Below are 56629 nucleotides of genomic sequence, written 5' to 3' on the forward strand. Positions count from 1 at the left end.
GGCCGCCATTTTTCGTTTACCGTCGCCGACCGGCGCGCAGGCGCTCGATCTCGGCAGGCGAGAAGCCGGCCTCCAGCCGCGCCGCTTCGTGCAGCGGCGGCTGCGGGTACGGCGCTTCGAAATCATCCATCAGTGCCAGATAAGTAGCCTCCGGCTCCAGCCCACGCTCCGCACACAGCATGCGGAACCAGCGGTCGCCCAAGGCAACATGCCCGACCTCATCGCGCAGGATGATGTCGAGAATCGCCATCGTCGCCTCATCGCCGATGGCGCGCAGCTTGTTCATGATCACCGGCGTGGCATCCAGGCCGCGCGCTTCGAGCACGCGCGGGACCAGCGCCATGCGCGCCAGCGGATCATGCGCAGTGCGGCAGGCCATGTCCCACAGGCCGTTGTGGGCGGGAAAATCACCGTAGTCATGCCCCAGCTCACGCAGGCGCGCGCGCAGCATCGAGAAATGCTCAGCCTCTTCTGCCGCCACCTTCAGCCAGCCATCGTGGAAGTCCTCCGGGAAGCTGCGAAAGCGCGCAATGCAGTCGAGCGCGAGGTTGATCGCATTGAACTCGATATGCGCAATGGCGTGAATCAGCGCGGCATGCCCCTCAGGGGTGGCGGGCTTGCGTGGTTTCAGTTGCTCCGGCGCGACCAGTTCGGGCAGCGCCGGCCGGCCAGGGGCGGTCAGCGCTTGCGGATCATCCGGCCCGGCCACCACGCTCAGACGGCCTGCAGCGCGGGCTGTACGCATCGCCTGGGTGGCCGCGCACTTCTCGGCAGGGTCGTGAATGGCCAGGGTTTCAGCGGCGGCCTGATGCAGGGAAGGAGTCATGCTGCCGATTCTATCGCCCCGCATACTGCAGCGAGCCGACGGATCGGGGATAATGCGCCGGGTCCGCCTGCGTAAATCCGAACACGTTCAAGAGAAGCCATGAATCCGCAACCCAAGAACATGCTCTCCGTCGCCGATGCCCGCGAGGCCATTCTCGGCCCGCTCACACCGATCGATGGCTGGGAGCGCGTGGCCGTGCGCGCCGCGCTCGACCGCGCGTTGGCCGAGAACGTCATGGCCCCGTGCAACGTACCCGCGCACGACAACTCGGCGATGGACGGCTACGCAATCCGCTTCGGCGACCTCACCGCGGACGCCGAGACCCGCCTTGCCGTGGTGGGCAGCGCCTTTGCAGGCCGACCGTTCAGCGGACTGATCGGCGCTGGCCAGGCCGTGCGCATCATGACCGGCGCACCGATTCCCGAAGGCGCCGACACCATCGTGCCGCAGGAAGCCACGCGCACTGAAGACAAGACGGTGTTCATCCCGGCGAAGGTGCGCAAGGGACAGAACCTGCGCCGCGCGGGCGAGGACCTGAAGCTGGGCAGCATCGCCCTGCCCGCCGGCACCTTGTGCGGCCCGGCCGAGATCGGGCTGATTGCCTCGCTGGGCATTGCCGAGGTGACGGTACGCCGTCGTCTGCGCGTGGCCTTCTTTTCCACCGGCGACGAGCTGGCCTCGATCGGCAAGCCGCTCTCGCCCGGCGAGATTTACGACAGCAACCGCTACACGCTCTTCGGCGCACTCACGCGCCTGGGCTGCGAGCTGATCGATATGGGCGTCATCCCCGACGATCCGGCCGCCATCGAAGAAGCGTTTCGCAGTGCAGCCGCCAGTGCCGACGTAATCCTGACCAGCGGCGGCGTATCAGTCGGCGAAGCCGACTACACACGCGAGATGCTCGGCCGGCTCGGTCAGGTTTCGTTCTGGCAGCTTGCGATCAAACCAGGCCGCCCCATGGCCTTTGGCCGCGTAGACGGGGCATGGATGTTCGGCCTGCCCGGCAATCCGGTCGCCGTACTGGTGACCTTCTACCAGTTCGTGCGTGATGCGCTGCTCACGCTGTCCGGCGTGTCGCCACTGCCGGAACCGGCGCTGTTCGAGGCCCGTTGCACCAACGCCATCGGCAAGCGACCGGGGCGCCGCGAGTTCGTGCGCGGGCGCTTCCACTGGAGTAGCGAGGGTCCGCAGGTGCGGGTGGCCGGAAGCCAGGGCTCGGGCGTACTCAAATCCATGTCCGAAGCGAACTGCTTCATCGTGCTGCCGGAAGAATGCGGCGACGTTCCGGCCGGCGGCCGCGTCATCGTCCAGCCTTTCGACGGCCTCGTCTGACCCACCACGGGAATCACCGCATGAATCAGGACGCACTCAAGAAGGCCGCCGCACTGGCCGCCCTCGACCGCATTCCGCACGGCAGCATCGTCGGCGTCGGCACGGGCTCCACGGTCAATCACTTCATCGACGGCCTGGCCGAGATGCGCTCGAAGATCATCGGCGCGGTATCCAGCTCCGACGCCAGCACCCGCCGCCTGGCTGCTGCCGGCATCCGCGTGTTCGACCTCAACGATGTCGACAACATCCCGGTGTACGTGGATGGCGCCGACGAGATCGATCACGGCTTCGCCATGATCAAGGGTGGCGGCGGGGCACTGACGCGCGAGAAGATCGTCGCCGCCGTGGCGCAGCGCTTCATCTGCATCTGCGATGAAACCAAACGGGTCGAATGCCTGGGCCGCTTCCCCCTGCCGATCGAAGTCGTACCGATGGCCCGCGCCCATGTCGCCCGCCAGCTTGCACGGCTTGGCGGCAACGTGGTCGAACGGGCCGGATTCATCACCGACAACGGCAACCTGATTCTCGACGTGCATGGGCTGACCATTTCGGAGCCGAGCGCGCTGGAGAGCGAAATCGACCACATCGCCGGCGTCGTCACCAACGGCCTGTTTGCCCGCCGCAGCGCGGACGAGCTGCTGCTGGCCACCCCGACCGGGGTGCGGAGCCTCAGCCGCCGACCTGCGTGAACTGCAACAAAACCGTCACACGACGGTGCTAGTCTGCGCGGACTCATTTTGGAGTCCACGAACAGATGAACAAGCACACCTTCGCCCAATTCGACCGCGACCTCGACGAGCTGCGCCAGCGGGTCGTCCTGATGGGCCAGGAGGTCTGCCAGCAGGTACGCGACGCCATTCGCGGCCTCGGCGAATCCGACAAGGTACTGATCGAGCAGGTCATCCTGCGTGACAAGCGCATCAACCGCGAAGAGGTCGACCTCGACGAGCGCTGCGTGCAGATCATCGTCAAGCACGCCCCGGCCGCCGCAGACCTGCGCATGCTGACCACCACCATGCAGATGATTACCGATCTGGAACGTGTCGGTGACGAAGCCAAGAAGATTGCCAAGGCCGCACGCCAGATCGTCGGCGCCGACCCCGACAGCGTGCCGCAGGTCAATCTGCTGACGGTTTCCGAGCACGCCGTGGGCATGCTGGAGCGTGCGCTCGACGCCTATGTGCGGGGCGATGTCTCGCTGGCCCCTGAACTGGCGCGTGAGGACAAGGATGTAGACGCGGTCATCAAGGGCATCATGGGCGACCTTGCCACGCTGATGATGAAGACCCCCGGCCACGTCATCCGGTCGCTCGATCTGCTGACCATCGCCAAGGCCATTGAGCGCGTGGGTGACCACGCCACCAACGTTGCCGAGTACGTGGTGTTCATGGCGCGCGGACGCGATGTGCGTCACACCTCCCCCGAAGACATGGAACAAGCCGTGCGCCCGGCCGACTGAACGGACAAGGGCTGCACAAAAAAAGGCAGCGGCCTGAAAGCCGCTGCCTTTTTTTATTGCTTGGACTGCCGGACGGATCAGGCCGGCGGGGGCGGGACGAAACCCTCGACCTGATCGGCGCCCTCGCCGAAGAAATGACGCTCCATCTGTTCGGCCAGGTACTTGCGCGCCTTGGCGTCCATCAGGTTCAGGCGGTTCTCGTTGATCAGCATGGTCTGGTACTTGACCCACTGCTGCCAGGCTTCCTTCGAGACGTTCTCGAAAATGCGCTGACCGAGTGCGCCCGGCACCGGCGGACGCTCCAGACCTTCAGCCTCTCGGCCGAGCTTGATGCAATTGACCATACGGGTCATGACGTACCTCTTGCGAATCGATGTGGCCACATTTTAACAGCCACACCGCGACCGGCGCGGTCAAAGCGGTTTGACGAAAACCTTGGAGCGGCGCTGGTAGTTGTAGAGCTCCAGCTTCTTCTTGGGCAGTGCATCCGGCCCGGTCTCGACGAAACCACGCTCGCGGAACCAGTGCGCGGTACGCGTGGTGAGGATGAACAGCCGCTCCAGCCCCATCGCACGGGCGCGTTTCTCGAGCCGCTTGAGCAACTGTTCTCCCAAGCCGGCACGACGATACTCATGCGCCACCGCCAGACACGCCAGTTCGGCCGAACCTTCATCACCGAACGGATACAGCGCCGCGCAGCCCACCAGCACGCCGTCGTGCTCGACCAGCGTGAAGCGTTCGACCTCCTGCTCCAGCAGTTCGCGCCCGCGCCGCACCAGCGAACCGTCGGCTTCGAGCGGCTGGATCAGGGACACCAGCGCGCCGATGTCTTCCACCGTAGCCTCGCGCATGCGGAACAGCGGGTCGCGCGTCACCACGGTGCCAACCCCGGCATGCGTAAAGAACTCCAGCAGCAGGCCGCCGTCCTTGTCGTGGTCGATCAGATGCACGCGGCCCACGCCCTTGCGCACGGCACGGATCGCGCCCGGCAGGTAGTAGTGCAGGTCTTCGGTAAGGCCTTCGTTGGCGTCAAAGGCTCGCTGCGCCTCATCGGCGGTGACCGATTCGATGAGGTGGCCGTCCTCATCGAGCAAGCCCGGCGCGTCGCACAGATAGACCAGCTTTTCGGCCTTCAGCGTGACGGCCACGGCCTCGGCCACGTCCTCCATGCTGAGGTTGAAGATCTCGCCGGCCGGCGACACCCCCAGCGGCGTGATCAGCACCACGTTCTGCTGGTCGAGGTCAGCCTTGATCTCTTCGTCGAGAATCTTGCGCACCGCGCCGGTGTATTGGTAATCGATGCCATCGACCACGCCCACCGGACGCGCGGTGATGAAATTGCCGCCGGTGACGCGGATGTAGCTGCCGGCCATCGGCGTATTGGGCAGGCCTTGCGAGAGCAGCGCCTCGACCTCGAAACGCGTTACCGCCATGGCCACCTTGACACACTCCAGCGCCGGCGCGTCGGTTACCCGCAGACCATTGTGGAATTGCGGCTCCAGCCCGCGACGCGCCATCTCGGTATCGATCTGCGGCCGCGCGCCATGCACCAGCACCAGCCGCACACCCAGCGCCGAGAGCAGGTTGCAGTCGTAGGCAAAGCGCTGGGCGCGGTCGTGATCAGCCATGACCTCGCCGCCGAAGGCGATGACGAAGGTCTTGTTGCGGAAGGCATGCACGTAGGGCGCGGCCCCGCGCACCCACGCGACGAACTGCGCGGCCGTCTCGTCGGCGGCCACGATGCGGGCTTCGGAGGTCTGGGAATCACGGCTCACGGGCATCACCTTTGCATCGGAATGCGGTGATTCTATCGGAATGCCACCAGTGCGCGGCAGCTCAGGACTTGAGCGCCTGTTCCAGCCGATCGCAGATCGTGCGCAAGACCTTGATGCGGGCGTAGTGCTTGTTGTCCGCCTCGACGATGGTCCACGGCCGCTCGCCGCCGGCACGTCCGATCATGTCGCACACGGCCTCTTCATACGCAGCCCAGTTGTGACGGTTACGCCAGTCCTCGGGCGTGATCTTGAAGCGCTTGTGCGGCTCGGCCTCGCGTTCGCGGAAGCGGCGCAATTGCTCATCGCTGCTGATGGCCAGCCAGAACTTGATGACCACCGCACCAGCCTCTTCCAGCGTCTGCTCGAAGTCGTTGATCTCGCCGTAGGCGCGCATCCAGTCGGGCTCGGCAGCAAAGCCCTCAACCCGTTCGACGAGCACGCGGCCATACCACGAGCGGTCGAAGATCACGGTCTTGCCCTGCCGTGGAACATGCCGCCAGAAACGCCACAGATACGGGCGCGCAGCCTCCTCGTCGGTGGGCGCGGCAATCGGGATGACGCGGTAGTGGCGGGCATCCAGCGCCGCCGTGACGCGGCGGATCGCACCGCCCTTGCCGGCCGCGTCCATGCCCTCGAACACCAGCACCAGCGAGCGCTTGCGGAAGGCCTTGTCGCGCGTCAGCAGCGCCAGCCGCCCCTGCAGCAGCTCGAGCTGTTCGTCGTAATCCTTGCGCCCGAGCTTCTGCGACAACTCCAGGGTATCGAGAAAGGTTCGACGGTCCGGCAAGGCTGGCAGCTCGGGGCGCGACGCCTCCCGCGCGGGCGCTTCGCGATCACGCGCCAGATGCCGCGTGATTGCATCGAGCACGCTGCGCCCGGCCGCCAGCGCACGGTGATTGGCATCCTCGCTGTCGATGACGACCCACGGCGCTTCGGCGCTGTCGGTGGCACACAACATGGCCTCTGCCAGCTCACGGTTGCGATCGTAGCGCTCGTGCGCCGCCCAGTCCTCGTCGGTCACTCGCCAACGCGTCCGGTCATCCGCCGTCAGGGTGTCGAAGCGGCGCTTCTGTGACTCTTTGGAGAGATGGAACCACAGCTTGACGAGCACCACCTTCTCACGCGCCAGCATCGTCTCGAAACGGTTGATCTCGTCGAGCCGGTGCTCGAAAACCGCTCTGGAAGAAGCCTCGTCCAGTCGCTCGCGCAAGGCACCGGCGTACCAGTCGCCGAACATGGCGCACAGCCGGCCGCGCGCCGGCAGCACGCGCCAGAAGCGCCACATGTAGGGGCGCTCGGCCTCCTCACTGGATGGCTCATCAAAACCGCGCACCTCGATGTGACGCGGGTCCATCCATTTGGTGAGCAGATTGACGGTGTCGCCCTTGCCGGCGCCTTCAACACCATCAATGAGCACCACAACAGAGAAGGCACGTGATTCGAGCAGCTCGTACTGCGCGTCGAGCAAGGCCGTACGCAGCTTGTCCTCGGCCTTGCGGAAGTCGCTCTTGCTGACCTTGTGGCCTATTTCGGCGGATTCAAACATTCGGTTTCCCGTTCAGAAATCGCCCCACAGCGCCTGCATGGCCGACAGCGCGGCCAGCCCGGCGGTTTCGGTGCGCAATACACGTGGGCCGAGCGTCACGCCGTCGCAACCGGCTGCGCGGCACGCCGCCAGCTCCTCGTCGCTCCAGCCGCCTTCCGGGCCGATCAGCAGATGGCAGGCCACATCAGGCTTGCCCAGCTCGGCCAGGCGCTGCCCGCCGAGCGGGTCGAGAATCAGCCTTTGCGGGCCATCGCGGTGTTGCGCCAGGTAGTCGCGCAGATCGACGATGTCGGCCACCTCCGGCACGCGGTTTCGCCCGCTCTGCTCGCAGGCCGACACGGCCACCTCGCGCCAATGCGCCACTCGCTTGTCGGCGCGCTCGCCGTTGAGCTTGAGCACGCTGCGCGTCGCGCGTACCGGGATGACGGCCGACACGCCCAGCTCGACGGCCTTCTGCACCACCCAGTCCATCTTGTCGCCACTCGCCAGCGCCTGCACCAGCACGATCTGCAGTGGCGATTCGCGCTCCACCGCGCGGCGCTCCACCAAGCGGGCAGACCAGCGCTTGCCCTGCCCTTCGAGCACGGCCTCGACCTCGCCGCCAAGGCCATCGAACAACACGATGCGCTCGCCGGCCGACAGGCGCAGCACGCGTACGGCATGATGCGCGAGGGCATCGGGCAATTCGAAGCAATCGCCCTGTGGCAGCGGCTCGGGGGAGAAGAAGCGGGAAACCATGGTGCTAGTATATGGCCTGGTCCATACCCTGCGGGGAGCCCATGCCCAACCCCTCGCATCGCCTCGCCCGCGCCCGGGCACTTGAATCGCTCGTGCGCGATGTCGCGCGGGAAGTCATCCTGCCGCGCTATCTGCGCACGGCGCGCAACTGCAAATCCGACGGCACGCTGTTCAGCGAAGCCGATCTTGAATCCCAGCATCACTTCGAACGCGAACTGCCCGGCCTGCTTTCCGGGCCGGTACTCGGCGAGGAGATGACGCTCGACCAGCAGCAGGCGCTGTGGGCGGACGGGCGCAAGGGGCTGTGGTGCATCGACCCGATCGACGGCACCACCAACTTCCTCAACGGCATTCCGTTCTTCGCGGTGTCCATTGCGTATCTGGTCGATCACGAACCGCGTTTCGGCGTGGTCTACAACCCGGTCACCGACGAATCCTTCTACGCCGCCAAGGGCTCTGGCGCTTTCCTCAACGGCACGCGCTTACCCTTGCGCCGGCCGGCCGAAGGGCTGGGCGAGGCGGTGGCCGGCGTCGACTTCAAGCGCGTACCGGCTGCACTCGGCAACGAACTCTCGCGCCACCCGCCGTTCTATTCGCAACGCAATTTCGGCTCCAGTGCGCTGGAGTGGTGCTTTACCGCCGCCGGTCGGCTCGACGTTTACCTGCACGGCGGCCAGATGCTGTGGGATTACGCCGCCGGCAGCCTGATCCTGTCGGAAGCCGGCGGCGTCGGCATGGCGCTGGACGGACAGCCGCTGATGGCTCCGCCAGGCGTCAAGCGCGGCGTCATTGCCGCCGCCAGCCCCGACCTGTTCTCGCAATGGCGCGGCTGGATTGCCGCCCACACCCCCTGACCAACGGAAAACCTCATGTCCGCGAAACACCCGATCATCGCCGTCACCGGCTCGTCCGGCGCCGGCACCACGACCGTGAAGGACACCTTCGAGCGCATTTTCCATCGCGAGAACGTGAATGCGGCCATTGTCGAGGGCGACAGCTTCCACCGCTTCACGCGCGCCGAAATGAAGCAGCAGATCGAGGAAGCCGAAGCGCGCGGCGAGCGTGGCATCAGCCACTTCGGCCCGGACGCCAACCTGCTCGAAGACCTTGAAGCGCTGTTCCGTGGCTACGGCGAATCGGGCATCGGCCGCAAGCGCGTGTACATCCACAACGAAGAGCAGTCGGTGCGCTGGAACCTGCCGATGGGTACGTTCACTGACTGGGATGACCTGCCGGTGGGGACCGACTGCCTGTTCTACGAAGGCCTGCATGGCGGCTTCATGTCGGACAAGATCAACATCGCCAAGCACGCCGACCTGCTGATTGGCGTAGCGCCGACGATCAACCTCGAATGGCTGCAGAAGCTGCACCGCGACACCCATGTGCGCGGCTATTCGGCCGAAGCCGTGCAGGACACCATCCTGCGCCGCATGCACGATTACGTGCATTACATCGTTCCGCAGTTCGCGCGCACCCACATCAATTTCCAGCGCGTGCCGGTGGTCGACACATCCAACCCGTTCATCGCGCGGGATGTGCCCTCGCTGGCCGAATCCATGGTCGTGATCCGCTTCTCGAACCCGCGCGGCATCGACTTCCCCTACCTGCTCAACATGATCGCCGGCGCGTTCATGTCACGCGCCAACACCATCGTCATCGAAGGCGGCAAGCTCGACCTGGCGATGCAGCTGATCCTCACGCCGCTGATCTGGAAACTGATGGAGAAAAAACGCAAAGCATTGTAATGCCGTCGTACCAGCGGGTTTGCGCCCTGTACTGTTGACCCCGCTCCGGTCGCCCTACCGCAGGGCAGCAAATTCGGGGATAATTTCGCCTTTTCCTTCAGAGCCCTGCCCCCAGCGCCATGACCCAGACCCGCAATGTCACCCCGCCCTCCTTCAACCCTGTGACCGGCGCGGTGCGTGCGCTCGCGATGGATGCGGTGCAGAAGGCGAAGTCCGGCCACCCCGGCGCACCGATGGGCATGGCCGAGATCGCCGAAGTCGTGTGGCGCCGCCACCTGCGCCACAACCCGGCCAACCCCAAGTGGGCTGATCGTGACCGCTTCGTACTGTCCAACGGTCACGGTTCGATGCTGCTGTACGCGCTGCTGCACCTGACCGGCTACGACCTGCCGATCGAAGAGCTGAAGAACTTCCGCCAGCTCCACAGCAAGACGCCGGGCCACCCCGAATACGGCTACGCGCCGGGCGTCGAGACCACCACCGGCCCGCTCGGCCAGGGCGTCACCAACGCAGTCGGCATGGCTATTGCGGAAAAGGTGCTGGCGGCCGAGTTCAACCGCCCCGGCCATGACGTGGTCGACCATCGCACCTTCGTCTTCCTCGGCGATGGCTGTCTGATGGAAGGCATCTCGCACGAAGCCTGCTCGCTGGCCGGCACGCTGGGCCTGGGCAAGCTGGTGGCCTTCTACGACGACAACGCCATCTCCATCGACGGTGACGTCGAGGGCTGGTTCACCGACGACACGCCCAAGCGCTTCGAAGCCTACGGCTGGCAAGTCATCCGTGACGTGCAGGGCCACGACGGCGACTCCGTCGATGCCGCCATGCGCGCCGCGCTGGCCAATACCACGCAACCCACACTGATCTGCTGCAAGACCATCATCGGCGCCGGCGCCCCGAACAAGCAGGGCGGGCACGATGTGCATGGCGCCCCGCTCGGCGACGCCGAAATTGCCGCCGCCCGCGAACACATCGGCTGGAACCATCCGCCGTTCGAGATCCCGGCCGAGGTCTACGCCGCATGGGATGCGCGTGCCGCAGGCAGCGCCCGCGAAGCCCAGTGGGATTCGCAGTTCGAGGCCTACCGCGCCGCCCACCCCGAGCTGGCCACCGAGTTCGAGCGCCGCATGGCGGGCGAGCTGCCGGCGGACTGGAACGCCCACGTCGAAGCCGTGCTGCAACAGGTGACCGACAAGGCCGAGACCATTGCCACGCGCAAGGCCAGCCAGAACGCCATCGAAGCCTTCGCGCCGAAGCTGCCCGAGCTGATCGGCGGCTCGGCCGACCTGGCCGGCTCCAACCTCACGCTGTGGTCCGGCGCCAAGGGCGTCAGCAAGGACACCGGCGGCAACTACATCTACTACGGCGTGCGCGAGTTCGGCATGGCCGCGATGGCCAACGGCATCAGCCTGCACGGCGGCCTGATCCCCTACACCGCCACCTTCCTGATGTTCAGCGAATACGCACGCAACGCGCTGCGCATGGCCTCGCTGATGAAGCTGCGCCAGATCTTCGTGTTCACGCACGACTCCATCGGCCTGGGTGAAGACGGCCCGACCCACCAGCCGGTCGAACAGACCGCCACGCTGCGCCTGATTCCGCACATGGATGTCTGGCGTCCGTGCGACACCACCGAATCCGCCGTAGCCTGGGCGCACGCCATCGAGCGTGCCGACGGCCCGAGCTGCCTGCTGTTCTCGCGCCAGAACCTGCCCTTCCAGACGCGCAGCGCACAGCAGATTGCCGACATCCGTCGCGGCGGCTACGTGCTGTCGGAAGCCGCTGACGGCGCACCCAAGGCCGTCATCATCGCCACCGGCTCGGAAGTCGGCCTGGCCATGGATGCGCAGAAGAAACTGGCCGAGGACGGCATCTCGGTGCGCGTGGTCTCCATGCCCTCGACCAATGTCTTCGATCGTCAGGACAGCGCGTGGCAGACCGCCGTGCTGCCGGCCGGCCTGCCGCGCGTGGCCGTCGAGGCCGGTGTAACCGACGGCTGGCGCAAGTATGTCGGCCTCGAAGGCGCAGTGATCGGACTGGACCGCTTCGGCGAATCCGCCCCGGCCGGCGACCTGTTCAAGTATTTCGGCATCACCGCGGATGCCGTGGTCGACGCGGTAAAAGCCCGCATCGCCTGATTGCACGACCGGGCCGGCCACAAGCCGGCCCGGGCACCAACCCACATGGAGTAACCGCATGAGCATCAAGATCGCGATCAATGGCTATGGCCGCATCGGTCGCTGCACCCTGCGCGCGCTGTACGAACTCGGTCTGCGTCATGAGTTCGAGATCGTCGCCATCAACGCCTCGGGCGACATCGCCACCAACGCGCACCTGACCAAGTACGACACCACCCACGGCCGCTTCGGCTTCTCCGTCGAGACCGAGGGCGACAACGTGCTGATCGTCGACGGCGACCGCATCCCCTTCTTCTCGACCAAGGATCCGAAGGGCGTGAACTGGGGCGCGCTGGGCGTGGACGTGCTGCTCGAATGCACCGGCGCCTACACCAGCAAGGCCAAGGCCCAGGTGCTGCTTGAACAGGGCGCAAAGAAGGTGCTGATTTCGGCGCCGGGCGGCGACGACGTCGACGCCACCATCGTCTACGGCGTGAACCACGAGGTGGTTACGGCCGCCATGACCGTGGTGTCGAATGCCTCGTGCACCACCAACTGCCTGGCACCGGTCGCCAAGGTGCTGCAGGACAACATCGGCATCGAAAAAGGCCTGATGACCACTATCCACTCCTTCACCAACGACCAGGTGTTGGTGGACGTGCGCCACAAGGACCTGCGCCGCGCCCGTGCGGCCGCGCACAACATCATCCCGACCAAGACCGGCGCGGCCAAGGCAGTCGGGCTGGTATTGCCCTCGCTGAAGGGCAAGTTCGATGGTTTCTCGCTGCGCGTGCCGACCATGAACGTGTCACTGGTCGACCTCACCTTCACCGCCAGCCGCGACACTTCGACCGAAGAGATCAACGACTTGATGAGGCAGGCCTCGCGCGGTGCGCTCAAGGGCGTGCTGGCCTGCAACGAGGATGCCCTGGTGTCGTCGGACTTTAACCACGACACCCACTCGTCGGTGTTCGACACCACGCAGACCCGCGTGATGGGCGGCAACCTGGTCAAGGTTCTGGCCTGGTACGACAACGAGTGGGGTTACTCCTGCCGCATGCTCGACGCCGCGCGCGTGGTCGCACAGGCCAAGTAAGCAGCCCCCACGCGCCCGCCGTGAGCGGGCGCGCTTTCATCCAGCACACGGACTCCCGCACATGAAGGTCAACCAGCTCAACGACATCGATCTCTCCGGCAAGCGCGTGTTCATCCGCTCGGACCTCAACGTGCCGCAGGACGAGGCCGGCAATATCGTCGAGGACACGCGCATCCGCGCATCCATCCCTTCCATCCAGCACTGCCTCGATGCCGGTGCGGCGGTCATGGTCACCTCGCACCTGGGCCGCCCGAGCGAAGGCGAAGTGCGCGCCGAAGACACGCTGATGCCGGTTGCAGTACGTCTTGGCCAGCTGCTCGGCCGTCCGGTCAAGCTCATCACCGACTGGATCGACGGCGGGTTCGAGGTCAAGCCGGGCGAAGTCGTGCTGCTCGAGAACTGCCGCTGCAACGTCGGCGAGAAGAAGGACGACACCACGCTGGCCAAGAAGATGGCCGCGCTGTGCGAGGTCTACGTGAATGACGCCTTCGGCACCGCCCACCGTGCAGAAGCCACCACCCACGGCATCGCACGCTTCGCGCCGGTGGCCTGCGCCGGCCTGCTGATGGGCGCCGAGATCGAGGCACTGACCCGCGCCACTGACAACCCCAAGCGTCCGATGGTGGCCATCGTCGGTGGCGCCAAGGTGTCGACCAAGCTGACCATCCTGAAAAAACTGGCCGGCAAGGTAGACCAGCTCATCGTCGGCGGCGGCATCGCCAACACCTTCCTGCTGGCTTCGGGCAAGCGCATCGGCGAATCGCTGGCCGAACCTGAGCTGGTCAAGGAAGCACAGACCATCATGGACATGATGAAGGCCCGCGGCGCCGAAGTGCCGCTGCCGGTGGACGTGGTGGTGGCCGACGAGGTATCCATGCTGGCGCGCGCCAACCGCATTCCGGTGTGCGACGTCGGCCCGCATGACCGCATCCTCGACGTCGGCCCGAAGAGTTCGGCCCGCCTGACCGACATCATTGCGCACGCCGGCACCATCGTGTGGAACGGCCCGGTCGGCGTGTTCGAGTACGACCAGTTCGCCGGCGGCACCAAGATGATGGCCTCGGCCATTGCGCATTCCGAGGCCTTCACGATTGCCGGCGGTGGCGACACGCTGGCGGCGATTGCCAAGTTCGGCATCTCCAAGGACATCGGCTACATCTCGACCGGCGGCGGCGCCTTCCTGGAGTTCCTCGAAGGCAAGACCCTGCCGGCCATCGCCGCGCTGGAAGAACGCTATCAGCCGTAATGCAACAAGCTGTGCGGTGGCTGGCTCAGGCCACGACCGCGATACTAGAATTCCCTGACAGATCATGCGTGCGCGCCTGACGCGCCGCCCAACGGAGAAGCACCATGGCACTCGTTTCGATGCGACAGCTCTTGGACCATGCCGCCGAGCATGGCTACGGCCTGCCCGCCTTCAACGTCAACAACCTGGAACAGGTCCAGGCCATCATGGAAGCCGCGGCCGAATGCGACAGCCCGGTGATCATGCAGGCCTCGGCCGGCGCGCGTAAGTACGCCGGCGAAGCCTTTCTGCGCCATCTGATCGACGCCGCCGTCGAGTCTTATCCCAACATCCCCGTCGTCATGCACCAGGATCACGGCCAGAGCCCGGCCGTATGCATGGCGGCGATCCGCTCCGGTTTCAGCAGCGTGATGATGGACGGCTCGCTGCTCGAAGACGGCAAGACCCCGTCGGACTACGACTACAACGTCGCCGTGTCGCGTGAAGTGGTCAAGCTCTCCCACTCCATCGGCGTCACCGTGGAGGCCGAACTGGGCTGCCTTGGCTCGCTCGAAACCGGCATGGCCGGCGAGGAAGACGGCATCGGCGCCGAGGGCAAGCTCGACCACAGCGCGCTGCTGACCGATCCCGAGCAGGCCGCCGACTTCGTCAAGCAGACCGATTGTGACGCGCTGGCGATTGCCATCGGTACCAGCCACGGCGCCTACAAGTTCACGCGTAAGCCCACCGGCGACATCCTGTCGATCGAGCGCATCAAGCAGATCCACGCGCGCATCCCCAACACGCACCTGGTCATGCACGGCAGCTCCAGCGTGCCGCAGGAACTGCTCGAAATCATCCGCCAGTACGGCGGTGACATGAAAGAGACCTACGGTGTGCCGGTCGAGGAAATCCAGACCGCCATCAAATTCGGCGTGCGCAAGATCAACATCGACACCGACATCCGTCTGGCCATGACCGCCGCGGTGCGCAAGTTCCTGTTCGAGAACCCCTCCAAGTTCGACCCGCGCGAGTTCAACAAGCCCGCCCGCGAGGCGGCCAAGTTCGTGGTCAAGGCGCGCTTCGAAGCCTTCGGCAGCGCCGGCATGGCCAGCCGCATCAAGCCGGTCGCGCTGGACAAGATGGCGGCCCGCTACAAGGCCGGTGAGCTCACGCAACTGGTCAAGTAATCGGCCGGGATCGATGTCGGCGCACGTCTTCACCTATGGCACGCTGATGTGTGCCGACATCATGCAGGCGGCCTGCGGTACGCTGCCTGCCGCCAGCGCCGCCCGACTGAGCGACTTCAGCCGCCACGCCGTGGCCGGGGAGGACTACCCCGGCATCCGGCGCAACGCCGGTCACACGGTGTCCGGCCTGCTTTACCTCAACGTCCAGCCGCAACAGCTGGCCCGCCTCGACGCGTTCGAAGGCGAGCAATACACGCGCGAAGAAGTCCTCGTCACCCTCGAGGACGGGCGCACGCAGACCGCCTGGACCTACGTTTTCAAGCCCGCGTTCGAACATCTGCTGCAAGCGCATGCCTGGGATTTCGACACTTTCCTGGCTGCCGGACATGGCCGCTTTCGCGCGCGCTACGCGGGTTTCCGGGCCGACTGAAGCCCTCGCCCCGAAATGGGGCATGTCGGCCACATGTTAGAATCGGCCCTCCCCACGCCCACCGGCGTGCGGCATCCGGACGACTTCCCGAAGGAGCGCCCCTTGTACTTTTTCCGTCCCTGGTCAGGCCTGATCGCTGCCCTTGCCCTCTTCATGTTGCTGCTTGCCGGCCCGGCTGCCGCAGCCCCTTCGGAAGCCCAGACGCCGGCGCCTGCCAGCGCTGAACAGCTGGCCGAACTGCTCGAGAACGAAGCCTCCCGCAATGCGCTGATCGAGCAGTTGCGACGCAGTGCCGCGGAAAGTACGGCCGCGCCCGCCGTCAGCGCACCCGCCGCTCCGTCATTGCCACAGCGCATCGCCGCAACGACACGCGCGGTGGCCGAACGCACGATGACCGAGGCGAGCGCCGCAGTCGCAGCGCTTAGCATGGCTCGCGAACTGCTGGGCCTGAGCGACACTTCGATGCTGGCGCGCGATGCCGGTCTGTTTGCGCTGTTCGCGTTTGCAGTGCTGATCCTGCATCAGGTGTTCCGGCGCATCGCCGAAGCTCCCTGCCACCGCCTCGAAACCTGGACGCAAGCAGGCGGCGACACCACCGTACTGCGCCGCATGGTAGCGGTGAGCGGCGCCATCGCATTGCAGCTCGCAGCCGTGCTGGCCGCCTGGCTTGCCGGCTATGGTCTCGCCCTGGTGATGCCCGGCGTCGGCGCCGACGGCAGCCTGCGCGTAGTCGACGCCTTGTTCCTGAACGCCTTCGTCATCGTCGAGGCCGTGCGCGCCACACTCGCCACCCTGCTGTCGACACGCTTTGCCGGCCTGCGCGCCGTCGGTTCCGGAGAGGAAACCGCCTACTGGCTAGCCTGGGCCTCGCGCATGAGCCTGTTCGCAGGCTACGGCTTGCTGCTGATCGCGCCGGCGGCAGCGCAGCTGATTGCGCCCGAAGTCGGGCGTGTCCTGACCCTGCTGATCGTGCTGCTGGCATTCCTCAAGGCCGCCGTCATCGTGCTGCAGAACCGCGCCCGCACCCGTGCGGCGCTTGAGTCGCTGGGCGAACGCATGCAGACCGGCTTTGCGCGCGTGGCACTCAACATGCTGGCGCGGGTATGGCACGCAGCGGCGCTGGGCTATCTGGGCGCCCTGCTGATCGTGGCGCTGTTCTATCCCGAGCAGGCGCTCGGCTTCATGTTTGCGGCCACGCTGCAAAGCGCGCTGGCGATGCTCGCCGGCGTCATCATGGCCCGTCTCCTGACGAGCGTGATCCTGCGTCGCATCCACCTTCCGGACGACACGCGCGCGCGCTTCCCGCTGCTCGAAGATCGGCTCAACGCCTACATTCCGGGCATGCTCAAGGTCGCGCGCTTCGTGATCCTGGCCGTCGTACTGGCGGTCATCATCGATGCATGGACGAGTTTCGACCTGGGGGTGTGGGCCGCATCGGACGCCGGCATGGCGGCCATCGGCCGGCTGGTCACCGTGTTCTTCATCATCGGGCTGGCCTTGCTGGCGTGGCTGCTGTCGGCCAGCTGGATCGAATACCGCCTCAACCCCGAGGTCGGCAGCGCGCCGACTGCACGCGCCAAAACCTTGCTGACGATCTTCCGCAACGTCGTGGCGATTGCACTGGTGGTGCTGACCACCATGGTGGTGCTGGCCGAACTGGGCGTGAACATTGGTCCGCTGATTGCCGGTGCCGGCGTACTCGGCCTGGCCATCGGCTTCGGCTCGCAGAAACTGGTGCAGGACGTCATCACGGGCCTGTTCATCCAGCTCGAACACGCCATTGACGTTGGCGATGTGGTCACCGCCGGCGGCGTCACCGGTGGCGTCGAGAAGCTCACCATCCGCTCGCTCGGCATCCGCGACTTGGCCGGCGTGTATCACCTGATCCCGTTCTCGTCGGTCGACATGGTGTCGAACTTCAACCGCGAATTCGGCTATCACGTCGGCGAGTACGGCGTAGGCTACCGCGAGGACACCGACGAGGTCGTCGAACACCTCAAGGCAGCCTTCGAGGAACTGCGCGCCGACCCGGATCACAGCCACAACATCATGGGTGAACTTGAAGTGCACGGCGTCACCGCACTGGCCGACAGCTCGGTCAACATCCGCGTGCGCATCAAGACCCAACCCGGCACACAGGCGCCCACAGGGCGCGCCTACAACCGTCTGGTCAAGCGTCACTTCGACGCGGCGGGCATCGAGATTCCATTCCCGCACATGACGGTGTATTTTGGCGAGGATAAACAGGGCAAGGCACCCGCCGCCAACCTGCGACTCATCGACGTCACGCCCGGCAAGGAGGAATAAGCCGGCCGGGCCCCACCTCAAACGATCGCATCAGGCAGCTTGCACATGAAGGTACTCGCGGTAACCGGTTCAAGCTTCTTTCGCCATCTGCTGGAACGGCATCTGGGCTTTTTGCCTGAACCACTGCACTTCGCCGAATCCATTGCCGATGCGCGACTCGCGCTCGGCATGCAGCCTGACCTGGTCTGCACCGAGCGCCATCTGACCGATGGCACGGCGCTGCATCTGGCGCGCGAAGTGCGCAATGAGCCGGCCACCCGCAACACGCCGGTCGTGCTGCTGACCTCCTCCGACGATCCGGGCGTGATGTCCGACAGTCTGGCTGCCGGCATTACCGAAGTCTTCAGCAAGGTCCATCTCGACCTGCTCGCGCAGTACGTCGAAAAGCGCATGCGGCGCGAATCGGCAATCGTCAAACTGTGCGGCCGCGCGCTGCTGGTCGAGGACAGCGTGCCGGTGGCCAACTTCATCAAGCGCGTGCTCGAAGAGCAGGGGCTCATGGTCGACACCTTCGCCAACGGTGAAGCCGCGCTGGTCGCCCTCGAAGAGCGCGAATACGAGGTCGCGCTGATCGACGTGCTGCTCGAAGGCAACATGACCGGACTGGGCCTGGTACGCGAAATCCGCCACGGCAACTCTGCCAACTCTGACGTGCCGATTCTCGCCATGTCCGGGCTGGAAGACTCGGCGCGGCGCATCGAACTGCTGCGCGAAGGCGCCAACGACTTTCTGTCCAAACCCATGCTCGAAGAGGAGCTGGCGGTACGCGTGCAGAACATCGTTCACATCAAGCACCTGCTCGACCAGACCGCCGGCCAGCGCGACCACCTGCGCCGTCTGGCCATGACCGACCAGCTCACCGGCGTCTACAACCGTCACTACCTCACCGAAGTTGCCGTGCGCCGCATCAGTGAAGCCGAGCGACACGGCATCCCGCTGACCCTGCTGACGCTCGACATCGACCACTTCAAGCAGGTCAATGACGAGCACGGTCACGAAACCGGCGACGTCGTGCTGGCCGAAACCGCCGCCGTGATCCGCAGCTGCTGCCGCCAGGGCGACGTGATCGCCCGCACCGGCGGCGAAGAGTTCGTGATGTTGATGCTCAACATGTCGGCCGACACCGCCTGCGGCTTTGCCGAGCGCCTGCGCCAGCGCATCGAGGACTCGCACCCTGCCGGCGTGGCGGTGACCGTGAGCATCGGCATGATCTCGACCACCGGTGAGGCCACCGGCGCCACCTTCGAGAGCCTGTTCAAGGCCGCCGACGCCGCGCTCTACGAAGCCAAGCGCAGCGGCCGCAACCGGGTCATCGTCAGCATTGACTGAAGCTTTCCCGCCCATCCCTTCACCACGGCCGACAGCATGAACACACGCATCGAAACCGATTCCATGGGCGAAGTAGCCGTGCCCGCCGACCGCTACTGGGGCGCCCAGACGCAGCGCTCGCTCGCCCACTTCGAGATCGGCCGCGAACGCCACCGCATGCCGCGCGCCATCGTGCGTGCCTTCGGCCTGCTCAAGCTGGCCGCTGCGCGCGCCAACGCCGAACTCGGCGAGCTCGACAACGAACTGGCGCGACTCATAGAGGCCGCCGCCCGCGAAGTCGCCGACGGCCGCCTCGACGAACACTTCCCGCTGGTGGTGTTCCAGACCGGCAGCGGCACGCAGAGCAACATGAACGCCAACGAGGTGATCGCCAACCGCGCCAACGAACTGGCCGGCCAGCCGCGCGGCGGCAAACGCCCGGTGCACCCGAACGACCACGTCAATCGCGGCCAGTCGTCGAACGACACCTTCCCGACTGCCATGCATGTCGCCATCGTGCTGCAGTTGCACGCCCGCCTGTACCCGTCAGCCCAGGCGCTGCGCGACACCCTGGCGACCAAGGCGCAGGCCTTTGACGATGTCGTAAAGACCGGCCGCACGCACCTGATGGACGCCACGCCGGTCACGCTGGGCCAGGAGATCAACGCCTGGGTGGCGCAGATCGACGCGGCGCTCGCCAACCTGCGCCATGCCGAACAAGGCCTGCTCGACCTGGCCATCGGCGGCACGGCCGTGGGCACCGGCCTCAACGCCCATCCGCGCTTCGGCGCGGCCTGCGCTGCCGAACTGGCCACGCTCACCGGTCACGCCTTCCGCTCGGCCGACAACCGCTTTGCACAGCTGGCCGCACACGATGCGCTGGTCAATGTCAGCGCCGCCTTGCGCACGCTGGCCGGCGCGCTGTTCAAGATGGCCAACGACGTGCGCTGGCTCGCCAGCGGACCGCGCACCGGCATCGGCGAACTCATCATTCCGGAGAACGAACCGGGCAGCTCGATCATGCCCGGCAAGGTCAATCCGACCCAGGCCGAGGCTCTGACCATGGTGTGTGTGCGCGTCTTCGGCAACGACTCCACGGTGGCCTTCGCCGGCACGCAGGGCAATTTCCAGCTCAACGTTTACAAGCCGGTGATGGCCCACGGCGTGATCGAGAGCCTGCAACTGCTGGGCGACGCCGCACGCAGTTTCGATGCGCATTGCGCGCAAGGCATCGAGCCGGACCGCCAACGCATTACCGAACTGCTGGAGCGCAACCTGATGCTGGTCACCGCACTGAATCGTCACATCGGCTACGATCACGCGGCCGAGATCGCAAAGAAAGCGCACAAGGACGGCACCAGCCTGCGCGAGGCCGCGCTGGCGCTGGGCCATGTATCCGCCGAAGATTTCGACCGCTGGGTCGACGCACTGAAGATGACCGCCCCCGAATGAGCGCTACCATCGACTGGAACGGCCCCGAGATCGTCACGCTGCGTGCCGCCATGCTGCGCTTCGCGCGCATCAGCCTGCGCGACGCGGGCGCGGCCGAAGACATGGTGCAGGAAGCCCTGCTCGCGGCGATTCAGGCCATCGAAGGTTTCGACGGCCGCTCCTCACTGAAAACCTGGATGTTCTCCATCCTGCGTCACAAGATCATCGACCACATCCGCAAGAGCAGCCGCGAGCGCCCGATGAGCGAGTTCGTCGCGGACGAGAACGAGGCCGATGCCAACCTCGACGCCATCTTCGGCAAGAAGACCCCGTGGAGCGACGCGCACTGGACCGACGAAGACCGCCCTTCGGAATGGCCCGAGCCGGAAGCTGCGCTGGAGCAGAAGCAGTTCTGGGATGTCTTCGATGCCTGCGTGCATCGATTGCCAGAGAACCTCTCGCGCGTCTTCATGATGCGCGAACTGCTCGACCTCGACACTCCCGAGATCTGCACCGAGCTGAACATCTCCACCAACAACTGCTGGGTCATCCTGCACCGCGCCCGCACCCGGCTACGCGGCTGCATGGAACACAACTGGTTCGACGAAGACGCCCCGAAATGCTGAACTGCCGCGAAACCACCCGCCTGATGTCCGAACAACACGAACGTGAGCTGAGCACCCGCGAGCGGCTGGAATTGCGCATGCACACGCTGGTGTGCACGGGCTGCAGAAACTACCGCAAGCAGATCGCCTTCATCCGTCGGGCCACCAAAGCCGTGCGCGAGGGCGATACCGAGTGAGCCCCCGGCCGAAACCCCTCCACCATCGCGGTTGTCGGGGCAGATGAACGGTTGCTACTATCTGCTGCATGTCTCGCTGGATCGCAATCCTTCTGCTGCTGCTGATGCCCTTCCAAAGTGCCTGGGCGGCCGTCGGCACGTATTGCGAACACGAGCAGGGGGCAACACCCTGGCACTTCGGGCACCACGCTCACACTCACGTGAGCAGTGACCACGAAGAGCCGCAATCGCCCAGTTCCAAAGCTCACTCCGATTGCGCCACGTGCAAGCTGCACGTCAAGACACTGGCCGCAATCACCCTCGCCCCCATCGCAACACCCACCACCCTCTTGCCTTCGGCCGCGCCACATCAGGCTGTCGGGCAAACACCCTACGCTCGTATCGAAAGGCCCAAATGGGCCGGCCTTGCCGCCTGACGGCGAGGCCTGAGACGCTTCCCTCCTCGTAGATCGCCCGCGCCGCTACCCGGCCGACGGCAAACGAACGTCCGCAAGCTTCGCCGATTCCCCATGACTCACGTACGGAGAATCGGATGTACCCCATTGACCGACTGCGGCCCGTGCCGCCATTGCTGTGCGCCCTGATCGTCGCGCTGGTACCCACGCACGCCATCGCGCAGGACACGAGCACCACTCACTTTCAGACCAGCGAAACGCAAACCGAAGGTCTGGCCCCGTTGTTCAACGCGGCCTGGCAGCGTCGCCCCGAAGCCCTGTCGCTGGGCACCCGCACAAGCGCAGCCGAAGCCGGCCGCGAAGCGGCCGGGCGCTGGTTTGCCGAACCGCCGTCGGCCGAGATCGCGCTGCGTACCGATCGCCTGAACCGCAACGACGGAGCCCGCGAATACGAGGCCGGGCTGGCCTTCCCGCTGTGGCTTCCGGGAGAGCGCGCACTGGTGCAGCGCAGCGCCGACGCCCGGATCGGCGCCGTCGGCAGCCGCGCGCGCCTGACACAGCTGGAGACCGCCGCAACGCTGCGTGAGGCCTGGTGGGCCTTGTACCGCGCAGCGGCCGAACTCGAACTGGCGGGCACCCGGCTCACCGCAGCCCGTGCGCTGGATGAAGACGTGGCACGCCGGGTGCGCGCAGGGCAGCTTGCCCGTACCGATGCCAACCGGGCCGAAGGTCTGGTTGCCGATGCGCAAAGCGAGCAGGCCGCCGCGCAGGCCGCGGAGACGCGCGCACGCCTGACCCTGCAGACCCTGACGGGCCACAAGGTGGTCACCCCGGACGCCACGCGCGTTCGGGCCGAACCGCAACCGGACGGCGCCGCAGGCATCGACGAATCTCACCCCGTGCTGGCAGCGCTGCTCGACGAAAGTGCCGCGGCACGCAACGCCGCAGCGCTGGCCAGCAAGCGCTCACGCGCCAACCCGGAGCTGACGCTGGGCGTGACTCGCGAACGGGGCCAGACCGGCGAGCGCTTCGAGCAGACACTCACCGTCGGCATACGCATTCCGTTCGGCGCCGGTGCGCAGCACCGCTCGGAGGCCGGCATGGCAATGGCCGACGCCATCGAGCAGGAAGAACTTGCCCGGCTGGAGCGCGACCGCCTTGACGCGGCGCTGCTGGCGGCACGCGCAGACCTGCACGCCGCCCAGGCCAGTCGCCAGGCTGCAGAAACCCGCTTCACGCTGGCCGACTCAACGCAACAGGCCATCGGCAAATCCTTCCGGCTGGGTGAGACCGCCCTGCCCGATCGCCTGCTGGTCGAACTCGAGACCTCCGAAGCGCGCCGGGCGCTGGTGCTCGCGCGCATCAATGAGGCTGAAGCCATTTCCACCTTGCGCCAGGCCCTCGGCCTGCTGCCGCAATGAACCGCCGCATACGAGGAAACCCCATGCAACGCTATCTGCCATCACTCGCGGCGCTTGCGCTCGCGTTGTGCCTGCACGCGCCTGCGACCCTGGCCGGCCCCGGCCACGATCACGGCGAAGAATCCCCGGCACAGGCCAGCGGCCCGGCCCACCCTCGCTTTGCCGCGACCGGCGACCTGTTCGAGCTGGTCGGCGTGCTCGAGGGCGATGTCCTGACGCTGTATCTCGACCACACCGACAGCAATGCGCCGGTCGAAGGCGCCGAACTGGAGTTTGAACTGGGTACCGAGACGCTGCCCGTGGAGGCCACCGGGCCCGGCACGTTCAGCGTTCACCTGCCGGCCGAACCGGAAGAAGGCGAATACGCCGTGGTCGCGACCGTGATTACCGCCGATGCGGCCGACGTGCTGGCCGGCACGCTGGACGTGCATCACGCGGACGAGGCGGCCGCAGAAGAACACGCCCACGCAAGCGCGTGGCTGCCATGGAGTATCGCTGGCGTGGCCGTGCTGGCGCTGCTCATCGTTGTGCTGCGTCGTGGCAAAACACGGGAGGCGCAGGCATGACGACCCGACCACTGAAGATTTGCCTGCTGGCCGTAATGATCGCGGCCGCAGCCCCCACCTGGGCTGGCCCCGGTCACGACCATGGCGACGAAGGCGGCATCGCCGTGGCGGGCGATGCGCCGCGCCGTCTGCCCGACGGCAGCGTATTCCTGCCCAAGCCGGCACAGCGCCAGATCGACGTGCGCACACAAGTGATCGAGCGCGCAGCACTGCCGCGTACGCTTGAGCTGAGCGGCCGGGTCGTGATGGACCCGAATGCTGGTGGTCTGGTGCAGCCCATGCAGGGCGGCCGCATCGAGGCCGGCCCCGAGGGGCTGCCGGAACTCGGCCACGCCGTACAACGCGGCCAGGTGCTGGCCTGGGTGGTGCCGGCCGCCGGCGCCATCGAACGCGCCGGCCAACAGGCGCAACTGGCCGAACTGCGCGCCGAACGCAGCAACGCGCAGCGCCGCCTTGCGCGCCTGCGCGAACTGGCCGACAGCGTCCCGCGCAAGGACATCGACGAAGCGGCCACCGCACTGGCCAGCCTGGACGCACGCATCCGCGCCACGAGCGAAGGCTTGCAGGGTCGCGAGCCACTGGTGGCGCCGGTAGACGGCGTGATTGCCGAGGCGCGCGCGGTTTCCGGACAGGTGGTCGAGGCGCGCGAAACGCTGTTCGAGATCGTCGATCCGACGCGCCTGCGCATCGAGGCGCTGGCGTATGAGCCCGAACGCATCACGCGCATCGCCGGCGGCAGTCTCGCCATCGGCGAACGCGCCGTGCCCTTGCGCCATGTCGGCACGGCCAGCGCACTGCGCGAGCAGGCGCTGCCGATCCGCTTCGCTGCCGACGGCGAAGGGCTGGACGGCCTCTCGCTAGGCCAGACGGTGCGCGTGCAGATACAGCTGGCCGAGGCCGTCGAGGGCTTTCGCGTGCCGGCTGCGTCCCTGATGAAGAGCCCGTCGAACCAGACCATCGTGTGGATCAAGAGCACGCCCGAGCGCTTCGAACCGCGTGTGGTCGTGGTCGAACCGCTCGATGGTGCGAATGTCGCCGTCACCTCGGGTCTGAGCGACGGAGACCGCGTCGTCACGCGCGCCGCCACGCTCCTGAACCAGATCCGCTGAGGAGGGACGGCACATGTTCAAGTGGTTACTCGATGCCAGTCTCGCCAACCGGCTGGTGGTCATCGTCGCGAGTCTGGCGGCGATGGCATGGGGCGCACTGACGCTGTCGCAGACGCCGGTGGACGTCTTCCCGGATCTGAACAAGCCGACGGTAACGCTGATGACCGAAGCCGGCGGCATGGCCTCCGAAGAGGTCGAACAGCTCATCACCTTCCCGCTGGAGACGGCCATGAACGGCCTGCCCGGCGTCGAATCGGTGCGCTCGGTGTCCAGCTCCGGCCTGTCGTTCATCTACGTCACTTTCGACTGGAGCACCGACATTTACCGCGCGCGCCAGATGGTGTCGGAACGTCTCGGGGCGATGGAGCAGGCGCTGCCGCCGGGCATCGTCGCGCACATGGGGCCGGTCAGCTCGATCATGGGCGAGATCATGCAGATCGCGATCCCCATCGATCCGGCGAAGATCTCGCCGATGGACGTGCGCGAATACGCTGACTGGGTGTTGCGGCTGCGGCTGATGTCCGTTCCGGGCGTCGCTCAGGTCATCCCGATCGGCGGCGAAGTGCGTCAGTTCCAGGTCCAGCCCGACACCGCCCGCATGCGCGATCTGGGCATCACGCACGAGGACCTGGCGGGCGCGCTGGAGGGCTTTGCGGCCAACACCTCGGGCGGATTCCTGGAACTGAACGGGCGCGAATACCTGATCCGCCACCTCGGGCGCACCTCGCGACTCGAAGACCTGCGCATGCTGGCGCTGACCGCACGCGCAGGTCAGCCGGTGCTGCTCAAGCAGATCGCCGATGTCAGTTTCGCGCCCAAGGTCAAACGCGGTGACGCCGGTTTCGAAGGGCAGCCGGCGGTCATCCTGGGCGTGCAGAAGCAGCCCACGGCCGACACCATCGCCGTGACCCGCGCCATCGAGACGGCACTCGACGAGATGAAGGCCTCTCTGCCCGAGGGCATGGCCGAACCGCGCGTCACCTTCCGCCAGGCGAGCTTCATCGAGGCTTCGATCGACACGCTGACCGGCAAGCTCATCGCCGCCTCGGCCTTCGTCGCCGCGATCCTCGCGCTGTTCCTCGGCACCCTGCGTCCGACGCTGATCGCGCTCACCGCGATCCCGATCTCGATCCTGCTCACGGTGCTGGTCTTCGACTATTTCGGCATGTCCATCAACACCATGACGCTGGGCGGTCTGGCGATTGCCATCGGCGGGCTGGTGGATGACGCGGTGGTCGATGTCGAGAACATCATCCGCCGCCTCAAGACCGCGCGGGCGGCGCATCCGGGGATTCGCCTGCCGCTGTTGTCGATCGTGCGCAGTGCGTCGCTGGAAGTCCGCTCGGGCATCGTCTACGCCACGATGATCATCGTGCTGGTGTTCCTGCCGCTGTTTGCGCTGCCGGGCATCGAGGGTCGGCTGTTCGTGCCGCTGGGCATCGCCTTCATCGTATCCACGCTGGCCTCGCTGATCGTTTCGGTCACGCTCACGCCGGTGCTGGCCTTCTACCTGCTGCCGGGCATGAAGTCGCTCGAACACGGCGACACCCGGCTACTGGCCTGGATCAAGCGCGGCTACGCCAAGGCGTTGGCACGCGTACTCGACCGACCCCGCCCGGCCGTCGCCGCCGGTGCTGTGGCGGTACTGCTGGCGGCAGCGGCCGTGCCGACCTTTCCGACCACCTTTCTGCCGCCTTTCAACGAGGGCACGCTGCTCGTCGGCCTGCGCCTCAATCCGGGCGTGACGCTGGCCGAATCGTCGGCGCTGGCGAGCGAAGCCGAACGCCTGGTGCGCGACGTACCCGAGGTCACGCATGTGGGCCGACGCAGCGGGCGGGCGGAACTCGACGAACACGCAGAAGGCGTGCACGTGAGCGAACTCGACATCGGCCTGATCCCGGCGGGCGAGCTCACCCGCAGCATGGACGAGATCCGCGCCGACCTGCGTGCCCGGCTGGCCAACTTGCCGGCAGCGGTAGCCATCGGCCAGCCGATCTCGCACCGCATCGACCACATGCTCTCGGGCGTGCGTTCGCAGATCGCGATCAAGATCTTCGGCGAGGATCTGGACGTGCTGCGTAGTCAGGCCGACGCACTGCGTGGGCGCCTGGCCGACATTCCCGGACTGGCCGATCTGGAAGTCGAAAAGCAGGTGCTGGCGCCACAGATCAAGGTGCGTCTGGACTACGCCGCCGCGGCCAGTTACGGCGTACCCGCCTCACGTGTGCTGTCCATGCTGCAGGCCATGGTCGAAGGCGAAGAGCTCGCGCAGATCGTCGAGGGCTCACGCCGTTTCGATCTGGTCGTGCGCCTGCCCGACACCGCGCGCACCGTTGAAGGCCTGGCGACGATGCTGGTCGACACACCCAACGGCTTTGTGCCGCTGTCGCGTCTGGCCACCATCGAAGACGGTGACGGCCCGAACCAGATCAGCCGCGACGACGGCCGCCGCCGTATCGTGCTGTCGGCCAACGTGCAGGAGCGCGCGCTATCCGAAGTGGTCGAGGACATCCGTACGCGCGTGGCCGAACATCCGCTACCTGAGGGCTACTTCATCACGCTGGGGGGCCAGTTCGAGGCGCAGGAGCAGGCCGCAAGGCTGGTCGGCCTGCTGGCGCTGGTGTCGGCCGCGCTGATGTTCGTGGTGCTGTTTTCCCGCTATCGCTCCTACCGCCTGGCTGCGCTGATCATGGCCAACATTCCGCTGGCGCTGGTCGGCGCGGTGATCGGCCTGTGGCTGTCGGGGCAGCCGCTGTCCATCGCGGCGCTGATCGGCTTCATCACGCTGGCCGGCATCTCGGTACGCAACGGCATCCTCAAGGTCAGCCATTACATCAACCTGATGCGCTCCGAAGGCGAGAACTTCGACCACGCAATGATCCTGCGCGGCTCGCTCGAACGCCTCAGCCCGGTACTGATGACCGCACTGGTCACCGCCTTCGCGCTCGCGCCGCTGCTGTTCGAGGCCGAACGCCCCGGCACCGAGATCCTGCATCCGGTGGCTGTGGTGATCTTCTCCGGCCTGATCAGCTCGACCCTGCTCGACACCTTCCTCACCCCTGCCCTGTTCTGGCTGTTCGGCCGGCGCGACACCGAGCGCCTGATGAACCAGAACGAGCAGGAAGCCTTCTGACCCGCCCACTTTCCAACCCAAGGAGTTCCGACATGAAGAAAACCACCCTGATCCTGCTCGCCGGCCTGCTCGTCGCCGCCCCGACAGCGATGGCCGGAAAAGACGACGGCCACGGCCACAGCCATGCCGAAGAGCATGCCCACGACCACGCTCCAAAGCACGGTGGCGTCGTCAGCGAAGCCAACGACTTTGATTTCGAACTGGTCTCGCAGGGCGGTCTGCGCCTCTACGTGCGCGACCACGGTGAAGCCGTGAACACCGACGGCGGCAGCGCGAAGCTGACCGTGGTATCGAAGGACGGCAAGCAGGACATCGACCTGAAACCGGCCGGCAACCATTTCGCCGGCACGGCGCAACTGCCTGCGGGCGCTCGGGTGGTCGCACGGGTGACCTTTGGCGGCAAGACCAGCGCCGTGCGCTTCACGCTGCCCTGATGCGCACCGGGCCGCCCGACCGGGCGGCCCGGATTACTTGGCGAAGAGCTGGGTATCGCGATTGCGGAAGGCCTTGAACTCCAGCGCGTTGCCGCTCGGGTCCTTGAAGAACATGGTTTTCTGCTCGCCGGGCTTTCCGGCAAAGCGCAGATAGGGCTCGATCTCAAACTTCACGCCGGCCGCACGCACACGCTCGGCCAGGCGCTCGAAGTCGTCCCAATCAAGCACGATGCCGAAATGCGGCACCGGCACGTCGTGGCCGTCGACCGGGTTGTGGTGCTCCTCGCCGGATGCCGGGGACAGATGCGCCACGATCTGATGACCGAAGAAGTCGAAGTCGATCCACTCCTCGCTGCTGCGCCCTTCGGGGCAGCCCATCACGCCGCCGTAGAAGGCGCGCGCCGCGGAAAGATCGGTGACTGGGAAAGCAAGATGGAAAGGGGCAAGCTGGCTCATGCGGAAGTCCTTGCGGGGGCTGTGACGTCCCGCAGTATAGGAAGCCCCACCAGCGCCGGCAGTCCGTAGCATCACCTAGCCGCGATGCGCTCCCAGTAGGAACGATGCGCGTCCGAGCCGGCCGGCCAGTTGGCGAGAAAGCGCCGCCGCCAGGCGGCTTCGTCAAAGGCCAGCGGCAGCGCATCGACATGCACGCCCTTGCGCAAGATCCCCGCCGACACGGCATGCGGTGCCGGTCGCAGCGAAATACGCGTGAGGCACCCGCGCGCATCACCCGGCGCATTGCCCATGCCGGCCGCGCCGTTGTTGATGACCACGCCGCCGTCGAAGCAGCGCAGCCCGGCCGCACAGGTATGACTGCTGGCGAACAGTTCGATGCGGGCACGCTCGAAGCAGCCCTCGATCCAGTCCCGGCAGGCCGGATCGTCCAGCTCGGCTGGGTCGAAACGCCAACCGGCGAGCGAATCGGCATCCCCGTGCACGACCGCGACCGCAAGATCGCCCACGCGCCAGCGCGCAAACATGGGCAGGCAGGCCAGCGCCGCAAGGATTTCGGGGTGGCGTGCGGCGGTGGTTTTGAGCCGCGCATGAATACGGTTGGATCGCTCAACGGTCGCTGCATCGACCACGTCCGGATAGGCACAGCCGCAGCCGGCCTCGCTGCCCGCTTCACCCAGCTCGGCCTCGACGTTTCCGAGAATGGCGGCGTGTGCCAACACACGACGGTTGATCGCCACAAAGTCGGCGTCATCGACGTTGAACCAGTTGAAATCGCCGTTGAAGACGATGCGCACCGGCCCGGGCTCGGCCGCCGCCAGCGCTTCGACGGCGTCCAGCGCGAACGGGTTGCCGTACAGGCCGCCAACCACATACAGCGTGTCAGCCACCTGCTCGGGCGCAACCGCCAGCGCCTCGGCGCCGTAGCGGTAGTGCAGCGGGCAGACCCGCCCGGCCTCGCTCACACGTTCGCCCGCCGACGGCTGGCCAGAGCAAAGGCGATGAAGCCGATCGACAGAATCACCACCGTCACCACCAGCAGTTTGGAATAGCTGTGGGTGACCCCGCTGAGATCACCGATCAGCGTGATGCGCTTTGAGTTTTCGAGGAAGTACACGATGGCACCCGCAATCGCCGCGACAAACGTGAGCTGAAAGGCCCACGGCTTGACCTCGCGGTCGAGCAGGATCGAATACACGATCACCGGCGTCAGGAACAGCGAGGCCGTGCCGCTGACCGCCACCGCCGCGAACAGGTCGTTGCTGCCGACAAACACCAGCGCCAGGCCACCCAGCGCGAACAGCAGCATGGCCACGCGGCCGGCATTGGTGCGCCCGCCGCCCAGCCCCATGTCGACCACCGCCAGTTTGGCCGCACTGGAGAAGGTCGAATCCATGGTCGAGGCAGCGGAGATCACCAGCGCAGCCGCCAGCACCAGCATGGCCGTGTCACCCATCAGGCGCGCCAGCGTGACCAGCAACACCTCGTCGCCGACGCGGTTCAGACCGGCAAACACGCCCAGCGCGCCGAAGGCCAGGATGCACAGCACCGAGATCCAGAAGGCATGCAGAAAGCTGCGCCGTGTGGTGTCGCGGTCGGCGATGAAACCGCGGTCCATCATGACCGGGTCGTGCATCGGGTAGCTCAGCACCTGCAGCAGCGCCACCACCAGCAAGACCCAGCCGGGCGCGGTGAAGTCGGGGCTGCTGGCCAGCGCGGCCGCAGCGTCAAAAGCCGGGTGCAACAGCATCATCGCGAACAGCAGCACCAGCAGCACGGCGAGAATGACCATCTGCAGCACGTCGGTGCGCAGCGAGGCACGCAGGCCGCCGAGCATCGAATACACCAGCGTCACACCGGCCACGGCGAGGATGGACCAGGTGTAGGCCGACGAACCGGCCACACCGAAAACGATGCCGACCACCAGCAGGTTGGCGAAGACCTCGGTGAGCAGGCGCATCGCCAGCAGGAAGTTGAAGCAGGCGTTGCCGAGCCGGCCGTAGCGCGCAACCAGGAAGGACTGCATGTTGCCGACGCCGTGGCGGAAGCGCAGCCGGTCGATGATCAGCCAGCCGGTCAGGAAGGAGCCGTAGTAGGCGGCATAGGCCAGCACCCCGGCGATGCCGAAGAAGTAGCCGAGAATCGCCGCGTTGAGCAGCGAGCGAGCGAAGATCCAGGTCGTGACTTGCGACAGCGTCAGCGTCCATACGTCCGGCGCAGCGCCGGTCGCGCTTGCGCCGCGGTAGAAGCCGTCGGCCGCCGTGACGCGCGGCGAGATCAGCACGCTGATCACTGCCAACACCAGCAGCCCTGCACTCAACAGCGTGATGTCCACACCGGCCATGTCCGTTTCTCCGTTTGCAATGAATGTTGCGCCTTGGTCGCCGGCACGGGCGAGTCCTTACAGCATCACGGCCGCAACGACAGATCGCCGAACCAGGCCGTGACGCGCCCGCCGGTGTTGTCGGTGTCGGCGCCGACCACGATGCCGGAAACGCGCGGAGCCGGTTCGCCGAACAGGCGCTGGAAATCGGCGGCGAGGTCGCGTTCGACACTCTGCCACTGTCCGGCGCGCTCATCGCCACTGTCGACGACGATCATGCGCACGCGGTCGGTGTAGGGGTTGGGGCCGGCCTCATCTGGCTGTTGTGCCGTGCCCCAGACATAGGCAATCGCGGCAGCTGGCAGTTCGACGTCGTGCAGGGTGCGCGCCAACGAAATCTTGAAGCGGTCGCCGAATCCGAGCTTCTCCACCGGGTAGTCGAACAGCACGTACACCCGCGCAGCGTAGTCGTCGCCAGCCTTGCGCGTGAAGTCGGAACCGGCCACGGCATTCGACACCTTCCAGCGCCAGGTCAGCTGCGTGGCCTCAACCGGCGCGGAAAACGCGTGCAGCCAGGTCGAGGCCGCGGCGTCGGACTCGATGCGCAGCACGCTCACACCGCCCTCCTCGACCAGCGCGAAATCGTTGCTGCGCTCGACCTTGGGCAAGGCCTGATGCATCCACGGCGCAGGCGGCGCTACGCCGGGCGGCGCTGACGAAAACGGCGTAATGCCGGCCGCGAAGGCCGGAGCACTCAACAGCCCCAGCAGCAAGACAGGGAGAACGCGGGCAGCAAGTGCAGTCATGAAGCAACTCCGTCGGGGAACATGTGTTGGTCGCTCGAACGTCGCGGCCCTTACAGACTCTCACGGTGCATCAACCATTCCCGGCGCGATGTGTAAGGATGGCACGCATCCGCACGACCAAGCCGCAACAGACCACTCACGGAGTCCCGCATGCACGCCACCCTCCCCCTGCTCCAGGCCACCGGCTTTCCGGCGATTCGCCGGCGCACGCTGACCACGCTGCAGGTGAACCTCGGCTACAAGTGCAACCAGACCTGTGTGCACTGTCATGTAAACGCTGGCCCGAAACGCACCGAGATGATGGATGCGGCCACACTTGCGCTGATTCCGCAGGTGCTGGCGGCGCGTGGCCTGACCACGCTGGATCTGACCGGCGGCGCGCCGGAGCTGAACGAAGGTTTCCGTGATCTGGTGGTGGCTGCGCGCCGTCTTGGCGTGCGGGTGATCGACCGTTGCAACCTGACCATCCTGTCCGAACCGGGGCATGAGGATCTGGCCGATTTCCTGGCCGAGCATCAGGTCGAAGTCACCGCTTCCTTGCCCTGTTACTCCGCCGCCAACGTCGACAAGCAGCGCGGCGACGGCGTATTCGACCGCAGCATCGCCGGTCTGCAACGCCTCAACGCGCTGGGCTACGGACGCGACGGCGAGCACGTGCTGAACCTCGTCTACAACCCGCAAGGCCCCAGCCTGCCGCCGGATCAGCGAGCGCTGGAAGCCGACTACAAGCACGCGCTGCGCGAGCACTTCGGCATCGAGTTCGACACGCTCTACGCCATCACCAACATGCCGATCCAGCGCTTCGGCAGCACGCTGATTTCGAAAGGTCAGTTCAATGACTACATGCAGCTGCTCAAGGACAACTACCTCGCCGCGAACCTGGACGGCGTGATGTGTCGCGATCTGGTCAGCGTGGACTGGCAGGGCTACCTCTACGACTGCGACTTCAACCAGCAACTGGGGCTGGCCCTGCCCGGCACCGGCCGGCCGCATCTGCGCGACCTGCTGCACGCCGACCTCGAAGCCCGACCGATCCGCGTCGCCGACCACTGCTACGGCTGTACCGCCGGGCAGGGGTCGAGCTGCGGCGGCGCATTGTGAGCGCGCAAACATGAAAAAACTCGCCCTTGTCGGCGTGATTCTGGTCGTCGTCATCGCCTTCTTCGCGCTCGATCTGGACCGCCACCTCACACTGGAAGCCCTCAAGCAAGGTCAGGCCGGCTTCGCCGAGCTGTACGCGGCCCACCCATGGCAGGTGCTGGGCGCCTATTTCGCGGCCTACGTGGTGATGGCGGCCCTGTCGCTGCCGGGTGCGGCCATCATGACCATCGCCGCCGGCACCTTGTTCGGGCTCGTTACCGGCACGCTGCTGGTGTCCTTCGCATCCAGCATCGGCGCAACGCTGGCCTTTCTGGTGTCGCGCTTCCTGCTGCGCGACGCAGTGCAGAACCGCTTCGGCGACCGGCTCGGCGCGATCAACCGCGGCGTGGAACGCGACGGCGCTTTCTACCTGTTCACGCTGCGGCTGGTGCCGGTGTTTCCGTTCTTCCTGATCAACCTGCTGATGGGCCTGACGCCGCTCAAGGCACGTACCTTTTACTGGGTCAGCCAGCTCGGCATGCTGGCCGGCACGGCGGTGTACGTGAATGCCGGCACGCAGATCGGGCAGATCGAACGCTTGAGTGACATCGTCTCGCCCGGTCTGCTGGCTTCGTTCGCGCTGCTCGGCGTGTTTCCGCTGATCGCGCGCTTCGTGATCGAGCGGATTCGCCGCAAGCGGGTGTACGCAAAGTGGCAGCGCCCGGCTCGTTTCGACCGCAACCTGATCGTGATCGGCGCCGGCGCCGGTGGGCTGGTATCGGCCTACATCGCCGCCGCCGTGAAGGCCAAGGTGACGCTGATCGAGGCGCACCGCATGGGCGGCGACTGTCTGAACACCGGCTGCATACCCAGCAAGGCCCTGATCCGCAGCGCCAAGGCCGCGCATCACATGCGTCAGGGCGAGCGCTACGGGCTGGAAGCAGCAGCGCCGAAATTCAGCTTCCGGGCGGTAATGGCGCGCGTACACGACAAAATCCGCGCCATCGAGCCGCATGACAGCGTCGAGCGCTACACCAAGCTGGGCGTGGAGGTGCTGCAGGGCTACGCGAAGCTGGTCGCCCCGTGGACGGTCGAAATCAAGCTCAACGACGGCACGCGCCAGCGCCTGACCGCGCGCTCCATCGTGCTCGCCACCGGCGCCTCACCGGTCGTGCCGGACATCCCCGGCATCGAGGACTCGGGTTACGTCACCAGCGACACGGTATGGGAACGCTTTGCGCAGCTCGACGAAGTCCCGCAACGGCTGGTGGTACTGGGCGGCGGACCGATCGGCTGCGAGCTGGCACAGGCCTTCGCACGACTCGGCTCGCAGGTGGTTCAGGTACAGCAGGGGCCACGCCTGCTGCCGCGTGAGGACGACGATGTTGCCGAGCTCGCGCGTGCCTCACTTGAAGCCGACGGCGTCGAGGTGCTGACCGGGCGCGAAGCGGTGGGTGTCGAGCGCGAAGCCGGCCGGCGCATGCTGGTGGTGCAGGGCGAGGCCGGCGTGCGCCGTATCGCCTTCGACGCGCTGCTCATCGCAGTCGGCCGCAAGGCCCGTCTATCCGGCTACGGACTGGAAGCGCTGGGCATTCCGGCCACGCGCACCATCCACACCAACGAGTACCTGGAAACCCTGTACCCCCACATCTACGCGGTGGGCGACGTCGCGGGCCCCTACCAGTTCACGCACACGGCCGCGCACATGGCGTGGTATGCGGCGGTCAACGGCCTGTTCGGGCAGTTCAAGCGCTTTGCGGTGGATTGGTCGGTGGTGCCGCACGTGACCTTCATCGACCCGGAGGTAGCGCGCGTCGGGCTGAACGAAGCCGAGGCGCGCGAGCAAGGCATTGCCTTCGAGGTCACGCGCTACGGCATCGACGATCTCGACCGCGCGATTGCCGACAGCGCCGACCACGGCTTCGTCAAGGTGCTCACCGCGCCGGGCTCCGACCGCATCCTCGGCGTCACCATCGTCGGTGAGCACGCCGGCGAACTGCTGGCGGAATACGTGCTGGCGATGAAGCACCGCCTCGGCCTGAACAAGGTGCTCGGCACCATCCACGCCTACCCGACCATGGCCGAGGCCAACAAGTACGTGGCCGGCGAGTGGAAACGCGCGCATGCGCCGCAGCGCGTGCTGGGCTGGCTGGCCCGCTACCACCGCTGGCGTCTTGGCCCGGCAGAGGCGGCGCCGCACGCGGAGCAGCGCATCGAACCGGGCGCCTGAAGCATGCGGCTCTGCGTGATCGTTCCGGTGCTCAATGAAGCCGCGCAGCTGCCCGGTCTGCTCGCCTCCTTGAGCGCACTCGACGCGCAGGTCATCGTCGTGGATGGCGGCAGCCGCGACGGCTCAGCGGATCTGGCCCGCAGCGCGGGCGTCACGGTAATCGACTCCGCGCCCGGCCGCGCCCGCCAGATGAATGCCGGCGCAGCTGCAGCGCAAGGCGAGGTGTTGCTGTTCCTGCACGCCGACACACAACTGCCGCCACAAGCGGATCGGCTGATCCGCAATGCGCTGGACGGTAGCCGGGTGTGGGGCCGTTTCGACGTGATAATCGATGGCCGGCCGATGATGCTGCGCATCGTCGCGGCGCTGATGAACGTCCGCTCCTGCCTGAGCGGCATTGCCACCGGCGATCAGGCCATGTTCGTCACACGTGCCGCCTTCGAGGCCGTCGGCGGTTTTCCAGAACAGCCGCTGATGGAAGACATCGAACTGTCCGCACGCCTGCTGCAACAATCGCGACCGGCCTGCGTGCGCCCGCCCGTACGCACCTCCGGCCGGCGCTGGGAAGCGCGCGGCGTGTGGCGCACCATCATGCTGATGTGGCGACTGCGCTGGGACTACTGGCGCGGCACTCCGGCCTCGGCACTTGCGGAACGCTACCGATGAACACCCGCATCATTGTCTTCGCCAAGGCGCCGCAAGCCGGGCGTGTCAAGACGCGGCTGATCCCGACCCTGGGCGCGGACGGCGCTGCCCGACTCGCCCGCGAGATGCTGACCCTTACGCTGCAATCGGCCGTCGAGGCCTGCTGTGGCACGGTCGAGCTGTGCGGAGAACCCCACCCTGAAGCGCCAGCCTGGGCTGACGTGGCACTGCCGTCCGGCATCGAGCATTCCGCCCAGGGCACAGGCGATCTGGGCCAGCGCATGGCGCGCGCCGCACAACGCGCCATTGCGGCTGGCGAACCGGTTCTGCTGATCGGCACCGATTGCGTGGAGATGAACGCCGCGGTGCTGCGCACGGCCGCGCAGGCCCTCGAAAACGCAGATGCCTTCATGCACCCGACCGCCGACGGCGGCTACGCCCTGCTCGGCCTGCGGCGCTTCGACCCCCTGCTGTTCGAGGGCATCGCGTGGAGTACCTCCACCGTTGCACGCGACACCCGCGCGCGCTTTGCCGCGCTGGGCTGGAAGCTTGCTGAAGGTGCTAGTCTTCATGATGTCGACGAAGCCGCCGACCTCGCAATGTGGCCCATGCGCAGCTGACGCAGGCGCTTACAAAGAAGCCTGCGCCACGACTCGCCGCAAACGCGGCCACAGACGGACAATCCAGACGTTATCAACCTCCGGAGGAAGCCCAATGAAACACGCAACGCTCGCCATTCTTGCAGCCGCCCTTGTCGTCGCCGGCTGCGCCAACAACCCCTACACCGGAGAGAACCGCAAGACCGCAACCGGCGCGACCATCGGCGCGGGCGCCGGCGCCATTCTGGGCGTAGGCGTCTCGGGCAGCAGCGACCGTGGCAAGGGCGCGCTGATCGGCGCGGCAGTGGGCGCCACCGTGGGTGGCCTGATCGGCCGTCAGATGGACAAGCAGGAAGCCGAACTGCGCCGCGACATGCAGGGCACCGGCGTGGACGTGGTGCGCGACGGCGACACCATCCGCCTGCAGGCGCCGGACAACATCACCTTCGACACCAACCGCGCCGACGTGAAGTCCCAGTTCCGCCCGGTGCTCGACCAGATCGCCAACAGCATCGGTCAGTACCCCGGCACCGTGGTGCGCGTGGAAGGCCACACCGACTCCACCGGCTCGGCCGCCTATAACCAGACCCTGTCGGAAAACCGCGCCAAGAGCGTGTCGAGCTATCTGATCGGACGCGGTGTGTCAGCGGCCCGCATCCAGGCCCTGGGCTACGGCTTCAGCCGTCCGGTGGCCGACAACGCGACCACCGCCGGCCGTGCGCTCAACCGCCGCGTGGAAGTGCTGATCATTCCGCAGGCGCAGTAAGCGCAGACTCCACCCCGGGCGACACGCGGTAGATGTGCACCACGGCTTCATCGCGTGAGCCCGGCGGCCACTGGAAGACTTCCTCGACCACCCGGCCAGAGGCTTTGAGTTGTGGGTCTTCGACCGATTTGTAGCCTAGCGCGATAAGCACCGGCTCAGTGGCTGCGTCGAGCAGGGCTTCGATCTCTCTCGGCCCACGCCACTTGCGCACGGTATGCAGGTACATCTGGAACGTCACCGGCGTGCCGTAGTGCTCCAGCGCATACGCATCCAGACCGCTGGCCTTGAAGGCCTCGGCCGCTTCGCGAATGCTCTCCGACACGTCCGTGTTCTCGGCACGTCCGCCCCAGGTGACGTGGTACTGGGCAAACAGCCCGCCCAGCACCAGCAGCAAGACTGCGCTGGCTGATACCCCGAAACGCCGCAAGCCCATGCGCCCGGCCAGACGTGCCATTTCACGCCCGGCCAGCAGAGCACAGGCCGGCCACAATGGCAGCAGGAGGTCGGGACGGTGATGCGCGGCAAGCGAGAAGATCAACAGGCCGGTCAGCACCCAGCACGTCAGGAAGCGCTCGAAGCGCCGCTCGACCACGTCTTCGGCAGGGTGTCGGAAGACCCTCCACAGACCATAGAAAAAGAATATCGAGAACGGCAGAAAGCGCAGCAACAGGTAAATGCTCGGCTTCACCAGATTCTCGCCAGGGCTGCTGCTCGACCGGACAGTCCCGGTGGCATGTCCTACCAGCTCCTGCAGGAACATCTTGTCGATGAGGTCCTGGCCCTGCTCCAGCCATGCCGCCACGAACCAGCCGAGCGTGATACTGAAGAAGGCCAGCAGGCCTGGCAAATGCGTGCCACGGGGGCGTGGCGTGGCGGGATCAGAGCGCCTCTCCCAGAGCACCGCCAGCAGACCCGCGGCGGCTAGCACCAGGGCCAACGGCCCCTTGGTCAGTGTGGCCAGTGCGCCTGCGATCCAGAACAGAGTCCACCCGCGCCAGTTGCCATCCCGTTCTTCCCAGGCACGCCAGGCTGCCAGCGCAGCAATCGTGATCAGCAACGTGAACAATGCATCCGAGCGCACCAGCGCGATGTGCTTGGAGATAAGGGGTGCCATAAGCATGGCAACTCCGGCCAGGCCGCCCGCCAGCAAACCGAAACGACGACGCCCGGCCTCGAACACCAGAAGCGCCAGGGCCATCATGGCAAGCATCGAGGGCAGGCTCATGGCCAGACGGTCGACGCCGAACAACATTGCGAATGGCGCGATGGTCCAGGTGTGCAGCGGCGGCTTGGAGAGAATGCGTCCCTGGATGTCATGCTGCGTGAGCCAGCTGCCGCTGCCCCACAGCAGATCCATGACATAACCTACGTTGCGATGCTGCGCATAGCCTTCGAGGTCACTCGGACCGGTGATGCGAATCAGAAATACCAGAACCACCAGCACACACAGCAAAGCAGCCCACACACCGCGCGAACGCACTACCCCTACCATTCCCACCTCATTCCGGTCGCGTGTGGCGACGCCACACCGAGTAAGCAAGAAACACCAGGACAATCACCCCGGCTGCCACCAGTTGCGCGGCGCCCTCCAGCGCCACATCGTCGGACACGCCGCTGCCCAGCAGAACGGCCACCACTCCCTGCGGCAGAAAACCAAGCAGGGTTCCCCACACGAATGCACGATTACGCACGGTGCTGAGCGCCAGCGCGATGTTGATGACTACGTTGCTGACGGGCAGACAGCGCACCAAAGCCACCGACAGCACCGTGGGCTGCACCGCAACAATGCGGGCGAAGAGGGGCCGATGGCCGAAACTCCGAATCAGGCAGTCGCGCCCGCCCCAGCGCGCGACGCGGAACACGATGAACGAAGCCAGCATACTGGCCAGCAGCGACAAACCCAGGCCGGCCCAGAATCCGAAGGCAAATCCACCCAGCGCATAGAACAGCAGGCGTGGCGTACCCACCGTCATCAGCGTGACGGTAATGCCGACAAACCACAGCGCCGCCTCGAAATCTCCGGCCTCCATCAACGCCCGCATCGCCGGACCGTCGCGCAGGCGCTCACCCACTGCGGTGAAATGCAGAAAGCCGAACAACAGCAAGGACACCATCAACAGGATCAACAACTTGCGCGAACCTCGCCCGGCCGCCTGACCGACTTCCTCGGCCACCCGCGGGTCGGCCTCGGCGTCCCGTGGCGCGTAGACTTCGCGATCCATTACGGGCGGTCTCCCGCAACGCGCTGGGCGCGTACCGCCCGGCGCAGATACCAGCGCACCCCGAAGCAGTCGCGGATCCCGCGCCAAAGCCGGTTGCCCACGCCGTATTTGGACACGCCGGAGCGGCGCTCGCGATGATTGACCTCATGCTCGATCACGCTGAAACCCTGCCCGCGCAGCAAGGTCGGCAAAAAACGATGCATGCCGTTGAAGACCGGCACCTCGCGCAGGGCTGCGCGTCGTACCACGCGCACGCCGCAGCCGCTGTCGGTCACATGATCGCCCGTGATCCAGTTGCGAAAGGCGTTGGCCACACGCGACGACGCGCGGCGCACGAGATTGTCCTGACGCCGCCGACGCACGCCGGTCACACAGTCACCGCCCTCGGCCAGCGCGCGCGCCAGCATGGCGGGGAGATCGGCCGGGTCGTTCTGGCCGTCGCCGTCCAGCGTGGCCACCCATTCGCCACGCGCAGCATGAAAGCCGCTCGCCACGGCAGCACTCTGGCCACAGTTGAAACGATGGAATACCGGGAAAAGTACGGGGTCGGACATAGCCCTCAACACATCGGCCGTGTCGTCAGTGCTGGCGTCGTCGACCACGATGACCTCGAAGCCGCCCTCGACGCCGGCCAGCGCCGCAGCCACCTCGGCAACCAGCGGCGCGACGTTTTCGGCCTCATTGAAAGCCGGGATCACGACGGACAGTCGCAGGTGCTCGGGCATCGGGACGTCGGGGGATGAATCGGGCATCAAGTCCGCCAAAAAATGCAAAGGACATTGCGGAGTCCGTCACCCCGCAAGCGTGAGTGCGCGATTGTCGCAGCAGGACAATCAATCAAACATCAATATGTATCAGTATTATACGGACCGGGTCTTCCACTGACCCTTCCCGACGCTGCCAAGGAACACCGTCCCCCCATGCCCGTGCCATTTGAACAACACCCATTGCGCCTGAGCCTCAACGACGAGGTACACGCCCGCCCGCCAGTACCGCTGCATTCGCCGGAAGCCGTCACCTATCTCGCCTTCCTCCATCACGACAGCAGCGCCGGACGTGAGCCGCGCCACCTCGAAGCGCTGACCGCCCGGCTGGGCCTGCCCGAACCCGCAACCGACTCCGGCCACGTCTTCATCGACGCTGGCGAGTTCCGCTTCAAATGGGAGCGCCACAACGAGTTCTCCAGCTACACTTTTTTCCGCAAGATCGGTGCCGGCAGTGATGTAGCCGACGATCACGCCCTGCAGGCGGTGCCGGACGAATGGCGACGTGACATTCCCGGTCAGCTGGTGGTCGCCACGCATGTGCTGGTACGCCCGAGCTCCGAGGTCGACCCGGAGGCGCTGGTCGCCCAGCATCTGGCCGGCACCACGCAGATGGTGGTGTCGAAGATTTCGCACGGGGCCGGCTGGGTGTTCACCGACTTCCGCATCACCGACGGTTTCTCGCGCTTTCTGGTGGTGAACGATTCGCTCACGCCGCGTCAGGCCGGCCGCACCGTGCAGCGCCTGACCGAAATCGAGACCTATCGCGTCATCGCGCTACTGGCCTTCCCGGTCGCCAAGCAGGTCGCACGCCTGCTCTCGCGCGCCGAAGACGAACTGGCCGACCTCGTACACCGCATGGGCCGCACCGAAACCTCCGAGGGCGAACAACGCGTCCTCAGCCGGCTGACCAAACTCGCGGCGGATGTCGAACAGTCCGTCGCCACGCAGACCTACCGCTTCGGCGCCGGCGCGGCCTACTGGGGGCTGGTGCGTGCGCGCATCGAGGAGTTGCGCGAAATCCGCGTCACCGGCTTTCCGACCCTGCGCGAGTTCATGGAACGCCGCCTGCAGCCGGCCATGGACACCTGCGCCACCATCGCGCAGCGGCAGGAAGACCTGTCCGGCCGCATCGCGCGCAACTCGGTGCTGCTGCGCACGCGGGTCGAGATCGAGCTGGAGCGCCAGAACCAGCAACTGCTCGAACAGATGAACCGCCGCGCGAAACTGCAGCTGCGGCTGCAGGAAACCGTCGAAGGTCTGTCGGTGGTGGCCATCACCTATTACGGCTCGCAGCTGGTCAACTATGTGGCCAAGGGTCTGGAGGCGCAGATCACCCCGGTCACACCGGAAGTGGCCACAGCCGTGGCGATCCCGGTGATTGCCGGACTGGTGTCGCTGAGCCTGCGCCGGATGCGCAAACGGCTGGCCGCGGAGAGCGGCACCGGGCGCGTATAATTCGCGCTTTTCGCCCAACCGGAGTCTTCTGCCGTGGCCACCCCGATGTTCAATTCGTCGATCTCCAGCCTGCCCCTGATCGCACGCGGCAAGGTCCGCGACATCTACGCCGTCGGCGACGACAAGCTGTTGATCGTCACCACCGACCGCCTGTCCGCCTTCGATGTCGTGCTGCCCAACCCGATTCCGGACAAGGGTCGCGTGCTCACGGCCACCGCCAACTTCTGGTTCGACAAGCTCGCGCGCATCGTGCCCAACCAGCTCACCGGCATCGACCCCGAGAGCGTCGTGGCCGAAGACGAGCGCGAACAGGTGCGCGGCCGCGCGCTGGTCGTCAAGCGCCTCACCCCGCTGCCCATCGAGGCCGTGGTGCGCGGTTACCTGAGCGGCTCGGGCTGGAACGACTACAAGGCCACCGGCGCGGTGTGCGGCATCGCGCTGCCGCCCGGCCTGCAACAGGCCACACAGCTTCCGATGCCGCTGTTCACGCCGGCCACCAAGGCCGAGGTGGGCGATCACGATGAGAACATCTCCTTCGAGCAAGCCTGCGTGGCGTGCGACAAGGCGCTTGCGGGCGTACTCGCAGGCACCGGCAAGACTGGCACGCAACTGGCTGAACAGGCCCGCGCGGTGGCAACTGCGCTGTACATGGAAGCGGCCGTGCATGCGCAGAAGCGCGGCATCATCATCGCCGACACCAAGTTCGAGTTCGGCATTGACGCAGCCGGCACGCTGCATCTCATCGACGAGGCGCTGACGCCGGATTCCTCGCGCTTCTGGCCGGCCGACAGCTACCGCGTGGGCATCAGCCCGCCGTCCTTCGACAAGCAGTTCGTGCGCGACTATCTGGAAACGCTGGACTGGAACAAGAAGGCGCCCGGCCCCGAGCTGCCGCCGGACGTCATCGAGAAGACCGCGGCCAAATACCGCGAGGCTTTCGAGCGCATCACCGGCAACACGCTCGGCTGAAATGAACACCACGGCATCCGGCCGCAATCTCGCCCTCGGGGTGGTGATTGCGGCCTACATGCTGTCCTTCTTCCACCGCTTCGCGCCGGCCGGCGTGGCGGACGACCTCGCAGCCGCCTTCCAGACCACCGCCGCTTCGCTCGGCGTGCTGGCCGCGACCTATTTCTACGTCTACGCGCTGGTGCAGATTCCCACCGGCATCCTGGTCGACACCGTCGGCCCGCGCCGCACTCTGCTGGGCGGCGGGCTGCTGGCCGCCAGCGGCAGCCTGATGTTCGCGCTGGCGCCGGACCTGGGCACCGCCATGGTCGGGCGCACCATCATCGGCCTGGGCGTAGCGGTGGTCTTCGTCGCCATGCTCAAGCTCATCGCCCTGTGGTTTCCGGAGAATCGCTTCGCCAGCGTGGTGGGCCTGTCCATGTTGCTCGGCAATATCGGCTCGATGCTGGCCGGCACGCCGCTGGCAGCGCTGTCCGAGCTGGTGTCGTGGCGCACCGTGTTCGTCGGCACGGCGGGCATCTCGCTGCTGCTGGTGATTGCCACGTGGGTGCTGGTGCGCGAGGTACCGCGCGAACGCGCCGCGGGCTTCGACCGCACGGCCATCCTCGACGGGCTGTTGAGCGTGCTGAAGAACCGCCGCACCTGGCCGGCGGTGATGGTCAACTTCGGGCTGTGTGGCAGCTTCTTCGCCTTCGGGGGGCTGTGGGCCACGCCCTACCTGATGTCGGTGCATGAACTGGGGCGCATCGCCGCAGCCAACCACATCTCGCTGTACTTCGGAGGCTTCGCCATCGGCTGCCTGCTGATCGGCACGCTGTCCGACCGCATCGGCCGACGCAAGCCCGTGCTGTTCTGCACCGGATTGCTGTGCTGCGCGATCTGGCTGGTGTGGCTGTCAGGCGTGCGCATGCCGGTCGCCGTCAGCCTCACACTGTTCGGGCTGATGGGCGTCGCCACGGCGGCCTTCACGCTGTCCTGGGCCTGCGCCAAGGAGGTCAATCCACCGCATCTGTCGGGCATGAGCACCAGCATCGTGAACATGGGCGGCTTCGTCTCGGCCGCACTGCTGCAACCCGTCGTCGGACTCATCATGGACCGCGGCTGGGACGGCGCCATCGTCGCCGGCGTGCGTCAGTACGCGCCCGACACCTTCACCCCGGCTCTGGCGCTGCTGACCGCCATTGCAGCAAGCGGCACGCTGGCCGCACTTTTCCTGCGCGAGACGCGCTGCCGCAACATCTGGCGTCCGGTCTAGGGCCTGTTCGCAGCCTTGCCATCGCGGTCGCAAGTTGCGCCTTCACGATCTATGTTGAAAGCAGATCGCACGCCCTTGTGCGCATCGACTGCTCAGATCAGGAGGATCGCGCCATGGAACAGCACACCAACCCGCTCGACCAGCATTTCCACCTCCCGCACGTCCGTCGCATCGAGCCCTCGCGCCCTATCGCGTGGCTGCGCATGGGATGGCAGGATCTGAGCGGCAACCCGGTCGCCAGTCTGGCCTACGGCATCGTGTTGGCGCTTGCCGGCGCGCTGATCCTGAGCCTCGCGGACAGCATGCCCTATCTCTTCGTTGCAGCGGTCTCGGGCTTCTTCCTGATCGGGCCGATCGCGGCCGCAGGCTTGTACGAGATCGCGCGTCGCGAGGAGCAAGGCGAGGTCATCGGCTTTGCCGATTCGCTGCGTGGCCTGCGCGGTCACGGCGATCAGCTCATGTTCTTCGGCGTCTTCCTGGCGCTCACGCTGCTTGCCTGGGAACGCCTTTCCGCCATCCTGTTTGCGCTGTTCGGGCATGGCGAGACAGCCATCGTCGGCAACTTCTTCCGCGACATCTTCATGTCCGGCGCGCAGCTCGAATTCATCGCCGCATACGTGGTGCTCGGCTGCATGCTGGCGGCCGTGGTGTTCGCGCTGTCGGCCGTCGCCATCCCGATGCTCATGCATCGCGACACCGATGTCGTCACCGCGATGATGTCCAGCGCACGTGCCGTCTCGAGCAATCTGCGGGCCATGACACTGTGGGCCGGCATCATCGTGTCGCTGATGGTAATCGGCTTCGCGACCTTGCTGATCGGCCTGATCGTGATCCTGCCGGTACTGGGCTATGCCAGCTGGCATGCGTACCGCGAACTGATCGAATAAACCCTTCCGGCGACTGCGCCCCGCGGTCGTCGCCCCCGGTTAGAATGAAACGCGAACCGCCGCCGCGCGCGGCGGTCGCAGTCAGTATTGCCGTTTCATTCGACCGAGGCCCCATGTCCAATCCGTTGCTCGACTTCACCGCCCTGCCCCGTTTCGACGCCATCCGTCCGGAGCACGTCGAACCCGCCATCCGCGAACTGATCGACGAGAACCGCCGCCTGATCGACGCCAAAGTCTCCGACCCCGCCGCGCCCACATGGGACGGTTTCGTTTCGCCGCTGACCAACGCCGGTGAGCGCCTCGGCCGCGCCTGGGGCGTGGTTGGCCACCTGCACAGCGTGTTCGATGTCCCCGAATGGCGTGAGGCCTACAACCACATGCTGCCGGAGGTCTCGAGCTTCTACGCCGACATTGGGCAGAACCTCGCACTGTTCGAGAAGTACCGCGCGCTGCGTGACAGCACCCAATACGCCACGCTCTCGCCGGTGCGCCAGCGCATCCTGGACCATGAAGTGCGCGACTTCCGGCTGGCCGGTGCCGAACTGCCGGACGCCGACAAGCCGCGCTTCAAGGAAATCCAGGAAGAACAGTCCGCGCTCGCCGCGAAATTCTCCGAAAACCTGCTCGACGCCACCAATGCCCATGCCGAGTGGATCAGCGATGAGGCCGATCTGGCGGGGGTCCCCGACGACGTCATTGCCGCCGCCCGCGCCGCAGCCGAAAAGGCCGGCAAGCCGGGCTGGAAGTTCACGCTGCACATGCCCTCCTATATGCCGGTAATGCAGTACGCCGACAGCCGCTCCCTGCGCGAGCGCATGTACCGCGCCTACGCCACGCGCGCCTCAGAGTTCGGCGACGCGGCGCTCGACAACGGCCCGCTCATCGGCCGCATCCTCGCGCTGCGCGCCGAGGAGGCGCAGATGCTCGGCTACGCCAACTTCGCCGAAGTCTCACTGGTGCCGAAGATGGCCAATTCGGCTGCCGAGGTACTCGACTTCCTGCGCGAACTCGCCGCCAAGGCCAAGCCCTTTGCCGAACGCGACCTGGCCGAGTTGCGCGACTTTGCCACGCGCGACCTGGGCATCACCGACTTGCAACCGTGGGACGTGGGCTATGCCTCGGAGAAGCTGCGCCAATCGCGCTATGCCTTCTCCGAGCAGGAAGTGAAGCAGTACTTTCCCGAGCCCAAGGTCATCGACGGCCTGTTCGGTGTGGTCCAGCGCCTGTACGGCGTCACCATCTTCCCCGACCAGGCACCCACCTGGGACGCCGACGCGCGCTTCTTCCGCATCGAACGCGACGGCACCACCATCGGCCACTTCTACCTCGACCTGCACGCGCGCGAAACCAAACGCGGCGGCGCGTGGATGGATTCCGCCCGCAGCCGCATGCACTCGCGCGAAGGCGTGCAGACACCGGTGGCCTATCTGGTGTGCAATTTCTCCGGTCCGTCCGAAGGCAAGCCCGCCACCTTCAGCCACGACGACGTACAGACCCTGTTTCACGAGGCCGGCCATGGCCTGCACCACCTGCTCACGCAGATCGACGAGGTCGCGGTGTCCGGCATCCATGGCGTCGAATGGGACGCCGTCGAGCTGCCCAGTCAGTTCATGGAGAATTTCTGCTGGGAATGGGACGTGCTCTCGGGCATGACCGCCCATGTCGATACCGGTGAGCCGCTGCCCCGCGCGCTGTACGACAAGATGATTGCCGCCAAGAACTTCCAGAGCGGCATGCAGACCGTGCGCCAGCTCGAGTTCTCGATGTTCGACCTTCTCATCCACAGCCAGCTTCAGCCTGAAGGCGGCCGCGTACCGGTCGAGCACGTGATGCAGGTGTTGGCCGACGTGCGCCGGGAAGTCGCCGTCATGACGCCGCCCGAATGGCACCGCTTCCCGCACAGCTTTTCGCACATCTTCGCGGGCGGTTACGCCGCCGGCTACTACAGCTACAAGTGGGCCGAAGTGCTCTCCGCGGACGCCTTCGAAGCCTTTGAGGAAGCTGGCGCGCACGGCGGTTCGTTGCTCGACCCGATCACCGGCGAACGCTTCTGGCGCGAGATCCTCGCCGTCGGCGGCAGCCGCCCGGCCATCGAATCGTTCAAGGCCTTCCGCGGCCGCGAGCCCAAGGTCGACGCACTGCTTCGCCACAGCGGCATGGTGGCGGCGTGAAGATCGCCAGCTGGAACGTCAATTCGCTCAAGGTGCGCCTGCCACACGTAATCGAATGGCTGGCTAACAACCAGCCCGACGTGCTCGGTCTGCAGGAACTCAAGTGCGAGGACAAGGGTTTCCCGCTGGCCGAAATTGAAGCAGCCGGCTACCGAGCCGTCTTCAACGGCCAGAAGACCTACAACGGCGTCGCCCTGCTCACGCGTGTGGAGGCGCAGGACGTCGTGCGCGACATCCCCGAGCTGGGGGACGAGCAGAAGCGCATCATCGCCGCCACCATCAACGGCGTGCGGGTGGTGTGCGGGTATTTCCCCAACGGCCAGGCTGTCGGCTCCGACAAGTTCGAATACAAGCTGCGCTGGCTCGAAGCCCTGACCGCCTGGCTCAAGGACGAGATCTCGGCTCATCCGAAGCTCGCGCTGGTCGGCGACTTCAACATCGCCCCCGAAGACCGCGATGCCCACCCGGACTGGAGCGACGAAATCCACGTCTCGGAACCCGAACGCGCTGCGTTCTTCCGCCTCGAAGCGCTCGATCTGAAGGACGCCTTCCGGCTGTTCACGCAGCCGGAGAAAAGCTTTTCCTGGTGGGATTACCGCATGGGAGCCTTCCGGCGCAACTTCGGACTCCGGATCGATCACATCCTGGTCACGCCGCCTCTGGCTGAAACCTGCACCGCCTGCGTCGTCGACAAAACGCCACGCAAGCTCGAACGCCCCTCCGACCACGCGCCGGTAGTGGCCGAATTCAGTCTCTGACCGGGAGAAGCATCATGACCAAGAACGTCGGTTCCATCGACAAGACCATCCGCATCGTCGCCGGTCTCGTGCTCATCGCACTGGCCATCATGGACGTCGGCACGCCCTGGACCTGGGTGGGCGTATTGCCGTTCATCACCGGGCTGATGGGCACCTGCCCGGCGTACACACTGTTCGGGGTAAATACCTGCCCGAAGGACTGAGGGCGGCGTACCACCCGATCAAGAACTGAGGGGTAAGACAGCTGCGGGCCACCCCGATGCTGTCTCACCCCCTGGCATTACCGGCGACCGGTGTACTGGTCGCCGCCAGAAAATTGCCCGATTACTTGCTCTTGCTCCAGTCCGGCGCCTGGCACATGTCAGCAGGAACAAGATCCTTGTCACACACGCAACCTGCCGGGTAGCTGCCGGCATAGGCGGTCTGGACCGCTGCGGGGCTCCAGAAGCCGGTACGCCAGCACAGGCCGGAACCGCTGGTGGCAATCACCTTGCGGCTGTCGAGCACGTACGGAGAGACGCCCTTGTCGTCCGTGGTGAAGGAGATTGCGACGTCCTTGGACTGCGCGGTTGCCGAGGTCGTGGCCATGCCGATTGCGGCGATTGCGGCCAGCCCGAGCAGTTTGGTTTTGGTTTGAATATTCATGTTCTGTCTCCGTCCCTATAGATAGTGATCGTCTGCACCCATCCTCACCCGGCGTTCGCAGGAATCATCGGGTCAGGTCTGAAACAAGCATCGTGTTGCTCCGCGCAGCACTGCGCGGCACATCCATAGCAATTCAACAGCACCTGCATACAGCATCCGCAAATCAATGCGCACGTGCTACGACGGGCCCCTGGGGCCTGTTCGGACTGGTGCAAGCCGTATCCGTTACGCATGGACTGCAGCGTAGCCGAGCGCATGACGCATCACAACTGCGTTGTCAGATTTCATCCACAGGGCTGCACGCAGGTCAGCGTGCGCGGTGGACGTGATTGGCGATGGCGATGTAGTCGGCCACGGTGAGGCGTTCGCCTCGCAGACCGGGATCAAGGTCCAGCGCCTGGAAGTCGGCGTCGGAGAGGAACTCGCGCAGGGTGTTGCGCAAGGTCTTGCGGCGCTGGCCGAAGGCCGCAGCGACGATGCGGGAGAACAGGGCTTCGTCGTCGGGCCTGGGGCGGTCCGCGGGGAGCGGGACCATGCGCACGATGCTGGAGGTGACCTTGGGCTTGGGGCGGAAGGCTCCGGGCGGTACGTCAAACAATCGCGCCATGGCGAAGCGCTGCTGCAGCATGACCGACAGGCGGCCATAGTCGGGCGTGTCCGGCTCGGCGGCCATGCGCAGCACGACCTCCTTCTGCAGCATGAAATGCATGTCGCGCACGCCATCGGCAAAGCCTGCCAGATGGAACAGCAGCGGCGTGGAGATGTTGTAGGGCAGATTACCGACGACCCGCAACGACGTGCCGAGCGAGGCGAAGTCGAAGGCCAGCGCATCGCCTTCGTGAATGGTGAGCTGATCGGGGCCGTAGCGCTGCTTGAGGCGGGCGATGAGGTCGCGGTCGATCTCGACGACGTTCAGGTGGCCAAGGCGCTCGACGATGGGATCGGTCATGGCGCCGAGACCGGGGCCGATTTCGACCATGGTCTCGCCCGGCTGCGGGCGGATGGCGTCGACGATCTTGCGGATGATGTTGGGGTCGGACAGGAAGTTCTGGCCGAAGCGCTTGCGCGCGCGATGTTCAGACATGGCGACCTACGATGTCGACGGCGAGCTGCATGGCAGCAAAGAGACTGCCGGGGTCAGCGCGGCCCGTGCCGGCCAGATCCAGCGCGGTGCCGTGATCGACCGAAGTGCGCACGATGGGCAGGCCCAGCGTGACATTCACGCCACCACCGAAGCTCGCGTGCTTGAGCACCGGCAGACCCTGATCGTGATACATGGCCAACGCGGCATCGGCACCTTCAAGCGTGTGGGGCACGAACAGCGTGTCGGCCGGCAGCGGGCCGATCAGCTGCATGCCTTCGGCGCGCAAGGCGGCCAGCACCGGTTCGATGACTTCGATCTCTTCGCGCCCCATGTGACCGCCCTCGCCCGCGTGCGGGTTGAGACCCGCAACGAGGATGCGCGGCTTGCTGATGCCGAAACGCGCGACCAGATCACGATGGAGGATGCGCAGCGTGTCTTCCAGCACAGCCGGGGTAATGGCAGCCGGCACGGCGGACAGCGGCAGATGGGTGGTGACCAGCGCCACGCGCAGACCACCGCCGACCAGCATCATCACTACGCGTGGCGTGGCGGTGCGCTCTGCGAGGTATTCGGTATGGCCGGAAAAGGCAATGCCGGCTTCGTTGATGACGGCCTTGTGCACCGGAGCGGTGACCATCGCAGCAAATTCACCCGACACGCAGCCGTCGATGGCGCGATCCAGCATGGCGAGTACGTGCCGCGCGTTGGCGGGATCGACGGTGCCGGCATGGCAGGGTGTCGCCAGCGGCACATGCAACACATCGAGCACACCGGGTTCATGTCCGGCGCCGGGCGCATACGCACGCACGCGAACACGCCCGGACAGCACGCCCAGGCGTTGCTGCTGCAGGGGAAGATCGCCGATCACGACCGGGCGCACGCCCCAGTCATTCAGCGCGAGATGCGCGCACAGTTCGGGGCCGATGCCGGCGGGCTCGCCGGCTGTTACGGCAATGACGGGGCCACTGCGGGCCATCACTCGCGACCCAGACGAATCTCTACGTAGGTGGAGTCGCGCAACTCACGCAGCCAACTCTCGTATTCCTCGTTGGCTTTGCGCTCTCGCAGCGAATTGCGTGCCATCGCCCGGGTACGCTCTTCGGTCACGTCCTGGACGCGACGCTCCAGCACCTCGATGAGGTGCCAACCAAAGGGCGAACGCACCGGCTGACTGATTTCACCGATTTCCAGCGCATCCATTGCCCGCTCGAACTCCGGCACGGTGTCGCCACGGTAGACCCAGCCCAGATCACCGCCGCGCGCCGAGGACAGATCCTCGGAATGCACCTTGGCGAGGTCCTCGAACTTCTGGTCGCCATAGACAATGCGCTCACGCAGCGCCAGCAGCCGAGCCTCGGCTTCTGCGTCGGGCAGGATCTCGGAGGTCTTGATCAGGATGTGACGCGCCCGCGTCTGGTCGACCTTTTCAGTGATCTGCGCAGCGCCGCCGCGCACATCCACCAGCTTCACCACGTGCAGGCCCGCGGCGCTGCGCATCACCGGCGAGACTTCACCCGGCTTGAGCGTACGCACGGCGTCGGCAAACAGCGCCGGCAGGCGGTCGCGGGTGCGCCAGCCAATTACGCCACCTTCGGTCGCATCCTGCGCATCGGAGAATTCGGCAGCCAGTTGCTCGAAGGGCTCGCCCGCCGCATGGCGGCGCAGCACTTCCTGCGCCTTGGCGTCGAGTGCCTTGAAGTCGCCCTCGCTGACCTCTTCCGGCACACGGATCAGGATGTGGGCAACCAGCACTTCGTTGCCGGTAAAGGCGTCGGGGTTGTTGGCGATGAAGTTGTCGACCTCAGCCTCGGTGACTGCGACTTTGCTGTCGACCTGGGACTCGCGCAGCCGGGAAATCAAGATCTCGTTGCGGAGGTTCTCACGGAAGGATTTCCAGGAAATACCCTCCCGCTCCAGCGCCTCGCGCAACTCCGCTTCCGTCAGCCGGTTGTTCTCTGCAACCCGACCGATGGCACGGGACATGGTGGTTTCTTCCACCCGGATGCCGATCTCTCTCGCGCGCTGCAACTGGGCGCGTTCGTTGGTCATGCGCTCAAGCACCTGCTCCGCCAGCACGTTGTTCGGCGGCCGCTCGATGTTCTGGGCACGCAGCTGCTGCACGACCCGTTCCATGGCGGAGCGCAGCTGGACGTAGGTAATGACCTCGTCCCCGACCACTGCGACGACGCGATCCACAGGCATGGCACGCTGTGCCGCCGCAGGGCCGGTGTGCAGCAGGCCGTACAGGCACGTGGCCGCGACGAGGACGGAAAGACAACGGGCGAACGTGGCTTGAATGTTCATTGGAAACAGCAACCTGAAAAACCTCAATTACCGAAATACGGATCGGAAACCGGCTCGTTGATTACGCCGTAGCCGGGCACACTGCGCCGGATCAGGCTGTCCGGGTTCGAGCCGAGCCCGCCCAGACCGGTCAGCTCGAGCTGGAAGAACAGCGCCGTGTTGACGTCGTTCGGGTTGATCGCAAAACGATGCACCGCCGTGCGCAGCGACCAGCAGCCGCAGCGACTGACGTACTCGAGACCCAGCAGCGCCTCGGTGGTGCGCTTTTCTTCCAGCGAGCGGGTCACGCGACCGACACCATACCAGCGGCCGCCGAGCGGCCACTGTCCGGAGATATCCACGTCGCGGATATTATCTTCAGCGCCTTCGATCGCGCGCCGATAGCGGTAGCTGAGGTTCAATACCTTGAGGTGCTCGGGCTGAAAGCGCAGACGCACGTTGGTACGCTCAGTGGTCTTGTTCTGCGGGCTGTATTGGGTGCCAAGATCCAGCGACAGCGAACGCGAAATCCGGCCCGAGAAGGTGGCCAACAGGTCAGTACGGGTGCGATCCACTCCTTCTTCATCAGGATCCCGCAGGAAAACACGACGGTCTTCACGATAAAAACGCTGCGCCACGGTCGCGCGCAGACGCTCAATGCCGGTATTGCTCTCGATGAAGCGCGTCGTCAGCGCTGCAGTGACCTGATCGGCATCGCCAATCCGGTCGATACCTGAATAACGGTTCTCGGAGAAGATCTGCGCAAAACCAAAATCGTAGCTCGAAGTATCAAACAGCGGAATGTCGCGCTGATCCTCGTACGGGATGCGCACGTAGTACAGACGAGGCTCGAGTGTCTGCAAGGTGTTGCGGCCGAACAGCGTGGACTCGCGATCGAAGTACATGCCGGCGTCGAGCGAGAAGATCGGCAACGAGCGGGTGATCGACGTCGAATTGGCTTCATCCAAATATGGCGTTGTAAGGTCGTAGCGTGTGTAATGCACCCCGACTTTGGGTTTGATGTACCAACCCGGGCGCCTGAAGTTGAGCGCAATGTGCGGATAAGCACTAAATCGCTTGCCCTCGGTGTATTCACGCACTCCAAGGTCAATCTCAGTTTCGTCGCGATGGCGGAAATCTACGTATTCGCTCTCGAAGCCGACCTCCAGACCGCCCGGCAGGTCGGCACGACGCGCATTCAGCGTGAGTTGTGGCAAGCGCTTGTAAGGCGAATCGACGTCACCCAAAGTCTGATAGCTCTGAGCCAGAGCCGACGCACTCCACCAGCCACCGTGGTAGTCGATGCGTCCCTCGCGCAGCAGGTTGCGCCGCGACGAGACTTGCAGCGTGGAGCTGAGATCCTCGAAGTACTCGTCGTCGGTGACGCCGTTGAAGTTCAGCGATGCGCGCAGCCGATCGGTGATGTTGTGGCGGTGCTGAATCGACGCCAGACCGCGCGCCTCGCCGGTGATCTTGTCGTTCGCCAGCCACTCCAGGCGCGTCTGGCCTTCGTAGTTGTCGCCCAGGTAGCGTGCTTCGGCACCCAGCTGCAGACCGCGCTTGGTCATCAGGCGTGGCACCAGCGTAACGTCGTAGTTCGGCGCGATATTGAAGTAATACGGTACGGCCAGATCGAAACCGGTCTTCTCCGAAGCCGCCACAGTCGGCACCAGGAAGCCCGACTTGCGCTGATCGCCCAGCGGGAAACTCATGCTCGGCCAGTACAGCAACGGCACGCCCTTGAAGACCAGCGACGTGGATTTGGCGACACCGACCTGGGTGTCATAGTCGAGATCGATCGAACCGGCCTTGATGTACCAGTCGGAGCTTTCAGGCTTGCAGGTGGTCCAGGTGCCGTTTTCGAGTACGTACTGGTTCTCGCCCTCGAAACGCAGCATCGAGGCTTCGCCGCGAGCGACAATGGTGCGCTCGACGCCGGTCTCCTTGGACACCGACTTGACCGTGAAGGCGTACTCCGGGGCCACGAATTCGCCGGTCTGCTCGTACACCACGAGGCGGCCACGATCGCTGGTGATGACGTCGTCACCCTGCTCCAGACGGACATTGCCCTCGACGGAAATCTCGTCGGTCAGCTCGTTGTAAGTGAGGCGTTCAGCAGTGACCTTGAAATCGTCTTCGCGAACGATCTCGGCCTGCCCTTCGGCAATCACCTCGACCGAACGCAGACCGCGGATGCTTTGGGCGCGCACCGTGGTGCGGCCGTCACTGATCTCGGGACGCAGGCTCATCGCCGGAGCAAGCGCGCCGCCCGCGGCTGAGGCCGGCGAGACAATTCTGCGCTCGCCCAGCAGCGACGGATCGACGCGCAACGGCGCCATCGCTCCGGCATGAGTCAGGCCGGGGAACATGAGCAGAAGCAGGGCCAGAACCCTGGGCCGCCGACCTTCGAATGTGCTATCGCGCAAGCGCTCTTCCCTCTCGCTCATGTTCGGTCAGGCCTGGCCCTTTGATAAACTTGCAAAATTCTACACCAGCATTGCGGAGAACCCGTGCATAGACGCGCTCAGCTTGAAACCTGGCTTGCCTCGGTACTGCCCGATCGGACCATCGAGCTCGACACGGCCTCGGCCGACGCCAGCTTTCGCCGCTACTTTCGTGTACGCGGCGCCGGCAACGCACCCAGCCTGATCGCGATGGATGCCCCGCCCGAACATGAAGACTGCCGCCCATGGCTCTCCGTTGCAAGACTGTTTGCATCCGCGAACGTGAATGTGCCGCACATCGTCGCCGAAAACCCCGAGCAGGGCTTCATTCTGATGTCCGACCTGGGGAACACCACCTACCTGCAGGCGCTCACCCCCGACAACGCCGCGTTGCTGTATGCCGATGCTCTAGGCAGCCTCGTTGCCGTGCAGCTCGCCAGCCGACCGGGCGTGCTGCCCGAGTATTCGCGAGCGCTGCTCGAACGCGAGATGCGGCTGTTCGACGAGTGGTACATCGGCCGCCACCTCGGTGCCGAACTCGACACCGCCGGGCGCGAAGCGCTCGAAAAGGTCTATGAACGGGTGCTCGCCGTGAACCTAGCTGAGCCGCAGGTCTTTGTGCACCGCGACTACCACTCACGCAATCTGATGCATCTCGAGCAGGGCAACCCCGGCATCATCGATTTCCAGGACGCGGTGTATGGCCCGATCAGCTACGACCTCGTATCGTTGCTGAAGGACGCCTACATCCACTGGGAAGAATCCTTCGAGCTCGACATGCTGATCCGTTACTGGGAAGCCGCCCGCAAGCTCGGCCTGCCGGTGCGCGCCGACTTCCCGGACTTTCACCGCGACTACGAGTGGATGGGCGTACAGCGCCACCTCAAGGTGATGGGCATCTTCGCGCGGCTCGCGCATCGCGACGGCAAGACCGGCTATCTCAACGACATCCCGGTCGTGCGCACCCACCTGCGTCGCGTATGCGCACGCTACGGCGACCTCAAGCCGCTGCTGCGCCTGCTTGATCGCCTCGAACCCGAAGCCGTTGCCGTCGGCTACACATTCTGACGACGCGCCAATGACACGCGCCATGATCCTCGCCGCCGGCCGCGGCGAACGCATGCGTCCGCTGACCGACACCGTTCCGAAGCCACTGCTCGAAGCCGGCGGCAAGCCACTCATCGTGTGGCAGATCGAGCGCCTGCGCGACGCGGGCTTTGCCGATATCGTCATCAACCACGCCCACCTCGGCCACAGGATCGAAGCCGCACTGGCCGACGGTGTGGCGCTCGGCGTGTCGATCCGCTACTCACCGGAAGCCGTTGCGCTCGAGACCGCCGGCGGCATCCGCCAGGCCATGCCGTTGCTCGGGCCGGAGCCCTTCATCGTCGTCAATGGCGACATCTTCTGCGATGCCGATCTGGTGGCCGTGCGCGAGGCGGCCACGCACCTGAGCGCCGACGGCGACCTCGCCCACCTCGTGCTCGTTGCCAACCCGGAACACCATCCGGCTGGCGACTTCGCGCTCGCGGACAGCCGCATCATCGAAGACGGCCCCGCGCTGACCTTCTCCGGAATCGGCGCCTACCACCCCGCCCTGTTTGCCGACCTGACCGCTGGCGAACCGGCGCGACTCGCGCCACTTCTGCGTGCGGCCATTGCGCAGGGGCGAGTCTCCGGCACCCCGCATGAAGGTCAGTGGATCGATGTCGGCACGCCAGAGCGGCTGCAAGAAGTGGATCGCAGGCTGCGGACACCGCCCGGCCTCACCGGGTAGCGCCCTGCACACCGAGACCACCAAAAACAAACGCCGTCCCGGCAGTGCCATAATCTCGCCATGAATACCGTCACAGAACGCCTCACCCCGGACATCGCCCCGTTCCGCGCCCGCCGCGAGCGCCTCATCGCCCGCATGCAGGCCGCAGGCGGTGGGGTGGCCGTACTGGCCACCGCGCCGGAGCGCGCACGTAACAGCGACACGCACTATCCCTACCGCCACGACAGCCACTTCCACTACCTCACCGGCTTCGGCGAGCCGGAAGCCATCGTCGTGCTGATCGCCGGTGATACGCCGAAAAGTGTGCTGTTCTGCCGCGAAAAGAACGAAGAGCGTGAGATCTGGGACGGTCGCCGCTGGGGGCCGGATGCGGCCCGCGAAGCCTTTGGCTTCGATGAAACGCACGCGGTCGAGGACTTCGACGCAACGCTGCCCGAACTGCTCACCAACCAGCCCTTGCTGTGGTGCGGCTTCGGCTACGACGACGCGTGGGATGCACGCATCACCCGCGCGCTCAATGCCGTGCGCGCGAAGACCCGCGCCGGCTCGACGGCCCCGCACAGCATTCGCGACGCGCTGGCCGAACTCAACGAGATGCGCCTGATCAAGGACGCCTCCGAACTCG

53 protein-coding genes (1 of these 53 cut by a window edge) are annotated in these 56629 nt (G+C 65.9%); 36 read left to right on the forward strand and 17 right to left on the reverse strand.

Going from position 1 to position 56629, the window contains the following annotated elements; genetic code table 11:
* Positions 1 to 16: 16 nt before the first annotated feature.
* Positions 17 to 826, reverse strand: coding sequence for a ferritin-like domain-containing protein (locus AC6H0R_RS02170; protein WP_497579693.1), 810 nt, complete (start codon positions 824 to 826; stop codon positions 17 to 19).
* Positions 827 to 925: 99 nt separating this feature from the next.
* On the opposite strand from AC6H0R_RS02170, the gene moeA reads away from it, so the two are divergent.
* The 3 genes from moeA to phoU all read left to right on the forward strand — a co-directional run bounded on the left by moeA (position 926) and on the right by phoU (position 3617).
* On the forward strand, positions 926 to 2158 hold the full coding sequence (gene moeA, locus AC6H0R_RS02175) for a molybdopterin molybdotransferase MoeA (RefSeq protein WP_497579694.1): 1233 nt from the start codon (positions 926 to 928) through the stop codon (positions 2156 to 2158).
* Between the two features lie 20 nt (positions 2159 to 2178).
* The gene (gene rpiA, locus AC6H0R_RS02180) at positions 2179 to 2847 is read left to right on the forward strand and encodes a ribose-5-phosphate isomerase RpiA (RefSeq protein WP_497579695.1); all 669 of its coding nucleotides are present in this window, start codon (positions 2179 to 2181) and stop codon (positions 2845 to 2847) included.
* A gap of 65 nt (positions 2848 to 2912) precedes the next feature.
* Positions 2913 to 3617, forward strand: coding sequence for a phosphate signaling complex protein PhoU (phoU, locus tag AC6H0R_RS02185; protein ID WP_497579696.1), 705 nt, complete (start codon positions 2913 to 2915; stop codon positions 3615 to 3617).
* Positions 3618 to 3694: 77 nt separating this feature from the next.
* Here the strand turns inward: phoU and AC6H0R_RS02190 are convergent, their stop codons facing one another.
* From AC6H0R_RS02190 to AC6H0R_RS02205, 4 genes are all read right to left on the reverse strand, one after another.
* Complete coding sequence (locus AC6H0R_RS02190; RefSeq protein WP_497579697.1) at positions 3695 to 3970, reverse strand: oxidative damage protection protein; 276 nt, start codon at positions 3968 to 3970, stop codon at positions 3695 to 3697.
* Positions 3971 to 4030: 60 nt separating this feature from the next.
* Positions 4031 to 5392 (reverse strand): amino-acid N-acetyltransferase, encoded by a 1362-nt coding sequence (argA, locus tag AC6H0R_RS02195; RefSeq protein ID WP_497579698.1) that lies wholly within the window; start codon positions 5390 to 5392, stop codon positions 4031 to 4033.
* 61 nt (positions 5393 to 5453) lie between these two features.
* A complete protein-coding gene (gene pap, locus AC6H0R_RS02200; RefSeq protein WP_497579699.1) occupies positions 5454 to 6938 on the reverse strand; it encodes a polyphosphate:AMP phosphotransferase in 1485 nt (494 codons plus the stop codon).
* A 12-nt stretch (positions 6939 to 6950) separates the two neighbouring features.
* Positions 6951 to 7676, reverse strand: coding sequence for a 16S rRNA (uracil(1498)-N(3))-methyltransferase (locus AC6H0R_RS02205; protein WP_497579700.1), 726 nt, complete (start codon positions 7674 to 7676; stop codon positions 6951 to 6953).
* Positions 7677 to 7717: 41 nt separating this feature from the next.
* Between AC6H0R_RS02205 and AC6H0R_RS02210 the strand changes: the two genes are divergently transcribed.
* From AC6H0R_RS02210 to AC6H0R_RS02295, 18 genes are all read left to right on the forward strand, one after another.
* Positions 7718 to 8530, forward strand: coding sequence for an inositol monophosphatase family protein (locus AC6H0R_RS02210; protein WP_497579701.1), 813 nt, complete (start codon positions 7718 to 7720; stop codon positions 8528 to 8530).
* 15 nt (positions 8531 to 8545) lie between these two features.
* Entirely contained in the window at positions 8546 to 9421 is an 876-nt protein-coding gene (locus tag AC6H0R_RS02215) for a phosphoribulokinase (RefSeq protein ID WP_497579702.1), read from the forward strand.
* Between the two features lie 119 nt (positions 9422 to 9540).
* Complete coding sequence (gene tkt / locus AC6H0R_RS02220; protein WP_497579703.1) at positions 9541 to 11559, forward strand: transketolase; 2019 nt, start codon at positions 9541 to 9543, stop codon at positions 11557 to 11559.
* A 58-nt stretch (positions 11560 to 11617) separates the two neighbouring features.
* On the forward strand, positions 11618 to 12634 hold the full coding sequence (gene gap / locus AC6H0R_RS02225) for a type I glyceraldehyde-3-phosphate dehydrogenase (protein ID WP_497579704.1): 1017 nt from the start codon (positions 11618 to 11620) through the stop codon (positions 12632 to 12634).
* A 61-nt stretch (positions 12635 to 12695) separates the two neighbouring features.
* Positions 12696 to 13880, forward strand: coding sequence for a phosphoglycerate kinase (locus AC6H0R_RS02230; protein ID WP_497579705.1), 1185 nt, complete (start codon positions 12696 to 12698; stop codon positions 13878 to 13880).
* A gap of 104 nt (positions 13881 to 13984) precedes the next feature.
* Positions 13985 to 15049 carry a class II fructose-bisphosphate aldolase gene (gene fba, locus AC6H0R_RS02235; protein WP_497579706.1) on the forward strand — a complete coding sequence of 355 codons (1065 nt, stop codon included), beginning with the start codon at positions 13985 to 13987 and terminating at the stop codon, positions 15047 to 15049.
* A 13-nt stretch (positions 15050 to 15062) separates the two neighbouring features.
* A complete protein-coding gene (locus AC6H0R_RS02240; RefSeq protein WP_497579707.1) occupies positions 15063 to 15479 on the forward strand; it encodes a gamma-glutamylcyclotransferase family protein in 417 nt (138 codons plus the stop codon).
* A gap of 33 nt (positions 15480 to 15512) precedes the next feature.
* A complete protein-coding gene (locus AC6H0R_RS02245) occupies positions 15513 to 17786 on the forward strand; it encodes a mechanosensitive ion channel domain-containing protein (protein ID WP_497579708.1) in 2274 nt (757 codons plus the stop codon).
* A 45-nt stretch (positions 17787 to 17831) separates the two neighbouring features.
* A complete protein-coding gene (locus AC6H0R_RS02250) occupies positions 17832 to 19115 on the forward strand; it encodes a diguanylate cyclase (protein WP_497579709.1) in 1284 nt (427 codons plus the stop codon).
* 36 nt (positions 19116 to 19151) lie between these two features.
* The gene (gene fumC / locus AC6H0R_RS02255) at positions 19152 to 20546 is read left to right on the forward strand and encodes a class II fumarate hydratase (RefSeq protein ID WP_497579710.1); all 1395 of its coding nucleotides are present in this window, start codon (positions 19152 to 19154) and stop codon (positions 20544 to 20546) included.
* Positions 20543 to 21151, forward strand: coding sequence for a sigma-70 family RNA polymerase sigma factor (locus AC6H0R_RS02260; RefSeq protein ID WP_497579711.1), 609 nt, complete (start codon positions 20543 to 20545; stop codon positions 21149 to 21151). Before fumC ends, AC6H0R_RS02260 begins: the two co-directional genes overlap by 4 nt.
* Positions 21145 to 21327: a zf-HC2 domain-containing protein gene (locus tag AC6H0R_RS02265; RefSeq protein ID WP_497579712.1), complete on the forward strand. Its 183-nt coding sequence runs from the start codon at positions 21145 to 21147 to the stop codon at positions 21325 to 21327. Before AC6H0R_RS02260 ends, AC6H0R_RS02265 begins: the two co-directional genes overlap by 7 nt.
* Before the next feature lie 104 nt (positions 21328 to 21431).
* A complete protein-coding gene (locus tag AC6H0R_RS02270) occupies positions 21432 to 21743 on the forward strand; it encodes a hypothetical protein (protein ID WP_497579868.1) in 312 nt (103 codons plus the stop codon).
* Positions 21744 to 21859: 116 nt separating this feature from the next.
* Positions 21860 to 23143, forward strand: a complete 1284-nt coding sequence (locus AC6H0R_RS02275; RefSeq protein WP_497579713.1) for a TolC family protein — start codon at positions 21860 to 21862, stop codon at positions 23141 to 23143.
* A 23-nt stretch (positions 23144 to 23166) separates the two neighbouring features.
* Positions 23167 to 23709 carry a hypothetical protein gene (locus AC6H0R_RS02280; RefSeq protein ID WP_497579714.1) on the forward strand — a complete coding sequence of 181 codons (543 nt, stop codon included), beginning with the start codon at positions 23167 to 23169 and terminating at the stop codon, positions 23707 to 23709.
* The gene (locus AC6H0R_RS02285) at positions 23706 to 24818 is read left to right on the forward strand and encodes an efflux RND transporter periplasmic adaptor subunit (RefSeq protein ID WP_497579715.1); all 1113 of its coding nucleotides are present in this window, start codon (positions 23706 to 23708) and stop codon (positions 24816 to 24818) included. The genes AC6H0R_RS02280 and AC6H0R_RS02285 overlap by 4 nt, the downstream gene beginning before the upstream one ends.
* 13 nt (positions 24819 to 24831) lie before the next feature.
* Positions 24832 to 27951, forward strand: a complete 3120-nt coding sequence (locus AC6H0R_RS02290) for an efflux RND transporter permease subunit (protein WP_497579716.1) — start codon at positions 24832 to 24834, stop codon at positions 27949 to 27951.
* 32 nt (positions 27952 to 27983) lie between these two features.
* Positions 27984 to 28385 carry a hypothetical protein gene (locus tag AC6H0R_RS02295; RefSeq protein ID WP_497579717.1) on the forward strand — a complete coding sequence of 134 codons (402 nt, stop codon included), beginning with the start codon at positions 27984 to 27986 and terminating at the stop codon, positions 28383 to 28385.
* A 33-nt stretch (positions 28386 to 28418) separates the two neighbouring features.
* On the opposite strand, the gene AC6H0R_RS02300 is transcribed toward AC6H0R_RS02295, so the two are convergent.
* The 4 genes from AC6H0R_RS02300 to AC6H0R_RS02315 form a co-directional block, all read right to left on the reverse strand.
* Positions 28419 to 28841, reverse strand: a complete 423-nt coding sequence (locus AC6H0R_RS02300) for a VOC family protein (protein WP_497579718.1) — start codon at positions 28839 to 28841, stop codon at positions 28419 to 28421.
* A 71-nt stretch (positions 28842 to 28912) separates the two neighbouring features.
* Positions 28913 to 29803 (reverse strand): hypothetical protein, encoded by an 891-nt coding sequence (locus AC6H0R_RS02305; RefSeq protein ID WP_497579719.1) that lies wholly within the window; start codon positions 29801 to 29803, stop codon positions 28913 to 28915.
* Positions 29800 to 31182 carry a hypothetical protein gene (locus AC6H0R_RS02310; RefSeq protein ID WP_497579720.1) on the reverse strand — a complete coding sequence of 461 codons (1383 nt, stop codon included), beginning with the start codon at positions 31180 to 31182 and terminating at the stop codon, positions 29800 to 29802. The genes AC6H0R_RS02305 and AC6H0R_RS02310 overlap by 4 nt, the downstream gene beginning before the upstream one ends.
* A 65-nt stretch (positions 31183 to 31247) precedes the next feature.
* Positions 31248 to 31967 carry a DUF3047 domain-containing protein gene (locus tag AC6H0R_RS02315; protein WP_497579721.1) on the reverse strand — a complete coding sequence of 240 codons (720 nt, stop codon included), beginning with the start codon at positions 31965 to 31967 and terminating at the stop codon, positions 31248 to 31250.
* A gap of 150 nt (positions 31968 to 32117) precedes the next feature.
* On the opposite strand from AC6H0R_RS02315, the gene arsS reads away from it, so the two are divergent.
* The 5 genes from arsS (at position 32118) to AC6H0R_RS02340 (ending at position 37287) form a co-directional block, all read left to right on the forward strand.
* Positions 32118 to 33068 carry an arsenosugar biosynthesis radical SAM (seleno)protein ArsS gene (arsS, locus tag AC6H0R_RS02320; protein ID WP_497579722.1) on the forward strand — a complete coding sequence of 317 codons (951 nt, stop codon included), beginning with the start codon at positions 32118 to 32120 and terminating at the stop codon, positions 33066 to 33068.
* A 10-nt stretch (positions 33069 to 33078) separates the two neighbouring features.
* The gene (locus tag AC6H0R_RS02325; protein ID WP_497579723.1) at positions 33079 to 35277 is read left to right on the forward strand and encodes a dihydrolipoyl dehydrogenase family protein; all 2199 of its coding nucleotides are present in this window, start codon (positions 33079 to 33081) and stop codon (positions 35275 to 35277) included.
* A 3-nt stretch (positions 35278 to 35280) separates the two neighbouring features.
* Entirely contained in the window at positions 35281 to 35943 is a 663-nt protein-coding gene (locus tag AC6H0R_RS02330; RefSeq protein ID WP_497579724.1) for a TIGR04283 family arsenosugar biosynthesis glycosyltransferase, read from the forward strand.
* Positions 35940 to 36542 (forward strand): TIGR04282 family arsenosugar biosynthesis glycosyltransferase, encoded by a 603-nt coding sequence (locus tag AC6H0R_RS02335; RefSeq protein WP_497579725.1) that lies wholly within the window; start codon positions 35940 to 35942, stop codon positions 36540 to 36542. The genes AC6H0R_RS02330 and AC6H0R_RS02335 overlap by 4 nt, the downstream gene beginning before the upstream one ends.
* Before the next feature lie 94 nt (positions 36543 to 36636).
* Entirely contained in the window at positions 36637 to 37287 is a 651-nt protein-coding gene (locus tag AC6H0R_RS02340) for a YiaD family glycine zipper/OmpA-like lipoprotein (protein ID WP_497579726.1), read from the forward strand.
* Here the strand turns inward: AC6H0R_RS02340 and AC6H0R_RS02345 are convergent.
* Genes AC6H0R_RS02345 through AC6H0R_RS02355 form a run of 3 tightly spaced genes read right to left on the reverse strand, consistent with a single transcriptional unit; the run spans position 37268 to position 40261 of the window.
* The gene (locus AC6H0R_RS02345) at positions 37268 to 38779 is read right to left on the reverse strand and encodes an ArnT family glycosyltransferase (protein ID WP_497579727.1); all 1512 of its coding nucleotides are present in this window, start codon (positions 38777 to 38779) and stop codon (positions 37268 to 37270) included. The two genes, AC6H0R_RS02340 and AC6H0R_RS02345, sit on opposite strands and share 20 nt — an antisense overlap.
* Before the next feature lie 7 nt (positions 38780 to 38786).
* Positions 38787 to 39509, reverse strand: a complete 723-nt coding sequence (locus AC6H0R_RS02350; protein ID WP_497579728.1) for a TVP38/TMEM64 family protein — start codon at positions 39507 to 39509, stop codon at positions 38787 to 38789.
* Positions 39509 to 40261, reverse strand: coding sequence for a glycosyltransferase (locus AC6H0R_RS02355; RefSeq protein WP_497579729.1), 753 nt, complete (start codon positions 40259 to 40261; stop codon positions 39509 to 39511). The genes AC6H0R_RS02350 and AC6H0R_RS02355 overlap by 1 nt, the downstream gene beginning before the upstream one ends.
* Positions 40262 to 40429: 168 nt before the next feature.
* Here AC6H0R_RS02355 and AC6H0R_RS02360 point away from each other — a divergent pair, with 168 nt between their 5' ends.
* The 7 genes from AC6H0R_RS02360 (at position 40430) to AC6H0R_RS02390 (ending at position 47974) form a co-directional block, all read left to right on the forward strand.
* The gene (locus AC6H0R_RS02360) at positions 40430 to 41731 is read left to right on the forward strand and encodes a DUF3422 family protein (RefSeq protein ID WP_497579730.1); all 1302 of its coding nucleotides are present in this window, start codon (positions 40430 to 40432) and stop codon (positions 41729 to 41731) included.
* A 33-nt stretch (positions 41732 to 41764) separates the two neighbouring features.
* Positions 41765 to 42700 carry a phosphoribosylaminoimidazolesuccinocarboxamide synthase gene (locus AC6H0R_RS02365; protein ID WP_497579731.1) on the forward strand — a complete coding sequence of 312 codons (936 nt, stop codon included), beginning with the start codon at positions 41765 to 41767 and terminating at the stop codon, positions 42698 to 42700.
* Position 42701: 1 nt separating this feature from the next.
* A complete protein-coding gene (locus AC6H0R_RS02370) occupies positions 42702 to 43955 on the forward strand; it encodes an MFS transporter (protein WP_497579732.1) in 1254 nt (417 codons plus the stop codon).
* A gap of 113 nt (positions 43956 to 44068) precedes the next feature.
* Positions 44069 to 44842 carry a DUF2189 domain-containing protein gene (locus tag AC6H0R_RS02375; RefSeq protein ID WP_497579733.1) on the forward strand — a complete coding sequence of 258 codons (774 nt, stop codon included), beginning with the start codon at positions 44069 to 44071 and terminating at the stop codon, positions 44840 to 44842.
* Between the two features lie 113 nt (positions 44843 to 44955).
* Complete coding sequence (locus AC6H0R_RS02380) at positions 44956 to 47013, forward strand: M3 family metallopeptidase (protein ID WP_497579734.1); 2058 nt, start codon at positions 44956 to 44958, stop codon at positions 47011 to 47013.
* Positions 47010 to 47771 carry an exodeoxyribonuclease III gene (xth, locus tag AC6H0R_RS02385; protein WP_497579735.1) on the forward strand — a complete coding sequence of 254 codons (762 nt, stop codon included), beginning with the start codon at positions 47010 to 47012 and terminating at the stop codon, positions 47769 to 47771. Before AC6H0R_RS02380 ends, xth begins: the two co-directional genes overlap by 4 nt.
* Positions 47772 to 47785: 14 nt before the next feature.
* A complete protein-coding gene (locus AC6H0R_RS02390; RefSeq protein ID WP_497579736.1) occupies positions 47786 to 47974 on the forward strand; it encodes a YgaP family membrane protein in 189 nt (62 codons plus the stop codon).
* A gap of 121 nt (positions 47975 to 48095) precedes the next feature.
* Here the strand turns inward: AC6H0R_RS02390 and AC6H0R_RS02395 are convergent, their stop codons facing one another.
* The 5 genes from AC6H0R_RS02395 to AC6H0R_RS02415 all read right to left on the reverse strand — a co-directional run bounded on the left by AC6H0R_RS02395 (position 48096) and on the right by AC6H0R_RS02415 (position 54209).
* The gene (locus AC6H0R_RS02395; protein WP_497579737.1) at positions 48096 to 48416 is read right to left on the reverse strand and encodes a hypothetical protein; all 321 of its coding nucleotides are present in this window, start codon (positions 48414 to 48416) and stop codon (positions 48096 to 48098) included.
* Positions 48417 to 48723: 307 nt separating this feature from the next.
* Positions 48724 to 49500 carry a 16S rRNA (adenine(1518)-N(6)/adenine(1519)-N(6))-dimethyltransferase RsmA gene (gene rsmA / locus AC6H0R_RS02400; RefSeq protein WP_497579738.1) on the reverse strand — a complete coding sequence of 259 codons (777 nt, stop codon included), beginning with the start codon at positions 49498 to 49500 and terminating at the stop codon, positions 48724 to 48726.
* Positions 49493 to 50476, reverse strand: coding sequence for a 4-hydroxythreonine-4-phosphate dehydrogenase PdxA (gene pdxA, locus AC6H0R_RS02405; RefSeq protein ID WP_497579869.1), 984 nt, complete (start codon positions 50474 to 50476; stop codon positions 49493 to 49495). Before pdxA ends, rsmA begins: the two co-directional genes overlap by 8 nt.
* Positions 50476 to 51804: a peptidylprolyl isomerase gene (locus AC6H0R_RS02410; protein ID WP_497579739.1), complete on the reverse strand. Its 1329-nt coding sequence runs from the start codon at positions 51802 to 51804 to the stop codon at positions 50476 to 50478. Before AC6H0R_RS02410 ends, pdxA begins: the two co-directional genes overlap by 1 nt.
* A 23-nt stretch (positions 51805 to 51827) precedes the next feature.
* Positions 51828 to 54209 carry an LPS-assembly protein LptD gene (locus AC6H0R_RS02415; protein WP_497579740.1) on the reverse strand — a complete coding sequence of 794 codons (2382 nt, stop codon included), beginning with the start codon at positions 54207 to 54209 and terminating at the stop codon, positions 51828 to 51830.
* Positions 54210 to 54293: 84 nt separating this feature from the next.
* Here AC6H0R_RS02415 and AC6H0R_RS02420 point away from each other — a divergent pair, with 84 nt between their 5' ends.
* The 3 genes in view from AC6H0R_RS02420 to pepP are tightly spaced (at most 60 nt apart) and all read left to right on the forward strand, a layout consistent with a single transcriptional unit that may run on beyond the window.
* Complete coding sequence (locus AC6H0R_RS02420; RefSeq protein WP_497579741.1) at positions 54294 to 55295, forward strand: aminoglycoside phosphotransferase family protein; 1002 nt, start codon at positions 54294 to 54296, stop codon at positions 55293 to 55295.
* A 22-nt stretch (positions 55296 to 55317) separates the two neighbouring features.
* A complete protein-coding gene (gene murU / locus AC6H0R_RS02425) occupies positions 55318 to 56004 on the forward strand; it encodes an N-acetylmuramate alpha-1-phosphate uridylyltransferase MurU (RefSeq protein WP_497579870.1) in 687 nt (228 codons plus the stop codon).
* Between the two features lie 60 nt (positions 56005 to 56064).
* Positions 56065 to 56629 carry the start of a Xaa-Pro aminopeptidase gene (gene pepP / locus AC6H0R_RS02430; RefSeq protein WP_497579742.1) on the forward strand. It continues 776 nt past the right edge of the window, so 565 of the gene's 1341 nt are visible here — the first part of the coding sequence; it begins with the start codon at positions 56065 to 56067; its stop codon lies beyond the right edge, outside the window.

Source organism: Pseudazoarcus sp. NS36 (assembly GCF_059703705.1).

Bases quoted from the DNA above. Each gene is read 5' to 3' on its own strand.
- AC6H0R_RS02215 (WP_497579702.1), top strand. From the start codon at position 8,546: ATGTCCGCGAAACACCCGATCATCGCCGTCACCGGCTCGTCCGGCGCC.
- AC6H0R_RS02190 (WP_497579697.1), bottom strand. From the start codon at position 3,970: ATGACCCGTATGGTCAATTGCATCAAGCTCGGCCGAGAGGCTGAAGGT.
- AC6H0R_RS02265 (WP_497579712.1), top strand. From the start codon at position 21,145: ATGCTGAACTGCCGCGAAACCACCCGCCTGATGTCCGAACAACACGAA.
- fumC (WP_497579710.1), top strand. From the start codon at position 19,152: ATGAACACACGCATCGAAACCGATTCCATGGGCGAAGTAGCCGTGCCC.
- AC6H0R_RS02280 (WP_497579714.1), top strand. From the start codon at position 23,167: ATGCAACGCTATCTGCCATCACTCGCGGCGCTTGCGCTCGCGTTGTGC.
- rpiA (WP_497579695.1), top strand. From the start codon at position 2,179: ATGAATCAGGACGCACTCAAGAAGGCCGCCGCACTGGCCGCCCTCGAC.
- AC6H0R_RS02285 (WP_497579715.1), top strand. From the start codon at position 23,706: ATGACGACCCGACCACTGAAGATTTGCCTGCTGGCCGTAATGATCGCG.
- AC6H0R_RS02270 (WP_497579868.1), top strand. From the start codon at position 21,432: ATGCCCTTCCAAAGTGCCTGGGCGGCCGTCGGCACGTATTGCGAACAC.
- pap (WP_497579699.1), bottom strand. From the start codon at position 6,938: ATGTTTGAATCCGCCGAAATAGGCCACAAGGTCAGCAAGAGCGACTTC.
- murU (WP_497579870.1), top strand. From the start codon at position 55,318: ATGATCCTCGCCGCCGGCCGCGGCGAACGCATGCGTCCGCTGACCGAC.
- AC6H0R_RS02350 (WP_497579728.1), bottom strand. From the start codon at position 39,509: ATGGATCGCGAAGTCTACGCGCCACGGGACGCCGAGGCCGACCCGCGG.
- AC6H0R_RS02335 (WP_497579725.1), top strand. From the start codon at position 35,940: ATGAACACCCGCATCATTGTCTTCGCCAAGGCGCCGCAAGCCGGGCGT.
- moeA (WP_497579694.1), top strand. From the start codon at position 926: ATGAATCCGCAACCCAAGAACATGCTCTCCGTCGCCGATGCCCGCGAG.
- AC6H0R_RS02245 (WP_497579708.1), top strand. From the start codon at position 15,513: ATGTTAGAATCGGCCCTCCCCACGCCCACCGGCGTGCGGCATCCGGAC.
- AC6H0R_RS02345 (WP_497579727.1), bottom strand. From the start codon at position 38,779: ATGGTAGGGGTAGTGCGTTCGCGCGGTGTGTGGGCTGCTTTGCTGTGT.
- AC6H0R_RS02290 (WP_497579716.1), top strand. From the start codon at position 24,832: ATGTTCAAGTGGTTACTCGATGCCAGTCTCGCCAACCGGCTGGTGGTC.
- AC6H0R_RS02275 (WP_497579713.1), top strand. From the start codon at position 21,860: ATGTACCCCATTGACCGACTGCGGCCCGTGCCGCCATTGCTGTGCGCC.
- AC6H0R_RS02260 (WP_497579711.1), top strand. From the start codon at position 20,543: ATGAGCGCTACCATCGACTGGAACGGCCCCGAGATCGTCACGCTGCGT.
- AC6H0R_RS02340 (WP_497579726.1), top strand. From the start codon at position 36,637: ATGAAACACGCAACGCTCGCCATTCTTGCAGCCGCCCTTGTCGTCGCC.
- AC6H0R_RS02315 (WP_497579721.1), bottom strand. From the start codon at position 31,967: ATGACTGCACTTGCTGCCCGCGTTCTCCCTGTCTTGCTGCTGGGGCTG.
- AC6H0R_RS02240 (WP_497579707.1), top strand. From the start codon at position 15,063: ATGTCGGCGCACGTCTTCACCTATGGCACGCTGATGTGTGCCGACATC.
- gap (WP_497579704.1), top strand. From the start codon at position 11,618: ATGAGCATCAAGATCGCGATCAATGGCTATGGCCGCATCGGTCGCTGC.
- arsS (WP_497579722.1), top strand. From the start codon at position 32,118: ATGCACGCCACCCTCCCCCTGCTCCAGGCCACCGGCTTTCCGGCGATT.
- AC6H0R_RS02370 (WP_497579732.1), top strand. From the start codon at position 42,702: ATGAACACCACGGCATCCGGCCGCAATCTCGCCCTCGGGGTGGTGATT.
- AC6H0R_RS02390 (WP_497579736.1), top strand. From the start codon at position 47,786: ATGACCAAGAACGTCGGTTCCATCGACAAGACCATCCGCATCGTCGCC.
- AC6H0R_RS02355 (WP_497579729.1), bottom strand. From the start codon at position 40,261: ATGCCCGATTCATCCCCCGACGTCCCGATGCCCGAGCACCTGCGACTG.
- fba (WP_497579706.1), top strand. From the start codon at position 13,985: ATGGCACTCGTTTCGATGCGACAGCTCTTGGACCATGCCGCCGAGCAT.
- pdxA (WP_497579869.1), bottom strand. From the start codon at position 50,476: ATGGCCCGCAGTGGCCCCGTCATTGCCGTAACAGCCGGCGAGCCCGCC.
- AC6H0R_RS02210 (WP_497579701.1), top strand. From the start codon at position 7,718: ATGCCCAACCCCTCGCATCGCCTCGCCCGCGCCCGGGCACTTGAATCG.
- AC6H0R_RS02170 (WP_497579693.1), bottom strand. From the start codon at position 826: ATGACTCCTTCCCTGCATCAGGCCGCCGCTGAAACCCTGGCCATTCAC.
- phoU (WP_497579696.1), top strand. From the start codon at position 2,913: ATGAACAAGCACACCTTCGCCCAATTCGACCGCGACCTCGACGAGCTG.
- rsmA (WP_497579738.1), bottom strand. From the start codon at position 49,500: ATGTCTGAACATCGCGCGCGCAAGCGCTTCGGCCAGAACTTCCTGTCC.
- AC6H0R_RS02330 (WP_497579724.1), top strand. From the start codon at position 35,281: ATGCGGCTCTGCGTGATCGTTCCGGTGCTCAATGAAGCCGCGCAGCTG.
- AC6H0R_RS02395 (WP_497579737.1), bottom strand. From the start codon at position 48,416: ATGAATATTCAAACCAAAACCAAACTGCTCGGGCTGGCCGCAATCGCC.
- AC6H0R_RS02410 (WP_497579739.1), bottom strand. From the start codon at position 51,804: ATGAACATTCAAGCCACGTTCGCCCGTTGTCTTTCCGTCCTCGTCGCG.
- tkt (WP_497579703.1), top strand. From the start codon at position 9,541: ATGACCCAGACCCGCAATGTCACCCCGCCCTCCTTCAACCCTGTGACC.
- AC6H0R_RS02295 (WP_497579717.1), top strand. From the start codon at position 27,984: ATGAAGAAAACCACCCTGATCCTGCTCGCCGGCCTGCTCGTCGCCGCC.
- AC6H0R_RS02250 (WP_497579709.1), top strand. From the start codon at position 17,832: ATGAAGGTACTCGCGGTAACCGGTTCAAGCTTCTTTCGCCATCTGCTG.
- AC6H0R_RS02310 (WP_497579720.1), bottom strand. From the start codon at position 31,182: ATGGCCGGTGTGGACATCACGCTGTTGAGTGCAGGGCTGCTGGTGTTG.
- AC6H0R_RS02205 (WP_497579700.1), bottom strand. From the start codon at position 7,676: ATGGTTTCCCGCTTCTTCTCCCCCGAGCCGCTGCCACAGGGCGATTGC.
- AC6H0R_RS02325 (WP_497579723.1), top strand. From the start codon at position 33,079: ATGAAAAAACTCGCCCTTGTCGGCGTGATTCTGGTCGTCGTCATCGCC.
- AC6H0R_RS02300 (WP_497579718.1), bottom strand. From the start codon at position 28,841: ATGAGCCAGCTTGCCCCTTTCCATCTTGCTTTCCCAGTCACCGATCTT.
- AC6H0R_RS02230 (WP_497579705.1), top strand. From the start codon at position 12,696: ATGAAGGTCAACCAGCTCAACGACATCGATCTCTCCGGCAAGCGCGTG.
- AC6H0R_RS02360 (WP_497579730.1), top strand. From the start codon at position 40,430: ATGCCCGTGCCATTTGAACAACACCCATTGCGCCTGAGCCTCAACGAC.
- AC6H0R_RS02375 (WP_497579733.1), top strand. From the start codon at position 44,069: ATGGAACAGCACACCAACCCGCTCGACCAGCATTTCCACCTCCCGCAC.
- AC6H0R_RS02380 (WP_497579734.1), top strand. From the start codon at position 44,956: ATGTCCAATCCGTTGCTCGACTTCACCGCCCTGCCCCGTTTCGACGCC.